Annotated in this window: 42 protein-coding genes and 1 riboswitch (1 of these 43 running past the window's edge); of the genes, 23 read left to right on the top strand and 19 right to left on the bottom strand. The window is 41.4% G+C overall.

Features of this window, described 5'->3' with window-relative positions; genetic code table 11:
- Positions 1–1,475: the 3' portion of an acyl-CoA dehydrogenase family protein gene (locus AB6T38_RS18415; RefSeq protein ID WP_372548696.1), read on the top strand. The gene continues 289 nt to the left of window position 1, outside the view; 1,475 of the gene's 1,764 nt are visible here — the last part of the coding sequence; the start codon falls outside the window, past its left edge; it ends in the stop codon at positions 1,473–1,475.
- A 120-nt stretch (positions 1,476–1,595) separates the two neighbouring features.
- Here the strand turns inward: AB6T38_RS18415 and AB6T38_RS18410 are convergent, their stop codons facing one another.
- The 3 genes from AB6T38_RS18410 to AB6T38_RS18400 all read right to left on the bottom strand — a co-directional run bounded on the left by AB6T38_RS18410 (position 1,596) and on the right by AB6T38_RS18400 (position 9,173).
- The gene (locus tag AB6T38_RS18410) at positions 1,596–5,960 is read right to left on the bottom strand and encodes an ExeM/NucH family extracellular endonuclease (protein WP_372548695.1); all 4,365 of its coding nucleotides are present in this window, start codon (positions 5,958–5,960) and stop codon (positions 1,596–1,598) included.
- A gap of 327 nt (positions 5,961–6,287) precedes the next feature.
- A complete protein-coding gene (locus tag AB6T38_RS18405) occupies positions 6,288–6,815 on the bottom strand; it encodes a DUF3016 domain-containing protein (protein WP_372548694.1) in 528 nt (175 codons plus the stop codon).
- Between the two features lie 330 nt (positions 6,816–7,145).
- Positions 7,146–9,173, bottom strand: a complete 2,028-nt coding sequence (locus AB6T38_RS18400; protein ID WP_372548693.1) for a beta-propeller domain-containing protein — start codon at positions 9,171–9,173, stop codon at positions 7,146–7,148.
- A gap of 200 nt (positions 9,174–9,373) precedes the next feature.
- On the opposite strand from AB6T38_RS18400, the gene AB6T38_RS18395 reads away from it, so the two are divergent.
- From AB6T38_RS18395 to AB6T38_RS18380, 4 genes are read left to right on the top strand one after another with little or no spacing between them, the layout of a single operon-like run.
- The gene (locus AB6T38_RS18395; RefSeq protein WP_372548692.1) at positions 9,374–10,252 is read left to right on the top strand and encodes a MipA/OmpV family protein; all 879 of its coding nucleotides are present in this window, start codon (positions 9,374–9,376) and stop codon (positions 10,250–10,252) included.
- Positions 10,252–10,653, top strand: coding sequence for a DUF3019 domain-containing protein (locus AB6T38_RS18390; RefSeq protein WP_372548691.1), 402 nt, complete (start codon positions 10,252–10,254; stop codon positions 10,651–10,653). The genes AB6T38_RS18395 and AB6T38_RS18390 overlap by 1 nt, the downstream gene beginning before the upstream one ends.
- On the top strand, positions 10,650–11,354 hold the full coding sequence (locus tag AB6T38_RS18385; protein ID WP_372548690.1) for a response regulator: 705 nt from the start codon (positions 10,650–10,652) through the stop codon (positions 11,352–11,354). Before AB6T38_RS18390 ends, AB6T38_RS18385 begins: the two co-directional genes overlap by 4 nt.
- A 30-nt stretch (positions 11,355–11,384) precedes the next feature.
- The gene (locus AB6T38_RS18380) at positions 11,385–12,638 is read left to right on the top strand and encodes an ATP-binding protein (RefSeq protein ID WP_372548689.1); all 1,254 of its coding nucleotides are present in this window, start codon (positions 11,385–11,387) and stop codon (positions 12,636–12,638) included.
- A gap of 52 nt (positions 12,639–12,690) precedes the next feature.
- Here AB6T38_RS18380 and AB6T38_RS18375 read toward each other — a convergent pair whose 3' ends face one another.
- A complete protein-coding gene (locus AB6T38_RS18375; RefSeq protein ID WP_372548688.1) occupies positions 12,691–13,062 on the bottom strand; it encodes a hypothetical protein in 372 nt (123 codons plus the stop codon).
- A 494-nt stretch (positions 13,063–13,556) separates the two neighbouring features.
- On the opposite strand from AB6T38_RS18375, the gene rutR reads away from it, so the two are divergent.
- From rutR to AB6T38_RS18345, 6 genes are all read left to right on the top strand, one after another.
- Complete coding sequence (gene rutR / locus AB6T38_RS18370; protein WP_372548687.1) at positions 13,557–14,228, top strand: HTH-type transcriptional regulator RutR; 672 nt, start codon at positions 13,557–13,559, stop codon at positions 14,226–14,228.
- Positions 14,229–14,368: 140 nt separating this feature from the next.
- A complete protein-coding gene (gene ccoG / locus AB6T38_RS18365) occupies positions 14,369–15,802 on the top strand; it encodes a cytochrome c oxidase accessory protein CcoG (protein ID WP_372548686.1) in 1,434 nt (477 codons plus the stop codon).
- Positions 15,799–16,782, top strand: a complete 984-nt coding sequence (locus tag AB6T38_RS18360; protein ID WP_372548685.1) for a serine/threonine protein kinase — start codon at positions 15,799–15,801, stop codon at positions 16,780–16,782. Before ccoG ends, AB6T38_RS18360 begins: the two co-directional genes overlap by 4 nt.
- A 42-nt stretch (positions 16,783–16,824) precedes the next feature.
- A riboswitch (cobalamin riboswitch) is annotated at positions 16,825–17,051 on the top strand.
- Positions 17,052–17,120: 69 nt separating this feature from the next.
- The gene (locus AB6T38_RS18355; RefSeq protein WP_372548684.1) at positions 17,121–18,983 is read left to right on the top strand and encodes a TonB-dependent receptor plug domain-containing protein; all 1,863 of its coding nucleotides are present in this window, start codon (positions 17,121–17,123) and stop codon (positions 18,981–18,983) included.
- A gap of 147 nt (positions 18,984–19,130) precedes the next feature.
- Positions 19,131–19,784, top strand: a complete 654-nt coding sequence (locus AB6T38_RS18350) for a DsbA family protein (RefSeq protein ID WP_372548683.1) — start codon at positions 19,131–19,133, stop codon at positions 19,782–19,784.
- Between the two features lie 29 nt (positions 19,785–19,813).
- Positions 19,814–20,434 (top strand): thiol:disulfide interchange protein DsbA/DsbL, encoded by a 621-nt coding sequence (locus AB6T38_RS18345; protein WP_372548682.1) that lies wholly within the window; start codon positions 19,814–19,816, stop codon positions 20,432–20,434.
- A gap of 560 nt (positions 20,435–20,994) precedes the next feature.
- On the opposite strand, the gene AB6T38_RS18340 is transcribed toward AB6T38_RS18345, so the two are convergent.
- Together AB6T38_RS18340 and AB6T38_RS18335 are read right to left on the bottom strand one after the other, a co-directional pair.
- Positions 20,995–22,560, bottom strand: a complete 1,566-nt coding sequence (locus AB6T38_RS18340) for a SulP family inorganic anion transporter (protein WP_372548681.1) — start codon at positions 22,558–22,560, stop codon at positions 20,995–20,997.
- A 144-nt stretch (positions 22,561–22,704) separates the two neighbouring features.
- Positions 22,705–23,373: an FKBP-type peptidyl-prolyl cis-trans isomerase gene (locus AB6T38_RS18335; protein ID WP_372548680.1), complete on the bottom strand. Its 669-nt coding sequence runs from the start codon at positions 23,371–23,373 to the stop codon at positions 22,705–22,707.
- A 206-nt stretch (positions 23,374–23,579) separates the two neighbouring features.
- Between AB6T38_RS18335 and ppc the strand changes: the two genes are divergently transcribed.
- Positions 23,580–26,204 carry a phosphoenolpyruvate carboxylase gene (gene ppc / locus AB6T38_RS18330; RefSeq protein WP_372548679.1) on the top strand — a complete coding sequence of 875 codons (2,625 nt, stop codon included), beginning with the start codon at positions 23,580–23,582 and terminating at the stop codon, positions 26,202–26,204.
- A gap of 87 nt (positions 26,205–26,291) precedes the next feature.
- On the opposite strand, the gene mdh is transcribed toward ppc, so the two are convergent.
- Positions 26,292–27,227, bottom strand: a complete 936-nt coding sequence (mdh, locus tag AB6T38_RS18325; RefSeq protein WP_348489086.1) for a malate dehydrogenase — start codon at positions 27,225–27,227, stop codon at positions 26,292–26,294.
- 304 nt (positions 27,228–27,531) lie between these two features.
- On the opposite strand from mdh, the gene argR reads away from it, so the two are divergent.
- Both argR and AB6T38_RS18315 read left to right on the top strand, forming a co-directional pair.
- Positions 27,532–27,996 carry a transcriptional regulator ArgR gene (gene argR, locus AB6T38_RS18320; protein WP_216047590.1) on the top strand — a complete coding sequence of 155 codons (465 nt, stop codon included), beginning with the start codon at positions 27,532–27,534 and terminating at the stop codon, positions 27,994–27,996.
- Positions 27,997–28,088: 92 nt separating this feature from the next.
- Positions 28,089–29,480, top strand: a complete 1,392-nt coding sequence (locus AB6T38_RS18315) for an ATP-binding cassette domain-containing protein (protein WP_372548678.1) — start codon at positions 28,089–28,091, stop codon at positions 29,478–29,480.
- On the opposite strand, the gene AB6T38_RS18310 is transcribed toward AB6T38_RS18315, so the two are convergent.
- Positions 29,477–30,667 carry an endonuclease/exonuclease/phosphatase family protein gene (locus AB6T38_RS18310; RefSeq protein ID WP_372548677.1) on the bottom strand — a complete coding sequence of 397 codons (1,191 nt, stop codon included), beginning with the start codon at positions 30,665–30,667 and terminating at the stop codon, positions 29,477–29,479. The two genes, AB6T38_RS18315 and AB6T38_RS18310, sit on opposite strands and share 4 nt — an antisense overlap.
- Positions 30,668–30,783: 116 nt before the next feature.
- Positions 30,784–33,840, bottom strand: coding sequence for a TonB-dependent receptor domain-containing protein (locus tag AB6T38_RS18305; RefSeq protein ID WP_372548676.1), 3,057 nt, complete (start codon positions 33,838–33,840; stop codon positions 30,784–30,786).
- A 413-nt stretch (positions 33,841–34,253) separates the two neighbouring features.
- Between AB6T38_RS18305 and udk the strand changes: the two genes are divergently transcribed.
- The 3 genes from udk (at position 34,254) to AB6T38_RS18290 (ending at position 37,041) form a co-directional block, all read left to right on the top strand.
- Positions 34,254–34,883, top strand: coding sequence for a uridine kinase (gene udk, locus AB6T38_RS18300; protein ID WP_348489082.1), 630 nt, complete (start codon positions 34,254–34,256; stop codon positions 34,881–34,883).
- Between the two features lie 35 nt (positions 34,884–34,918).
- Entirely contained in the window at positions 34,919–36,127 is a 1,209-nt protein-coding gene (locus AB6T38_RS18295; protein WP_372548675.1) for a NupC/NupG family nucleoside CNT transporter, read from the top strand.
- Positions 36,128–36,201: 74 nt separating this feature from the next.
- Positions 36,202–37,041 carry a 2OG-Fe(II) oxygenase family protein gene (locus tag AB6T38_RS18290; protein WP_372548674.1) on the top strand — a complete coding sequence of 280 codons (840 nt, stop codon included), beginning with the start codon at positions 36,202–36,204 and terminating at the stop codon, positions 37,039–37,041.
- Between the two features lie 83 nt (positions 37,042–37,124).
- Here AB6T38_RS18290 and AB6T38_RS18285 read toward each other — a convergent pair whose 3' ends face one another.
- Together AB6T38_RS18285 and AB6T38_RS18280 are read right to left on the bottom strand one after the other, a co-directional pair.
- Positions 37,125–38,075 (bottom strand): M20/M25/M40 family metallo-hydrolase, encoded by a 951-nt coding sequence (locus AB6T38_RS18285; RefSeq protein ID WP_372548673.1) that lies wholly within the window; start codon positions 38,073–38,075, stop codon positions 37,125–37,127.
- Positions 38,056–39,222, bottom strand: coding sequence for a tetratricopeptide repeat protein (locus tag AB6T38_RS18280; protein WP_372548672.1), 1,167 nt, complete (start codon positions 39,220–39,222; stop codon positions 38,056–38,058). The genes AB6T38_RS18285 and AB6T38_RS18280 overlap by 20 nt, the downstream gene beginning before the upstream one ends.
- Before the next feature lie 318 nt (positions 39,223–39,540).
- Between AB6T38_RS18280 and AB6T38_RS18275 the strand changes: the two genes are divergently transcribed.
- A complete protein-coding gene (locus AB6T38_RS18275) occupies positions 39,541–40,521 on the top strand; it encodes a YeiH family protein (protein ID WP_372548671.1) in 981 nt (326 codons plus the stop codon).
- 180 nt (positions 40,522–40,701) lie between these two features.
- Positions 40,702–41,928 (top strand): threonine/serine exporter ThrE family protein, encoded by a 1,227-nt coding sequence (locus AB6T38_RS18270; RefSeq protein WP_372548670.1) that lies wholly within the window; start codon positions 40,702–40,704, stop codon positions 41,926–41,928.
- Positions 41,929–42,075: 147 nt separating this feature from the next.
- Here the strand turns inward: AB6T38_RS18270 and AB6T38_RS18265 are convergent, their stop codons facing one another.
- The 4 genes from AB6T38_RS18265 to AB6T38_RS18250 form a co-directional block, all read right to left on the bottom strand.
- A complete protein-coding gene (locus tag AB6T38_RS18265) occupies positions 42,076–42,756 on the bottom strand; it encodes an exonuclease domain-containing protein (protein WP_372548669.1) in 681 nt (226 codons plus the stop codon).
- Positions 42,757–42,828: 72 nt separating this feature from the next.
- Positions 42,829–44,658, bottom strand: a complete 1,830-nt coding sequence (locus AB6T38_RS18260; protein ID WP_372548668.1) for a putative nucleotidyltransferase substrate binding domain-containing protein — start codon at positions 44,656–44,658, stop codon at positions 42,829–42,831.
- 96 nt (positions 44,659–44,754) lie between these two features.
- Positions 44,755–46,461, bottom strand: a complete 1,707-nt coding sequence (locus AB6T38_RS18255; protein WP_372548667.1) for a sodium:solute symporter family protein — start codon at positions 46,459–46,461, stop codon at positions 44,755–44,757.
- 10 nt (positions 46,462–46,471) lie between these two features.
- Positions 46,472–46,738, bottom strand: coding sequence for a DUF4212 domain-containing protein (locus AB6T38_RS18250; protein ID WP_348489073.1), 267 nt, complete (start codon positions 46,736–46,738; stop codon positions 46,472–46,474).
- Between the two features lie 235 nt (positions 46,739–46,973).
- On the opposite strand from AB6T38_RS18250, the gene AB6T38_RS18245 reads away from it, so the two are divergent.
- Positions 46,974–50,396: a PAS-domain containing protein gene (locus AB6T38_RS18245; RefSeq protein WP_372548666.1), complete on the top strand. Its 3,423-nt coding sequence runs from the start codon at positions 46,974–46,976 to the stop codon at positions 50,394–50,396.
- Here AB6T38_RS18245 and AB6T38_RS18240 read toward each other — a convergent pair.
- From AB6T38_RS18240 to acs, 3 genes are all read right to left on the bottom strand, one after another.
- Positions 50,371–51,081, bottom strand: a complete 711-nt coding sequence (locus tag AB6T38_RS18240; protein ID WP_372548665.1) for a heparan-alpha-glucosaminide N-acetyltransferase — start codon at positions 51,079–51,081, stop codon at positions 50,371–50,373. The genes AB6T38_RS18245 and AB6T38_RS18240 overlap by 26 nt on opposite strands.
- Before the next feature lie 138 nt (positions 51,082–51,219).
- A complete protein-coding gene (locus AB6T38_RS18235) occupies positions 51,220–51,879 on the bottom strand; it encodes a response regulator (protein WP_372548664.1) in 660 nt (219 codons plus the stop codon).
- 147 nt (positions 51,880–52,026) lie between these two features.
- Positions 52,027–53,967, bottom strand: coding sequence for an acetate--CoA ligase (gene acs / locus AB6T38_RS18230; RefSeq protein ID WP_372548663.1), 1,941 nt, complete (start codon positions 53,965–53,967; stop codon positions 52,027–52,029).
- A 242-nt stretch (positions 53,968–54,209) separates the two neighbouring features.
- Here acs and AB6T38_RS18225 point away from each other — a divergent pair, with 242 nt between their 5' ends.
- Complete coding sequence (locus AB6T38_RS18225; RefSeq protein ID WP_372548662.1) at positions 54,210–55,373, top strand: DcaP family trimeric outer membrane transporter; 1,164 nt, start codon at positions 54,210–54,212, stop codon at positions 55,371–55,373.
- Between the two features lie 103 nt (positions 55,374–55,476).
- On the opposite strand, the gene AB6T38_RS18220 is transcribed toward AB6T38_RS18225, so the two are convergent.
- Positions 55,477–55,950 (bottom strand): acyl-CoA thioesterase, encoded by a 474-nt coding sequence (locus AB6T38_RS18220; RefSeq protein WP_372548661.1) that lies wholly within the window; start codon positions 55,948–55,950, stop codon positions 55,477–55,479.
- Between the two features lie 256 nt (positions 55,951–56,206).
- Here AB6T38_RS18220 and AB6T38_RS18215 point away from each other — a divergent pair, with 256 nt between their 5' ends.
- Both AB6T38_RS18215 and def read left to right on the top strand, forming a co-directional pair.
- Positions 56,207–56,821, top strand: a complete 615-nt coding sequence (locus AB6T38_RS18215; RefSeq protein ID WP_372548660.1) for a DUF1456 family protein — start codon at positions 56,207–56,209, stop codon at positions 56,819–56,821.
- Positions 56,818–57,336 (top strand): peptide deformylase, encoded by a 519-nt coding sequence (def, locus tag AB6T38_RS18210; protein ID WP_372548659.1) that lies wholly within the window; start codon positions 56,818–56,820, stop codon positions 57,334–57,336. The genes AB6T38_RS18215 and def overlap by 4 nt, the downstream gene beginning before the upstream one ends.
- The last annotated feature ends 335 nt before the right edge of the window (positions 57,337–57,671 follow it).

The raw sequence follows: 57,671 nt of genomic DNA, 5'->3' as shown, positions 1-57,671 counted from the left end.
CAGAATACGACGGCCAAGATCTCCCCCACACCATGGCCGTACCTGTACAAGAGATGCTATGTTCAGCTAATGTGAGCTGGCGTCTAATTAGCATGTTGACTGAAAGTGCCGTTTTAGCAATTAATAAACACGGTAACCAAGCACTAAAAGATACCTATCTTAGAAAACTGGTTTCTGGTGAGTGGACAGGCACTATGTGTTTGACCGAGCCCCAAGCAGGAACTGACTTAAGTTTGTTATCGACTAAAGCTGAACCTCAGGAAGATGGTAGTTATAAAATAACCGGGAATAAAATTTTCATCTCTGGTGGCGATCAAGAATGGACCGACAATATTATCCACCTTGTTTTAGCTAGATTGCCAGATGCGCCTGCCGGCGTAAAAGGGATCAGCTTATTTGCGGTACCTAAAATTATGGTGTCAGAAAACGGCGAGCTAGGAGAAGCAAATTCATTATCTGTGGGCAGTTTAGAAAAGAAAATGGGCATAAAAGCTTGTCCAACCTGCGTCATGAACTTCGACCAAGCGACAGGGTTTATTGTTGGCGCTCCCCATAAAGGGTTAGCTTGCATGTTCACCATGATGAACGACGCGCGCTTTCAGGTTGGCTTGCAAGGTCTTGGCATCGCCGAGGGTTCGTACCAAGGCGCACTTGAATATGCGCGAGATCGTTTGCAATCAAGAGCACCTCAAGGAGTACAAAATCCAGAAGGTAAAGCAGACCCAATATTAGCTCACCCTGATGTGCGCAAAATGCTACTTACTCAAAAATCCCTAACTGAAGGCTGCCGTGCACTAGCATTTTTATACGCTAGCCAAATGGATATTGAAAAAAGTGCGGACGACGAAGCAAGTAAACAAGCTGCTTCAAATGTAGTTGCATTTTTAACTCCCATTGCTAAAGGTTTTATGACTGATGTAGGTCAGGAAGTAAGTAGCTTAGGAGTTCAAGTATACGGTGGCCACGGCTTTATCCGTGAATGGGGTATGGAACAGTACATGCGCGACAGTCGTATTACCCAACTTTACGAAGGCACTAACGGTATTCAAGCCGCTGATCTAATTGGTCGTAAACTGTCTCGAGACAATGGTGACATGTTAAACGATACCTATCAGGTGTTTGACAAAATGGTGGGTGAAATTGCTGCTCCTAGTCGTTTGGAAAAAGCAAAATCGATATTGGAAGAGTGGCATCAAATGTCATTGCAAGTTAAACAACAGTCGGCGGTAAACGTGGCTGGTGCGGCATACGATTATATGAATTACAGTGCCTATAGTTTGCTAGGGATATTGTGGTTGAGCATGGCAGATAGCGCTTCACGAAGCGACAACCAGTCAATTAAACAAGGCAAACAAGCGACCTGTGACTTCTACATCAAGCGTATGTTACCTCGTAAAGATGTTTATAAAGTTAACCTTTTAGAAGATGCCAACGACTTAATTGAGGTGGCAGATAATTTATTTGATTATCAATAAGCAACTTTTTGCCGCATGGTAAATTAAAAAAGCGCCGATAACCTATAACCTAGATTGGCAAGACATAAAAAAAACCGGTAAAACTAAGTTTTACCGGTTTTTTATTTATCTAGGATTTAATTAACGAGTGGAACAAGCGAAGCGTGTACATAAACTGCGTTGTGCAGATACATCACGGGCATCAAGTAGTCCGTCATTATTATAATCATGCTCTTCAACGGTCGCATCACCAGCTCGGATAAGTAACATTAACGCACGCATATCATAATAATCTACGTCCGAATCACCATCGATGTCACCCTTAAGGGTTGGAGACTTAAGGTCAAAGCTTATCATCACAGGATCATGATCTGACACTCTAAAAACATCAGCAGCGTAGAAATCATTCACTTGCGCGTCTGATTTGAATTCTACGTTGTAATCCAACGCAAAAGGCTCGTCAGCATTGATATGCCATTCAACAGTATCAACGGCTTGTGCAGACAAACTCGCACTGGCTAAAGCATGATCTAAGTAACCAAATTCACCGCTGAAGGTATAAGAATATGCTTCAGCACCTTGGAAAGTTTCAACCAAGTTTACAAAACCTTGACCTTCAAGTGCAGCAATTGGGTCTTCTTTGGCATATGAATTCAAATCACCAATAATCAACACGTTATCTTTAGTAGATAATGACTCTTCAGAAGCTAACCAAGAGGTCAATGCTAAAGACTGTTGCGTACGTTTAGCATTGTAACAACCTTGGCCATCGCCTTGATCAGCATCATCGCCGCTGGCACTCGAACAACCTTTAGATTTAAAGTGATTTACTACAACAGTAATATCAGCACCATTTGCAGCAGTGAATGACTGTGCAACAGGAGGACGATTGAAAATACTATCGAAGTTGATTTTCACGTCACCATCTAAACTAAGGTTGGCAGGTTTGTACAACAATGCAACTGCAATAGCATCGGTACCAATTGGGCCAGAGTAGCTTACAAAGTCATAAGTTCCTTCACCCATTTCTGCATTCAAACGGTTGGTTAATTCGGCAATCATACTAAACTCGTCAAAACCGTCATTCTCGATTTCCATCAAGCCGACAATATCCGCATCCATAGTAGAGATGGCCGCAACGGTTTTGGTAATCTGACGCTCGTATTCAAACAAGGTGTCTGCACCACGCTCGGTTGGGAAACCTTCACCTTGCCCGTCGCCATTAAACAAGTTCAATACATTTAGGCTAGCAACCGTTAGGTTACCTCGCGTAATTGCTGGCTCAGACTCACGTGCGTTTGATTGCACTATGGTTGGAGCCTCTACTGGGTGAATACGAAACGAACTAAAGCTGTAATCCAACGCACCTTTAACCGTCACCACTGTATCACCAGTACGCAATGTATTAGACGCTGACAAATTACCGTCAGGATAAATAACAGTTTCTGGATTCTGAATGTCTAAACCATCATCCATAATAATGTAATTAAGGGCATTTTCAGCGGCCAAATCAACAGCTTCTGTAGAAAGCGGAGCATGAAGATTGGTTGGGTTAAATAGTCTACCGAAAGACAAACCTACTTCTCCGAAACGCGCCAAAGTATAGGTATTAGTCACAGTCAATGGAGATTCATTTACTACCAACATATTCTCTAATGATTCAGCTTCTAAAGCGCTGCTAAATGGCATAGTAAATACGGTCGGAGCGACACTACCAGTGCCACATGCAACAAGTGCAGAAGACACATTAAGTTGAGTGCGACCAAAATTCTCAGTCACAGTACCAATTACACGCACCACACTCCCAACTTCAGGTAATGTATCCGTATCGTAATAACTGACGTAAATCCCTTCAGACGTGGCAGAATCTCCGTCAGCGTCAGAATCTTCCTCTTGTAAGTAGAAACCACCAAAGTCCGTTACTACTGAAGTCACAACAGCTTCGACTACGTGCTCTTGCTCTTCAAGAAGAGAAGCAAAATCACTACCTTGAATCGCGCTGATTAAAGTCGCTGGATCAGTACACACACCAATTTCAGGTATTTCTTCAACAGGGTCATCTCCGCCACCGCCATAGGTTTTACCATCAGGACCAGAACCTGGCGTACCATAGTCGCCATCGCCATAAGTTTCTGTGGATTCTGCAACCCAATTAGCCCCAACATTGTTATCCAAACTTGCGGAAATCAATGTCATAGAAGCCCCATTTGGATCTGGGAAAGTAGCGCCGTTATCGTATTCAACGATATCTTCAATTCTGCCGTCGGGACGTTCTAACACAACCTCGTCACTACTGTTACCAATGAATACGCTACTAAATTGGTAAATCGCTTCAAAGCCACCATTGGTTTCGCTGTCGATGTTATTTGCTAAAACCGCATAAGTGCCAGCAGGAACATATACATCGCCAACAATAGTGTGAGAATCACTATCGTTATCTCGTAACACCCAGCCATTTAAGTTAGCCGCAATAACGCCAGTATTTAGTATTTCAACATATTCGCCATTTGAATCACCTACCGCACTTGGATTTTGCATGATTTCTGTGATAACCAAACTAAAGCTCGCGTCACCCGCACCCGGTGTACCAGAGTTGTTGGTATCGTAGAAATTGGTTGTATCTGCCGCCCATTTTGCACCAATATTGTTGTCCCCATAAAGGTCAACTAGATACATAGACGCGCCATTTGGATCAGGGAATGTATCACCATTATCATAAGTGATTTCGTCGATGATATTGCCTTCAGGATCGACTAACACGACTTCATCTTCGCCATTTGCCAATGCCATCGAACCGCCGTAGGCGTAAGCTAATGTGATACCGCCATTCGCGCTAGTATCTGCATTTTTACCTAATACGGCATACTCACCAACACCAATAAAGACATCTTCATCAACCACAAAAGAGTCAGTATCGTTGTCGCGGATAGTCCAACCATTTAGGTTAATCACTTGGGTACTGGTATTAAGTACTTCAAACCATTCACCGTCACTATCATTTATTGTGTTGGGGTTTTGCATGATTTCGGTAATCACTAACGAGTTAGCTTCTACTGAACCAGTATCAACGGGATCTTCGCCGTCGTCACCGCCACCATCACCGCCACCATCATCGTCTCCACAGATTTCAGCAGTGTATAAGATTGCAACCCATTCAGGGTGATCAATATAGGGGTTACGGTTGCCTTGGTACTCGTAAATGGTTTCGTTACGTTGTTGCTCGAAAGCGTCAACTGGATCACCATTGTGCCATTCAATCAAACGACAAAGTCTGCCAAGCTGAGCTTCACCGACACTAGTCAAACCATTACTTAATAATAAATCAGGTGTAAGGTCACCTAATCCTTCATAGCGTGTGTCCATATAAAACATCATACGGGCCACATCACCTTTGACTTCATCTCTTGGTTCAAAAGAATCACCGTCAACACTATTACTAGGTGCTTCCGCTAGCGGCGTATCACTGTTGTCAAAATCTAGGTTGCCGCGAGAACTATTGACTGAAATATCAGAAGGACGTAAATGATGGATATCTGTATAGGCTTCATAATCACGATCCGGGAAGCCATGGCTATTAGGCCAAACGTGTTCACGGTTCCAATTATCAGGGTTAGAGCTTTGTTCTGCACTACCGTTTGACAATTTAGCCAGTGAAATACCTTTATAAATGAGTAACACGTTATCTGCATTACTTGGATCTTCATCAGACTCAGTTAAAGCAGTCCAAACTTGATCATAAGTTAGTACGCGATGATCAGTAGAGATAACATCGGTCAATGCCGATTTAATCATGGTAGAAGTAGAACCATTCTCCACTTCAGTAATAACAGTTGCATAATAACTGGCGTCATTAAACTCTGCGGCATCGGCAACTTTATCTAAATCTGGGCAGTTAAAACAAACGCCCTCTAGGCTGCCTGTATCATCACCGCCACCGTCATCGCCGCCACCATCATCGCCACTACCAAACGTTTGGCCTGTATTGACTGCACTAAAGGTATTAGCGCTAGCACTTTGCCATGTAAAGTCAGCGTAAACAGTACCTGAACCAGACAACTGTAGCGAATTACCAACAGGCGTACTGCCCGTTTCCGTAACGCCAATATCGGTAGGAGTCATTCCATCCGCTGCACCACCTACGGCACCAAATATGCCTTCGTAGCTAATGAATTGCTTCACCGTATTGCTAGCATCAACTAGCGCAATAGCGTCAGGGCCGTTTTGAATACCGTTTGAAGGATAAGAAACAGCAACTGTACCAAAACCATCTTGCTGATTGGGTATGCTGCCATTTAGAGAAGTGGTTTGGTAAACTGAACCATTACTTCCGTTATAAAATACTAAACTCCACCCTGTTAAGTCAGTGTCTGCCGGACCTGCAATTTCTATTGCTTCGCCGGAATCAGTACTGACATTATCGTAATGAAGTTCGTTGATGAATACGCTTTCTGCATGAGCGAAGGATGCACACACAAGCGCCAGCAACGCTGGATACTTAATTTTCATAGCCTCTCCTAACCTGAGTACTTCGAATGCCATTTAATGGCTTATAATTTGTTATTTTTATTGGGCTGAGCCCTTTATAGTGGTGGTCGGATGGTATTGTCTATGTGTGACACTAACATGACAAACTGGACCTTTTTCCGTCAATGATATTGTCAGAAACAGGTCAGCAATTCAACGGAATAAAAAGGTCTGGAAACCTAGTAAGGGTAATATTATTTCACAAGAAAATTAGTGAAATAATTGTTTCATGTTGATTTTAAAGGATTATTCAAATAAAAAACCTGAACAAATGGTCAGAAAAAAAACCGCCAAATGGCGGCTTTTTTTTCATTTTTTGGCAATTAAATCTGGGAATTCATCTTTGAACCATTCTTTAATCATTTTCTTTTCATATCGTAGTGAGTCACTTCTTGATAAGAAATTAGCATTGTCCATAAAGGTCATATCTTTCAATTTCACCTCCTCTGCCGAATGCAATACCACACCATTGGTATCTGTTAGAGTGTAAGAGAAGGTCATTCTTGGGATGTCGAGTTGCTTCACTACTCTCACCTCACCGCCACCACTCCCCATGCCAACAAAAGTAGATGGCCAAACTTCACCAGCCAAGTCCAGATCTGTCACTGTTATGGCTAGCTTTTGACCGTCGGGTAAGTCTTCAGCCAATTCATTGATATATTCTTCAAGATGGCTAAAGGTTTGCTCTCTGAATTTGGTGCGCGACTGCAGCGTAGGTTTAACATCTCGAAACTCTTTCGGGTTCTCCCATGTAATATCCACATCGGCTTTGGCATAACTAAAACAAGAAGCCGTTGTTGCAACCATAGCAAACAGTGTTAATGACAATTTTTTCATTATTAAACTCCTTAGATTAAGTTAAACAATCAGTGTTGTTACAGTTTAAACCCCATTTATGAACGTTCACTGAATCATGCGTTCACTGAATCATGCGTTCACTGAATCATGCGTTAGTTGAATAATAACATGCTTCTTTGTTTGGCTTAATTTACCTTATAAATACAAACAGGCAATGGGGTTAACAATTGTTACCCAAAAGGTAGACAACTAAAGCAACTGCAATGTTCCCGAGTTGATGCTCTTGTTAAAATAAAAAAGAACCGCCCTAATTAAGGACGGCCCCAAAAGGCCTAACACCCCATCTCAGAGGGCATTACATGGACAGCCTTAAAAAGGTCCGGTTACTGCACTTGGATTATTCCATAGGGCTTGCCAAACTTTATTTCCATGGAAGTAATACACATAATCTCCTTGGATAACACTGCGGTCTTCAGCAGAATAACTATAGTTGTTAGCACCATCATCCGCTTTGACATTCCCCAACCATAACAACTCCGGCGTTGTATTTTTCGATTCAACTTCAAACAACATCAAACTGTTGTTAGGTACATCAACGACATTGCCTGCAGAGCTGGTATTGATAGAGACGTTCAGTTTCTCCACTGGAAATGCAAATCGATACGAGCCATCGGTTTCCAATACGCTTAAGGTTTTATAGTTAAACTCCACAGGAGTATATGCATCCGCGGCTACTATCGATGAAAGTTCAATGGGATGACTGGGATCACGAATGTCAAATAAGCTAACCTTCATTCCAACAGGCTCAGCCGGTGGTGGAGAAAGCATTACTTCTGCAACCTCCTCAGGTTTGGATTGATTATTTTCATTGTTAGTTGTTTCACTATTAGTAGGCAGATCTTCAATCTGCACCTGTTGACCAACCCCCAACAACAAACCATTTTGCAGAGGATGCAAATAACTAGAAAACCCCGGTATTTCCAAACTTCCAGCAATAAAAGGGGCAGTGTTGTCACTTAAATCAACCACATACAGGGGATCGATACTTTCGAACGTCACTATGTATGCTTTATCATCAATAAATCTCACTGCATAAATATCTTCTCCAGGTTTACCAATCGCTTCGGTTTGAACGTCATTGGGCAAGCTCGCAACAGCCGTTAATTGATTGCCATTTTGAGTAAGCACACTGAGTTGATGAGCAACAGGGGAAACTGAGTTATCTGTGGTGACTACCCGCAGAAAATCGTCACTTTCATCAATTTTGAACAATGGATCACTGCGCCAACTCAAAATACCATTAACCTCACCGGAAGCCTGATAGCTCATATTCGCCAAACTAATTTTATGGAATGCCGTTTGTTGCTCTTTAATACTGCTGGCTAGATAGATTGTCTGTTCAGACATATAGAGTAAGTATGCTTGAACACTCATACAGATGGATTGCTTATCGTTTGGGTTATCTATATTGATTCTGGTTACTGTTAATATCTGTCCATAACCGTCATTTTCGGTAGCCGCTTCAGGTACATAACATTCAGCCATCTGATTCAATGTATTGGAATGACCATCAATATCCAATTGCGGCATCAATTCATCGGTAGCGATCTCGGTAACTTTTTGGTAGTTGATAAGTTTATCTTCATCAGTAGTGGCAAAGGGTTGAAGGCCATCGATATAAGGCACATAACTACTGGCAACATATAGCTGATTATCAATGCGTCGAGTTGCAAGCAGTGAACCGTCAAAAGTAAGTAGGCTTTCTGAACTCGCATTCTGTGGATCGCTCACATTAAAGATTTGAATACTAAATTTCTGTTCTACTGATTCCCAAGGCGCAATGGCTAGCATATGAATAGGATAAATAGGCGATTCAGAGCTTATCGTAACTAGGCGATTTTGGTGTAAATAAATACCGACAATATCGTCATTTTCTCGCGTTAATTGAAGACTATCTAAACGGCTTAGGGCCTCGTTAGCCTGTCGCTGAACAATACCTATTTGCGCTGTTTTTTTATTTTCATCGGATGCATAAGAGGAATTTGCCAGATAGAAAGTTTGTCCATCATATTTAACTCTATCGGCCTCATCTACGCCACTTTCTATGGTATTAGTTGTTGAAAAATTGCTGCTTCCCACAGTTGGACTGGATATATCCTCTACAGGCAAAGAATCAGCGCTATCTAAAGATGCGGCATAGATACCATTTTTAATATAACGTTCGGCTTGCCCTGAACCTTGCACTAAAGGTCCATTAAACCCCGTAGCTTGATTAACCTGAGGAGGTTTATTGTCAATCTCCTTGGAGGTGGTTTCTTCCTTACCTCCACCACTTCCGCACCCACAAACGAGTAGGGCTGTAGACAAACAAATTAGTGCAACTTTATGTCCATACATAGCAAACACCTATAATTAAATCTTGAGACATTTATTGAACTAATCCTAGTCGTTGAATTTGCCATTTTCTATTGCGAATTTGGCAATAATTGTGAATATTTGTAACCCTAAGATGTAGGTTTGTAAAAGGTCTGTTAACCTTTCAATATTGAGGGAATATTTGCTTAATAAAATTGGGCTAACGAAAGGTTGAAAACAGGGTGTTTAAACACTATCTGATATACGTCATATTTTTCATTACAGTGGGCTTTGCAAGCCCTACTTTGGGCTGTGATACATCTAAAAACTGTATTCAAGAAGGTGAATGGGATGTTGGCTTAGCCTTAGGTGTAGGCTTACGCACCAACCCGTTGGTCGATGGCGATAACTTCCCCAACCTAATTTTGATTGATATAGCTTGGTATGGCGAACGGTTTTATTTTGATAATGGAGAAGTTGGTTACCAATGGCAGCAATCCTCAAACTTTGGCGTTGAGAGCTATCTAACCCTAGATAGAGAGAAGACATTCTTTGAACTCTGGCATCCTGGTAATCTCACTGTCCCAGCAGTCATCCCCTCCTCCCCTGCGGTGGACGCTCCCGATAAAGGCTCAGACGATAATCCCCCTGCAGAGGATTTAAGGCTATCAGTAAATGAAATAAGTGACCGAAATTGGGCTATTAATTTCGGTACTCGACTGCACTATTACCATGGTAATCACGAAATCAGTTTCTCTATTGAAACCGATGCGAGCAATGTTCATCATGGAGAAAAAGCGAATCTATCCTATCAATATTTTTGGGCTGGCGATGACTGGCAATTTATATTACGCCCCAGTTTAATTTGGAAAAGTGCAAAGTTAGCCAATTATTATTATGGAATTAATGAAAAAGATTCTATTGAGCCCAATTTCCATTATTCAGTCTCGTCTGGAATACAACCAGGAATATCCTTTCTATATACTAAAAAAATTAATGAACAATGGCACTGGGTAAGTAACCTGGCATTTCGCAAGCTTCACTCTTCAATGGTCAAAAGTCCCATTGTTGAAGAGAATAATGTAACTAATGTATTTTTAGGTGTGGGGCGTCGATTTTGATGAAACACCTCAAATCCAAAACTATATTAATTTACTTTTTCATGCTGACTTTCACATTACTTGCCGATTTGCCAAAGGCATGGAGCAACTCCCCTAGTTGGCATGTTCAGCCAAAAGTGTGCATCGTAGAAAATCTAGGTGACACCTGTGAAATGGTCTTAACCATTAATTTTAAGAATCTAGCACCAGGGGCTTACTGTTACTACCAAGGGCAAACGCCCTTAAACTGTTGGACAGACGCTCCTCCAGAGAAAACACTTGTTATTCGCTTCATAGAAGAAACGACCTTGTACCTTAAATCACAAGATGGCAGCGTGATTTTATCCCACACCATGGACATCAAAGCGAGGGCTAACAAGAAGCAAGTTAGACGTGTAAGGCAACCTTGGAGTCTATTTTGAGCAAACGTATTCTACTGATTGAGGATGATAAACGGCTAAGTCAATTGATGGCTAATTTTCTAAATCAGCAAGATTTTGAAGTCCAGTGTTTATATGACTCCGTTAATTTGTCCAGCACCATGGAAACATACAAACCTGACATTATTATTCTTGATATTATGCTACCAGGGGAAGACGGCTTTGAATTATGCAAAACTTTGCGTAAAACTTTTACCGGTCCGCTGTTATTCGTGACCGCAAAAAGCTCTGACTTTGACCAAGTGTTAGGGTTAGAGCTTGGGGCTGATGATTATGTAATTAAACCGGTTGAACCTCGTGTATTGTTAGCTCGGATAAATGCCTTGTTAAGGCGCAGCGAAACACAAAGCAGTGATACGCTGTCTCAAAGCGACCAATTGCGTTTTGGGAAGTTGAGTATAAACCGCAATTCTCGACAAGTACTTTTGTCAGATGAACTCATACAACTAACTAGCCATGAATTTGATATGTTGTGGAAATTAGCCAGCAACCCATCTAAATTGGTTGAACGCGAGACATTATACAACGAATTAATTGGTCGTGAGTACGATGGTTTAGATCGTTCAGCGGATGTGCGTATTTCTCGTTTACGTAAAAAACTACGAGATAATCCACAAAACCCTTACAAAATCAAAACTATTTGGGGCAAAGGCTTTTTCTTCGTTCCTGACGCTTGGGAGTAACCCAATGTTGAACACTCTTCCAGTCTCAATATGACCCGCTTATTTTTAAGTTTATATTTATTTATCGCCCTGTCCCTTATTGCACTGAGTGCTTTACTCAATCATGTATTTTTTAATGACGACGCCGTAAATCAAAGTGACGCAGCGTTAATTAATTCACTTACGGTTTTGCAGCAACGAGGTGGTATCACAGCCAAAGACCTAGATAAAAGCTTATTTTCAGTGAAAACGTTGAACATGGGCGATATGGCATGGAACGCAGAAGAATTAGCTAAGCTAGAAAAGCAGTTACCCATCGTTTTGTTTGATGACAAAAATGGTACGCAAATTTACTTTCAATCACCTGATGCTAAGTTACTTGAGATCACCTTTTTACATAATCAAACAAGTAGTAGCAAGTACTTACTATACAGTGGCTTATTTTTCTTTTTATTAGCAGGTTTAATTGCACTGTGGTTATGGCCCTTATGGAAAGATCTTCTGCAACTAAAACAAACCGCAACTCGCATTGGCCCTAGTGGAGATTTTCCCCCCATTGATATTGAACGTACTTCGGTTGTTTATCCAATTGCTATTGCATTGAACGACTTAGGTAATCGTGTACGTGAATTATTAAACACACAACGAGAGCTAACTGGTGCGGTGGCCCACGAATTCAGAACGCCGTTATCACGTTTGAAATTTGCCATTGCGGCCCATGACTATGATAAGTCTGGTCCTTGGACTGAAATGAATAAAGATATTGATGAGTTAGAAAAGTTAGTTCAAGAAATGCTGAGCTACACCAGTATGGAAGTACAACAGCCAGAATTGAATATTACAGAGATCCCCCTTCTCACCTTATCTAAACAACGCATTGGCTATTTACACAAAAGCATCCCACAGCACATTAAAATTGATGTTGTCGGTTCAGATTCTACTATTTTAGGTGATGAACACTTCATCGAAAGAGTTATAGATAACCTTATTAACAACGCCAGTCGATACGCCCACTCGACGATTAAAGTTGATGTTTCTAACAATTCGAAAGGTATATTATTGCGTATGGAAGACGACGGTTTAGGTGTGCCTAAAATCTATCGAAAACGTATTTTCGAGCCCTTCTTTCGTCCTGATAATAGCCGAGATAGAAAACGAGGTGGAGCCGGATTAGGCTTAGCGATTATCAAGCGCATAATGCACTGGCACCAAGGTGAATGCTGGGTAGAAAACGCTGAGTTAGGTGGAGCAAGCTTTTGTCTTTTATTCAAAACAACTCGCATAATTAATCCACCCCATAATTAACCTTCACGGTCATTTAACTCAAACGAACAGGCAAAGCTATTTCGATTAAAAACTAAGTGGGCTCTTTAGTATCTAGCAAAGTGGAGTTACTAATGGTGTGACAAACTAACTCTAAATTTGAACCATTTACGTAAGGGTTTATTTCACGCTGAACGCAATATTTAGCGTGAAAATTGACTAAATTTTCTGAAGTATCCGTAATTTCCAGAATGTAATCACGCTGAAAATCCCGCATCTGATCAGTATAAGGAGCTAAAGAATAACGTACCTCTTTAAGCTGCGCTTTTTCCATTTTCATTGATATATCAGTCATTAGTTGAGTCAAACTATTTTGCATATCAGATAGCAAATACTGGGCGAATGACGAACGTAGCGCCATAACCAATATCACTATTTCTGCTAAAATAATTAAATACCTAAACATACTTTCACATCTAAACGCGGCAAAATAGCCCCAGAACCAAAATTGACGAATAACATAGATTAACTAGTCTAAACTTTAAAGGCCTCTGTATTATCCATACTTATACAAGAGTCTTTTAATCAATACCCATATAAACAACTACTTAGCTCTTGTTAATCATTAAATGACTGTTCTATTTGCAAGCTTGGGTCTCCTGATTGCTTTAAAAGTAAAGAATTGACTGCTCCTGCTAAACTTGCAGCTTATCCCTATCAAGTTCTGGTGTGTCGCAAAGCATAATCGCAACTCGAATAGTATGAAGAACCTTAGAATGTCTAAATTTTGCGATCTCCTACTCGTTCTATAAATCCCTCGACCTCATATGCATTTCACTGAGAATATTATTTATTTGATAATTAAGTATGATGGGATTGCTTATTTTTAAAAACTTGGTTAAAACATAATGGATAAGGATTAAATTATAATGGGATATGAATAGACAGATGACTTATACAATGCGGAACAAAACATCCAACAAGTCAACACGTGTATCTAGCCCAACAACACAGAGTAAACGCACGGAAGCAAAACGAAATAAACGTAAAGTGATTTTGCAGGCGGCTCTAGATTTGTTTTCTAGTAACGGTGTACACGGTACAAGTGTTGAACAGATTGCAGAGTTAGCAGAAGTTTCCAAAACAAATTTACTCTACTACTTTGCCAGCAAGGAACAGCTCTATTTAGATGTAATTCAGCAGTTATTAGATGTGTGGCTAAAGCCTTTACAAGGTTTTTCACCAGAACAAGATCCTATCGAAGCTATCTCAAGTTATATTGAAGTGAAACTCACTTTATCCCGTGACAACCCGAAAGAGTCTCGATTATTCTGTATGGAAGTTGTACAAGGAGCGCCGCTTTTATTTAATCAGCTAGAGTCTCCATTAAGAGCCATTGTACAAGCTAAAGTCGAGGTTATTTCTGGTTGGATAGAAGCCGGAAAGCTAGCGCCAGTTGATCCCTATCATTTAATCTTTAGCATTTGGGCCACAACTCAACATTATGCTGACTTTCGGGTTCAAGTGGAGGCAGTGACAGGTCAAAGTTTAGACGACCCCGAGTTTTTTGCCGCTACATTACATAACATTCAATCAATAATACTTAACGGTGTAAGGCCGCAACCCAGTTGAAAGTGCAAAAAAAACAGTTGATTCATTGATCCAGATTAACAATTTGCGGGCAGTCTGTGCGATAATAGGGGGATTAATTACTAACCTATAAGAATTTCGAATCCATTGAAATTTTTAGTAGTCCCGTAAAGGATAATTGAATGAGTGAACGCATTCCAATCAAAGACGTAACCCCAGTAAAAGTTCACCAACCCGAACCCAGTAAGCATGAAAATGCATACACACCACGAAGCCGCATATATGTCCGAGCAGTTGAAGGTACTTTAGAGACTTTTCGACGCTTTTTTGGGCTATTTTTCCTTGGTATTTTTGCACTCATCCCTTGGATTCAATACAACTCAAATCAAGCAGTTTTATTCGATATAGGCGCCCAGCGTTTTAATATCTTTGGACTTACCTTGTGGCCACAAGATTTAACTCTACTGGCTTGGATTTTAATTATCAGTGCCTTCGCTCTATTTTTTGTCACCACTTTTGCCGGAAGGGTTTGGTGCGGATTTATGTGCCCCCAAACCACATGGACCTTTATTTATATTTGGTTTGAAGAAAAAATTGAGGGCGCTAGAAATAAGCGAATTAAACTAGATCAACGCAAAATGGACTTCGACAAATTTTGGCGAAAATCGTTAAAACATTTTGCTTGGGTAACGGTGGCCTTACTTACGGCACTGACTTTTGTGGGCTACTTCACCCCCATTAACCAATTGTTTATTGACTTTTTCACCTTCGATGTCAGTTTTTGGGCAGGTTTCTCAGTTATCTTTTTTACTGTTTGCACCTACGGAAATGCCGGCTGGATGCGGGAAATTATGTGTACTCACATATGTCCCTACGCTAGATTTCAATCAGCCATGTTTGATAAAGACACTTTTACTGTGGCTTATGATCCTTCCCGTGGCGAGAAGCGTGGACCACGCTCAAGAAAAACCAGTCACGAAGAAATCAAACAAAAAGGCATTGGCGACTGTATAGATTGTAACTTGTGCGTTCAGGTATGTCCCACAGGTATCGATATCCGCAATGGTTTGCAATACGAGTGCATTAACTGCGGTGCCTGTGTTGATGCTTGTAATGGGGTAATGGAAAAAATGAATTACCCTAAAGGATTGATTAGTTTTACTTCTGAACATGAACTAGCCGGAGGTAAGACTAAAATATTTCGACCTAAATTAATTGGGTATGCGGTTGTACTATTTATTATGACCTCCCTCTTAACCTATGAAATTATTGCTAGGGTGCCATTAGAAGTCGACATTATCAGAGATCGCAACTCACTATTTAGAGAAACCAACGACGGTCTTATTGAGAACGTATATACCTTAAAAGTACTGAATAAGTCACAAACTGAACACACGTATAAAATTGACATTGTGGGCTTAGAGGGGAATAAATACATAGGTCCAGACCAAGTCACTGTTGCAGGTGGTGAAGTCTTGAACTTGCCCATAAGTATTGCTATTGACCCTTATGCGTTAAACGAAACTGTAACAGAATTTCAATTTAAGGTTACTTCAATTGATGGCAACAGCGATCCCGTTGAGATGAGCGAAACTAGTAAGTTCATTTATCGATGAATGACTTAAATGCAACCACCTTTGATTTTGCACAACTCGGCCCTGATACCATTTTAGATGCCATTGAGTCTAAAGGATACTTAGTAGACTCAGGCTTATTGGCATTAAACAGTTATGAAAATAGGGTTTATCAGTTTGTTTGTGATGACAAACGACGCTATGTGGCCAAGTTTTACCGTCCTCAGCGCTGGACTCGAGAACAAATTCAAGAAGAGCATGATTTTGCTCAAGAACTGCATGACCGTGAAATCCCTGTAGTTGCTCCCTTACGGACGGAGAACGCATCATTACACAATTATCAGGGGTTTTATTTTGCTATCTTTCCTTCCGTGGGTGGCCGTCAATTTGAGGTTGATAACCTTGATCAACTGGAATGGATGGGACGCTTTATTGGTCGTATCCACCAAGTATCAAAAGGCCAGTCGTTTGCTTACCGACCAACGTTTAGTATTCAGGAGCACTTGCTTGAAGCAACAGCAACCCTGCAGAAAACAGAACTCATTCCGAGCAGCTTGCACACGGCATTTTTCACTATTTTAGAGCAAGTGACAGCGTTAGCTGCTAGCTTATATAAACCCAATTCTTCCATACGTCTTCACGGAGATTGCCATCCTGGCAATATTTTGTGGCGAGACGGTCCGACTTTCGTGGATTTGGATGATTGTAGAATGGGACCCGCCATTCAAGATTTATGGATGATGTTATCTGGTGATACATACCAGCAACGAATACAAATGGATACCCTAGTTGAAGCCTACGAAGAATTTGCTCAATTCGATAGTGGGCAATTAAGTTTAATTGAACCTTTACGCGCAATGCGCATGGTCCATTATATGGCGTGGTTGTCGCGTCGCTGGCAGGATCCCGCCTTTCCTCAAGCGTTCCCTTGGTTTGCAGATGCTAAATATTGGGAACAACAGATTTTAGCCTTAAAAGAACAATATTCCGCCCTCCAAGAACCAAGTCTGACCTTATTTTAATAACAGAAAGCATAAACCCCTATTTTTTTAAGAACAGATGGATATAATGCTCACCTCTTAGGTGCCACCATGGGTGGTTAAACGGGAAGACAGTGCAATTAGAGTAATATCTGATTTATGCTGACGCTGCCCCCGCAACGGTAAACAAGTGATACCAAAAAGTATTGATGATTAATAAGTTACCACTGTTTGAAAGAATGGGAAGGTATTAATCGAGTCTGTTACGACACTTGTAAGCCCGGATACCGGCCTGAGACGCATAGGTTTGTGCACAAAACCACAAACTGTCACTCATATGATCTAGTACTCGGGCGGAGTACTTAACAAGGCTAAACAAAATGCAAAATAAAACTACTCTTATAGGGTTAAGCGTTAGCTTGGCTCTAGCATCTTCCAATCTCTATGCTCAATCAAACTCACCAGAACAACAAGACATTGAAAAGATGACCGTTGTATCTAGCCGAATTCAGTTACCCACTAACCGACTAGCGACCAGTGTTTCTGTGTTAGACGAAAGCGATATTGAAATGCAGACAGCAATCAATGTAACTGAAATTTTGCGTCAAACCCCAAGTGTTGGCGTATCAAATTCAGGCGGTTTAGGTAAGAGTACAGCTGTCAGAATTCGCGGTGAAGAAGCATTCAGAACCAAACTATATATAGATGACGTAGAGCTAAGTGATACATCTTCTCCACAAGTTGCTCCAATTTTTGATGATGTGTTAATTAACCAATTATCTCGAATAGAGATTTTACGTGGTACTCAAGGGCTTTCATACGGGGCTGACGCTGGTGGTATTATCAGTATGTACAGTAAGCAACCAGTAAAAGGGTTTGAGGCCAGTGGCACCTTAGCTGCGGGTACATTTGACACACAAATATTTAATGCTGACATTGCTGCTGGCAACAATAGCGGTGCATTTTTTTTATCGGCTGCAAAAGTCAAAAGTGACGGTTTTAACGCGAAAACTAGCGATGAAAGTGGCGAGAAAGATGGTTATGACAACCAAAGCGTGCACTTTAAAGGTCAATTGACCTTAACGGAAAACATCGCGGCGTCTTTAGTGTTTCGAAATGTCGATGCCGAAAATCAATACGATGGTTGCTACGACAATGCCACTTTCGCGTTAATCAATGCCTGTAGCACTGAAGCTGAACAGCAAACGTTTCGCGGCGCTGTAAGTTATCAAGGGAACAATAGTCAACATCAAGTTGCTTATAATAAAACTGATGTAGATCGAGATTATATCAATAATGGCGAATACGGGTTTAGCAATTCAGGTAGCATCGATAAGTTCGAATACTTAGGTAGCCTAAACTGGAAGCAGCACGACTTCGTCTTTGGCTTGGAAAAAGAAACCCAGGAAATCGATGGCAATGATTTAAGCCGAGATCAGAAAAGTCTATTTGTAGAATGGCTAGGTCAATTCGACAATCAACTGGCATTCAACCTAGGTTACAGATACGACGACAATGATACCTTCGGTAAACATAATAGTGTGCGCTTAGGTGCGGTTAAAGTCGTACCATTTGATTTTGCTGATGTGAAATTTAAAACCACCTATGGCACCGGGTTCCGCGCGCCAAGTATTTATGAACAAAGCTATAACGATGGTCCTTATGCATACGGTGACGCTGCAGGCTTGCAATTGGCTGAAGAAAACAGCGAAGGCTTAGATCTAGGTTTTGTCATCGATACCAAAAATGGATTGAGTGCTGAAATGGTCTTTTTCAAACAGTCCATAGAAAACGAAATTGTTTTCGATTTAGCATCTTATCAAGGGTATTTACAATCTAGCGGAGAAAGTAAATCCAAAGGTATTGAAACTAGCGTAGAACAAGTGTTCGCTAACGGATTAAAAGTATGGGCCAACTACACTTACAACGACGCAGAAGACAGTGCGGGTGAAGCTCGTTTGAGAAGACCCAGGAACAAATTCAATGTTGGAATTAGACACGTTTGGTTAGACGACAAACTCGCTGCAGAGCTAACATTTAGAAGTGTTAGAAATGCGGTGGATATTGCTGGCGTAAAAATAGATGATTACCAAGTAACAAACTTAACGGCTCGCTGGCGAATAGTTGAATCAGTGAGTGTTAAAGCCGGTGTAAATAATCTGTTTGATGACAATTATCAGGAAGTAAATGGCTTTAATACGGCAGGTCAAAACTTTTTTGTGTCAACCACCATTAGCTTGTAGAAAAACTTAAATATACAAAAAACCGCTTCTTGAAGCGGTTTTTTTATGCATTTCATCCGCAGATTATATTCATCTGACTGATTAACTATACCTAATCTTTTACTAGCTATGATAACCTTTAGCAAATTTTTGAAGGAATTGATTGATATGAAAAAACTATCAACTGTATTTGCGTTATTTATACTTTTATCACTGCAAGCCTGCTCTAAAGAGAGCCCATCAGAAGCAACTGCTCCGCCAGCTAAATGGAAGGAAGGCACTCACTACCAAATCATTAGTGACGAGGTTTCAGAAGAGCCCGAAGTACTTGAATTCTTTTCATTCTGGTGTCCACATTGTTTTAATTTTGAACCTATTGTAGAACAGATAAAGCTTAAATTAGATAAAGATGTCACGTTCAAAAAAGTGCATGTAAACTTTATGCGCTTTACTAGCCCAGAAATTCAAGATGCGGCAACAAAAGCCCTACTAATTGGCAGAAGTATGGACAGAGAAGAGGAAATAAATAGCGCCATCTTTAGTTATATTCATTTACAACGTCAACTGATTACCGGTACGCCAGAGTTACGAAACATTTTCTTAGCCAAAGGCGTTGATAACGGCGAGTTCGACAAATTGGAGACTAGTTTCCAAATTAATAATCTGCTTAAACAAAATAACCAAACCATCGAAACCTATCGTCAGCACTTGAGTGGGGTTCCTAACTTTATTGTAAATGGAAAATATCAAGCTACCGTTGCACAAGGTATGACTAGAGACGATATCGCAGATTTAGTTGTTTGGTTATCTAAACAAAGTTAATAACATTACTTTTATAGGATTTTATTTATATGATTTTTAAATTAACGCGCAATTTTTTAATAGCATTTGTATGCGCAGTTCCAGCTTTAGCCATGGCGCAATCGAAGTGGGAAGAAGGTGAACACTACACTGTAATAAAAGATATACCGAGCCAAACTAAACAGGTTCGTGAAGTGTTCTCATTTTGGTGCCCACACTGCTTTACTTTCGAGAGCATCGCAAAAGAACTTAAAGCTAAATTGCCCAGTGATGTCACTTTTACCAAAGCCCATGTGAACTTTATGGGGGGTGCCGAACAAGATACCCAGAACGCAGCAACTAAAGCGATGTTAGCCGCACGGAAGTTAGGTGAAGCAGACAAATTTAACACTGCGCTTTTTACTGCCATTCATAAAGAACGCAAAAGTATTGCCTCCATGGATGATATTTTACAAGTTTATTCTGAAGCTGGCGGTGATAGTGTAAAGTTGAAAAAGCTAGCCAATAGCTATGGAATACGTGGCGCAGTGCGTAAGAATGATAAATTGACCAAAGGGGTTCACAGCGTGCCAACGTTTATTGTGAACGATAAATACAAGGCAATTTTTGGCGCAAAAATGACACCAGATGAGTTTGTTGAATTGATTATTTGGTTAACCAACCAATCATAATAGATTGTTATTCCATGGCCTAGGGGCCATGGAAAATACCTAAACACCACTGGCACCTTTCACGGGGCTAAAGCAACCGCCTACAAGGGAATGATCCATTACCACACGAGGTTAAACACCCACCTGTAGCATGGCCTTTAGGCCATGGAAAATACCTAAACACCACCAATACCTTTCGCGGGGCTAAAGCGCCCGCCTACAAGGGAATCATCCATTACCACACGAGGTTAAACACCCACCTGTAGCATGGCCTTTAGGCCATGGAATATACATAAACGTCACCAATACCTTTCGCGGGGCTAAAGCACCCGCCTACAAGGGAATCATCCATTACCACACGAGGTTAAACACCCACCTGTAGCATGGCCTTTAGGCCATGGAATATACATAAACGTCACCAATACCTTTCGCGGGGCTAAAGCACCCGCCTACAAGGGAATCATCCATTACCACACGAGGTTAAACACCCACCTGCAGCATGGCCTAGAGGCCATGGAATATGCCCAAACACCACCGGCACCTTTAACGGGGCCAAAGCCCCGTAAAAAGGTTCGCTGTGCTTAACCTAATTTATCCGAGGCAATGCGATAACGAGGATCTTCATTCACATTCATTTCCACGTAATCTTGTGCTTTGGTCAACAAATTACTGCACTCGGGGCTGATATGACGAATATGTAACTTTTTACCCTGAACTTTGTACTTGTCTGCCAAACCGTCGATGGCATCCAAACCAGAGGAGTCCCAAATTCGTGACTCACGGAAATCGATTACCACATCTTGTGGATCGTTCTGTGGGTCGAATAAATCTCTAAAATGTAATACCGAACCGAAAAACAACGGTCCTTCAAGGTCGTAAACTTTCCAACCATCTTCATCGGTATGGGTTTTAGCACTTATATGAGTAGCGTGTTTCCAGGCAAATACCAACGCTGAAACAATAACCCCCACGACTACAGCAATGGCCAAATCAGCTGCAACGGTAATACCGGTTACCAAAAACAACACAAATGCATCTTCTTTGTTTACACCACGCACAATGCGGAAAGAAGCCCATTCAAAAGTGCCAATGACAACAATAAACATAACGCCAACCAAAGCGGCTAAGGGGATCATCTCAATTAATGGCGCTGCAAAGAGGATAAAACCAAGTAAAACTAGCGCTGCGGTAATCCCAGATAGACGTCCACGACCACCTGAATTAATGTTAATCATGCTTTGACCAATCATCGCACAACCACCCATACCACCAAAGAATCCGTTGACTGTGTTAGCAACACCTTGACCTACACATTCCTTGTTACCACGACCACGGGTATCAGTCATTTCATCAATAAGCGATAAGGTTAATAAAGATTCAATCAAGCCCACTAAACATAAAATCACTGCGGTGGGTAAAATTATATATAGGGTTTCCATATTCAACGGCACCATAGGCACATTGAAACTGGGTAATTCGCCCGCTAAAGTAGCGGCTGCTCTTTGATCTTCAGGTAACATGCCTCTGACAAAATCGATTACTGTGCGCGCTTCGAGATCCAACCCATGAACTAATAAAGTCACGGTTACAATGGCCACAAGGGAAGCAGGAACCGCTGTGGTTAACTTAGGTAAAAAGTAAATAATGGCCATAGTTAAGGCCACTAACCCTAACATCCAATAAAGCATGCTGCCCTGCATCCACTCTTGAACACCTAGCTCATTAACAACTTTAAACTGACCTAATTGAGCGAGGAATATAACGATTGCCAAGCCATTAACAAAACCAAGCATTACTGGGTAAGGCACCAAGCGGATGAATTTACCTAACCTAAAAACCCCCGCCAGAATTTGCAAAATACCCGCCAAAATCACCGCAGCAAAAAGGTATTGAATACCATGTTGAGCCACCAACGCAACCATAACCACAGCCATAGCACCCGTTGCGCCTGAAATCATTCCAGGTCTGCCGCCAATTGCGGAAGTAATTAAGCCCATCATAAAAGCAGCATATAGCCCTACCATAGGCTCAACACCAGCAACAAAGGCAAATGCAACCGCTTCAGGAACCAATGCCAAGGCAACGGTTATTCCCGATAGCACGTCATTTTTGACGTTACTGTCACGGTTGGTTATCAGGTCAATCATTTACTACCCCAAATTTATAGTTTGTTAATTTAATTGTTAGCCGGTCATTTTAGCAGCTAAGCTAGGTCAGGTCTTTTAACGGTTTGTTAAAAGACACAAAAAAGGCCGGATAAATCCGACCTTTTCAATCGATAGTTGCAAATATTAAGCAACGATATCTAGTAGTTCCACATCAAATACTAATGTACTGAAAGGACCAATTGCACCACCAGCACCTTGCTCACCGTAAGCCAAGTCGTGTGGTACGTGTAAACGCCATTTAGAACCAACTGGCATCATTTGTAATGCTTCAGTCCATCCTTTGATAACACCATTAACTGGGAACTCTGCTGGTTCACCGCGCTCATAAGAACTATCAAATACATTACCGTTAATTAAAGTACCGTGGTAATGTGTACGTACTTTAGAAGTTGCAGCAGGTTTTTCACCTTCGCCAGCAGTCAACACTTCGTATTGTAAGCCAGAAGGCGTTACCGTAATTTCAGAACGCTTAGCATTTTCTGCTAAATATGCAGCGCCTTCTTCGATAGCATCTTTATGCTGATCAGCTTTAGCCGCTTGCATGCGTTGATGAATTTCGTTGAATGCAGCACCCAAGGTCTGATTGTCAACTTGTGGCGCTTGCTTAGCAAAAGCGTCTTCTAAGCCAGCTTTTACTGCTTCGATGTCAAGACCTTCAAATGGATTGGAAGCCAATTGTTCGCCCATTTGGTAACCAATACCATAGCTTGCTTGAAGCTCAACACTGTTATATTTTTCTGTCACGTTATATCCTGTTTTGATTGGGAAAAGATAAAACGTCAATGGTAACATAGTTCAGGTGTTGCCTTGTACCCCAAAAGCTAATTGGTTAGATACAAAATTAGTAAAATAATAAAAGTCGTAAAATAAACGTCAAAATAACAATAAAAGTTTATTAAAACGACCTGAAAATAAAAAATGATTTAACTTTGTACCCGAACTAAAACATATTTTTATAAATAATAAATTCTAATTTGTATATTCAGTTTGGAGGATATGTGAAAGAGCAACTAGCAGTTCAATTAAAGGAATCTGTTCGATTTCTAGGTTCGACTCTCGGCGACACAATTCGTGCTCAGCTTGGCGAAGAGTGGCTTGAACGAATTGAGTCGATTCGCATCGGCGGGCGCAAGTCTCACTTAGGCGAAACTGATTCAACTCAGCAGTTAAAAGATTTATTTGCTGAACTCAATAATGAAGATCTTCTGATCGTTGGCAGAGCATTTTCACAATTCCTTAATTTAGCCAATATAGCCGAACAGGAATTCAATAGCATTTCCATAGCAGATGATCCTGTGGAAAAGTTATTCGAACATTTAGATGACGCTAAAGTCGAACAAAAAGATTTTGCTGATGCTTTTGAGCAGCTTAAAATCGACTTGGTGCTTACTGCCCACCCAACCGAAGTAACTCGTCGTACGCTTATTCATAAACACGGTGAACTTGCCCGCTGTCTTCGTGAAATGCATCAAAGTATGCTAACGGAAGAAGAGCGTAGTGAAATAGAAACTCGCATAGCTGACCTTATCAGCCAAGCCTGGCACACCGAAGAGATACGTTCAGTGCGCCCTACTCCAGTGGACGAAGCCCGCTGGGGATTTTCAGTTATAGAAAACTCGTTATGGGACGCTGTTCCTGCCTTTATTCGCTCATTGGATAAAAAGGTTAACAACAAATTTGGTATTTCATTGCCAATCGACGCATCGCCGGTGCAATTTAGTTCGTGGATGGGCGGAGACCGTGACGGTAATCCCAATGTCACTTCTAAAATTACCCAAGAAGTTTTGTTATTAGCCAGAAAACGCGCGGCTAAACTATTTGCTAAAGATATTGATGGCTTGCAGGTAGAGCTATCCATGGGTGATTGTAACCAAGCCCTAAAAGATCTTGTCGGTGACGATAAGCTAGAGCCCTATCGTGCCTTACTGCGCCCTCTTTATCATAGGCTTGCTAAAACTCAGGAAGGTATCGAAGACTTCTTAGCGGGTCATCAAGTAGATGACAGTAATTGGGTTACCTCCCAAGATGACATACTTTCACCTTTGTTAGTTTGTTACGAATCCTTACACGCATGTGGAATGCAGGTGATCGCCGATGGCAAATTACTCGACACCATTCGACGTGTACATTGTTTTGGTGTTCACCTGCTTAAACTTGATATCCGTCAAGACTCAGAGCGCCACGCCGAAGTATTCGGTGAATTAACGCGTTATTTTGGCATGGGCGACTACATGCACTGGAGTGAAGAGGACAAACAAGCATTCTTGTTAAAAGAGTTAAGCTCAAAACGTCCACTCATCCCTGAAAACTGGGAACCTTCAGCAGACGTACAAGAAGTATTAGATACTTGTCGTATTATCGCCAAAAACAATCAACAAGGTTTTGGCATCTATATCATTTCCATGGCCAGCCTGCCCTCAGACGTACTTGCAGTACAATTGCTACTCAAAGATACTGGGGTAAATTGGCCCATGCCTGTGGCTCCCCTGTTTGAAACCTTGGATGACTTAAATAACGCAGCTTCAGTGACGAAACAATTACTAAGTATCGATTGGTACCGAGGTTATATCCAAGGCACTCAATATGTCATGATCGGTTATTCTGATTCAGCTAAAGATGCTGGCGCATTAGCTGCTGGTTGGGCCCAATACGAGTCTCAAGAAGCGTTAGTTAAACTCGCTGAAGAATTTGAAACTAAATTAACCTTGTTCCACGGTCGCGGCGGAACTATTGGTCGAGGTGGTTTACCTGCTCATGCGGCTATCCACTCACAACCACCAGGATCCCTTACGGGCGGTTTCAGGGTAACAGAGCAAGGCGAAACAATACGTTATAAGTTTGGTATGCCTGAGCTTGCTAAAGGAAGCCTAGGTTTATATGCCAGCGCGATTTTAGAAGCGATTTTGTTCCCACCACCTAAACCTAAACAAGAGTGGCGAGAAGCAATTACAGCTATGGCCAATGAAGGTCGTGACAACTACCGTAAGACAGTGCGTCATGACGAAAACTTCGTGCCTTATTTCAGAGTTGCTACACCTGAACAAGAATTAGGTAAGTTGCCCCTTGGCAGCCGACCAGCAAAACGTAAGCCGACAGGTGGTATTGAGAGTCTTAGAGCCATTCCATGGATCTTTGCATGGGCTCAAACTCGCTTAGTACTTCCCTCTTGGTTAGGTTCAATGAAGGCCGTAACGGATTATTACCAATCAGGGCAACAACAAATCATTGATGACATGTTAGAAAACTGGCCTTTCTTCCATTCTCGTTTATCAATGCTTGATATGGTATTCAACAAAGCTGATACCAGAATCAGCAAAGAATACGATGACCGCCTAGTACCGGCAGAATTGCAATACTTTGGCCAAGCGTTGAGAACGGAGCTGGAAGAAAGTATTGAGTCATTGCTTAAATTGCTCGGTCAAGAGAGTGTCATGGAGACAGATCCGCGAGGAAAAGAATCTATGAGTATTCGAGCGGGTTATCTACAACCTTTGCATTTCTTACAAATTGAGCTGTTAACTAGGATCAGAAAATTAGATGATAGTGAACATGATGCTTTGTTAGAAAGAGCCATGATGGTGACTATCGCTGGTATTGCGGTAGGTATGCGTAATACGGGTTAATTTAGAATAACCTTAGAAAAGCATAAAAAAAGCCCCTTGTAGGTAACTACAAGGGGCTTTTTAATACGTATTGTAACGGTTAACGAATTAACCGTTTACGAATTTAACACCTAACTCAATATCTCCACGCAAACCGTCAAGCATTGATTCTTTAGCATTTTGTTCAAACTCGCTCAACTCACCGTAAGATAGAATTTCTTCTACGCCGTTTGGACCTAATCTAACAGGATGAGAGAAGAATACTGCGTCGTCTGAATTAGTTTCAACGTAAGTATACTCAACAACGTTGTCGCCTTTCATTGCAGCTACTAGAGACAAACAGAATCTTGCAGCAGCTTGACCCATTGACAAAGTAGCAGATCCGCCGCCGGCTTTAGCTTCAACTACTTCAGTACCTGCATTTTGAATACGAGTGGTTAAACTTGCAATTTCATCATCGCTAAATGAAACACCTTCAACCTGTGAAAGTAGAGGCAAAATAGTTGTACCAGAGTGACCGCCAATAACTGGTACGTGCACGCTAGTAGAGCTCAAACCTTTCAATTCAGCTACGAAAGTTTCAGAACGGATAACGTCAAGAGTCGTTACACCAAACAATTTGTTTTTATTGTAAACACCCTTAGCTTTTAAGGTTTCAGCTGCAATAGCAACAGTCGTGTTAACTGGGTTGGTAATAATACATGTACATGCATCTGGACAGTTGTCCGCAATACCTTCAACTAGGTTCTTAACGATACCTGCGTTGATATTAAACAAATCAGAACGATCCATACCAGGCTTACGAGGTACGCCTGCTGGGATCAAAACAATATCACAACCTTGCAAAGCAGTTGCTAAATCATCTTTACCAAAACCTTCAACTTTTACGTCTGTAGGGATATGGCTCAAATCAACCGCCACCCCTGGCACAACAGGTGCAACATCATATAAAGCTAACTCGGAACCAGCTGGTAACTGGGTTTTCAATAGAAGAGAAAGGGCCTGACCAATACCGCCTGCAGCACCTAATACCGCTACTTTCATAGTTGTCTCCTGTGGGACTATTAAATTCACGGCAAACCATAGAGTAAGCCGCATAAAAAAACAATTTATTGTGGTGAATGTTCACTATGTGTTTTGTATATAGCTCTTTTAGCCTAACATTCAGTTAGTTTTTAAGGCTTAACAGAATATATGGGTTACAAGCGATGAATTCAATAGCTTGAGGCAACTCAAAACAGATGCTTTAACTATATGATATTTATTCAAAGTATTCTGCGACTTATAAACAAGGCTACCTACCCCGTTTAGATTGTGTCAAACTATAGCGGTGAATAGCGAGGATGGCATGTCTAATACAAAACAAGAAGAATTGGTCAAAGCGTTTAAAGATATCTTAAAAACAGAGAGTTTTGGCTCTCAAGGTGAGATTGTTGATGCATTAACGGAACAAGGTTTTGGCAGTATCAGTCAATCCAAGGTTTCCCGTATGCTCAGTAAATTTGGCGCAGTACGTACCCGTAACGCACGGGGAGACATGGTTTACTGTTTACCGCCAGAGATGGGGATGCCCACGGCGAAAAGCCCTTTACGTCAATTAGTATTAGATATAGTCCACAACAATGTGATGGTAATCATTCGCACCAGCCCGGGAGCTGCACAGCTCATCGCACGCTTATTAGATTCCCTTAGCCAAAAAGATGGGGTATTGGGCACTATAGCCGGTGATGATACAATTTTCATTGCACCCGCGGATATCAGTAATATTGAAGAAACCCGCAAAAAAGTTGAAGCGCTATTTGAGAACGTATAAAGGTTATTTCTACAAATAAGCGGTCCAGTTCAACAATAAATTAATGGGTTGCACACTCAGTGTCCTTTCATTTAATTGTAAGTTGTTAAGCAATGATTTTTATTGAGCAGTTTCATCACCCCAAACTAACCGTTGATTGTTGGCAGATTGAAGCAGATAGTGCGGTAGCAGTATTAGGCAAAAATGGCGCTGGCAAACAATTTGTCGATCAGCTTCTTTTAGGAAAACTGAACGACTTTGAACATAGCCGCTTAAACTTACCCAACCCAGATGTGGTTCGCTTAGTTTCGTTTGAAACCCTGCAAGCGGTGTATGAAAATGAATTGAAAATAGATGAAACTGATATCACTGATGAAATTGATTTTGGCACACCCGCTAAAGACTTTTTACCACAAGACAAACTCCAGCACCCTCTGATCACCCAATTTCATTTAGAACATAGGTTAGAAACCGGCTTCCGCCAACTCAGCACAGGTGATTCGCGTAAGTTATTAATCTTAAAGGCGATATTATCAGGTGCTAAATACCTTATCTTAGACAACCCCTTCGATGATTTAGATGTCGCATCAAGGGCACAACTGAGCCAAGTGTTAAGCCAACTCAAACCTCAAGGCATCACCTTAATAATATTATTGAGCAATCGGCAAGATATTCCCCAGTGGATCAGCACTTTTGCATTGGTTGATAACCATAGTTTGCACGATTTAAGGGGATTATCAGTTGAGGATGCACAAGCCACCATCGACACCATATTCGCCTTTGATGCATTGGATAAATCCCTACTTGAACGGATGATCTCTGACAAGCACAGTCACAATAAAAAATCCTTAGTGCGCATCAATAACGCCAATGTTATTTACGCTGAAAATCACGCTCTTAAATCGGCCAATTTAACCATTGATACCTTCGAGCACACTATTATTACCGGTCCCAATGGTTCAGGTAAATCAACTCTATTGCAATTAGTTACCGGTGACTGTCCTCAATGTTTTAGCAACGATGTGACTGTGATGGGGTATAAACGAGGCAGCGGCGAAACCATTTGGGATATCAAAAAGCATTTAGGCATAGTCTCCCCTGATATCCATCGTTCCTACCGCGTAAACTGCAATGCCTTAACCGTGGTTCTTTCAGGTTTTATGGACTCAATTGGGCTTTATAAAGACATTAGCTCTGCGCAAAAACAACAAGCCTTAGCATGGTTGGATTTAATTGGTCTGAGGCCACTGGCTAACACCAGTTTTAAACAATTGAGTTTTGGTGAGCAACGTTTATTGCTAATTGCCAGAGCCTTAGTGAAATTTCCATCCCTGTTGGTATTAGACGAGCCCACCCAAGGGCTGGATGAAATTAATCGGCGCTTAGTGTTGGACGTGGTCACCACCATTGCTAAAAAGCAATTGGCGACCATTCTTATGGTTAGTCACCGTGAAGATGAACGTTTGCCCATATTTGTCCAACACAAAGATATAAGCGGAAGCTAACGTAAGGTAAGTTCTCGCCAAACCATTCGGTGATCAGAGGAGGATTTGCGATCAGCCACTAATTCCTTGCCGCTTTCATTTTCACCTGGCCAAAATACCCCAGCATCACGGGAAGAAAAACCGGCTTTTGAGGTGATCACATAATCAACCCCCAACCCCCATGCTGCGGTGTGATATTGGGCATTAGGATCATCAGGTTTAGACTCTTTCCCACCCAAACTGGTGGGCAGAGACAGTTGAGAAACCAATGGATGAGCAAGCAAATCAGCCATCATAGTGCGTTGGCCATCACCGGCATCGGGAGATGCATTTAGATCGCCTAAAATAACAAAACGTTCGCCACTGAACCCTCCGATATCCCCCTTATCATCGTAAATGTAATTAGCTTGCTCACCACTGCTAAGATAATCATTCCAAAATTGAATTTCATCATGATTACGAAACCCATTGCGGTTTTCTGGCCCATCAAAGACCGGAGGAGTAGGATGACTAGCCAACACATGTACTATCTTCCCCTCGACATCAACAGGAATATCCCAATGGGACTTAGAAGATAAACGTAAAACTTCCATGGCCTCGGTTGAATACCAAGCACTGCCATCAGTGTTTTTAATTTTGCTCAACGAATTGTCAGGCATATCTTTCCATAAGAATGTTTGAAAGGTTCGTACATCTTGCATATGGATTGGGTAACGACTGAGTAATAACATGCCATATTGGCCTGCATAACGACCGTAACCGAATGCATCGCCACCAGAGTTTTCTAGCTTACCATCGTTATTTAAATCCACACCACTAGCCACGCCGGTATTCACTGGCCCATAATAAAAGTAAGGGTAATCAATACTCGCCTGCCCTTGCTGGGAGACATTTAAATAATTCTTAATAAAGGTTTCGGGGCCAAGTGATGGGTCACTACTGTAATCAAATTCGTTTAAAAGAATAATGTCAGGTCGCACCCGCTGAATAATTTGCGCAATATTTTTTATCTGTTGATTATCACCTGTGGCTAAATGCTTAAATAACAAAGTGGGATCATTCTGGTTTTGGGGCGCTTCTGAAGCCCGATAATTATCCGCTTCCATACTCACATTAAAGGTCGCCACTCGAATTGACGTTTGCGCGCTAACACAGCCGACTAATTGCATACTCAATACTATTCCTAACGTTATCCAAACGTATTTCATGTAACTTAACCTTAAAATTTAAATCCCGATTACGCCATCTAAGGTGATTTGCACCTAATAGAACAAAAAAACCGGTCACAAGGACCGGCTTTTACTTTAGCGATTTTAACTACAAATTAGAAGTTGTAGTTAAAGCCTATACGCATTTGCCAAAGTGATGCATCACCTTGACGATTTTCAGGCGTAGTGTCATCAAAATCGACAGTATTAAATGATACACGCTCAGCGATACCCCAATCATCATTTAGAAGGTTGGTAAAGTTATCGATAACGAAGAACACATTAGAGCTGTGATCCGCCATAAAGCCAGGTAGCTGTTGACTTACACGAACATCAAGTTTGTTCCACCAAGATCCATTTTCGCCGTTACGTTCATTCCCCATTGGCAACACGTTGTTGCTGTCTAGGTAAGGGTTGAAACCGTAAATGCCATTCACTTCGCCGCGAGGTACTGTGCGGCTGTAAGGACGACCTGACTGAATTAAACCAAAGACTGAGAAAGTCGTATCGTAACCGTCTAAGAATTCAACATCATATGTTAACGCAGCTGTAAATCTGTGCTCAATGTTGTAGTCAGATAAGCTAGATACTTGCTCTTGCGGATCAGTAAACGCACGGTACTGATAGTTTGAAAACGCTACAGAACTGGTCATAGGCTGAACATCTTCTGCGTGGTTATATGCATAACCTGTTGTCAAATTAATACCGTTATCCCAAGACTTCATCAAACCAAACGAAATTGTGTAAGACGTGCTATCTTCAGAACTGTTTGTCAGTACAAAAGAAGGAAGACGAACGCTATCATAGATTGGATAACCTTCATCGTTAGTTCCTGTTTGCTCCAAATCACCACGTAATACGATAGCTTGATCTTTAGTTACAGAAACCAATAAATCAGCTTGTAATACGTAATCGTCTTCAGTTACGTGCGTTGCACCCAATGACAATTTCGTTTCAGAAGGAATTTTGAAACTAGGGTCAAAGTAATTGATTTCGTTGTTTGAACCTTGACCTGCAGAAACAGCATCATAAAGTTCAGAAGGGATACCGTAACCAGGGCCTGCTGGTACACCATCTTCAAGGCCACTGTAAACTACGTCATCATCAAACAATGAACGTGAACCGTCGGTATAACCATAATCTCTTCCGCGTACACCAAACTGTAGTACATTGTTGTTTGAGAAGTTGTTTGAGAACCAAACGTTCGGGTTACCACCACTAAAGATACCGATACCGCCACGAAGGTCTGTATTATCATCTAATGTGTAGTTGAAACCGATACGTGGCTGAAGTAAGCCTTCGCCGTCAAGGTTTGTACCGTTAGAGAAACCGTAATCATCTGTGAAATCTGGATTTTCAACTGGTCGAGAATCAGTGGTGTACCAATCATAACGCAAGCCAACTTTTAGTTTTAAATCATCAGTTGGATAGAATTCATCCTGAGCATATACCGAGTGAATTGCATAATCCCACTGTGCCGCAGCATCATTTGGATCTTGAGATGGAGCGTTGTTGTAGTAAATCGCACCTGGCGTACCAGCTTCAAATGCATCGATACCACCGTAAAAACGCATTTCAGTTTCAGTGTGTTGTACGAATACGTTGAATACGTCTAATGCTTCACGCTCATAACCAAATGTTAATGTATGGTCATTATCAAATAAATATTTACCACGTAAAATCAAACCATCAACACTGTAGTTCAAATCGTTGGCTTGACGGCTATCATCACCACCTAGATATACAACAACTTCTTCACCAGAATCTGGGTTTGTTACATAAATTTGCATTTCACCGAAGTTACTTCCGCCAACAGTACCGCTAGCATTTTCAATTGAAACTTGACGGTTATCAACATCTAACTTAGATAAGCGAACTTCTGTTGAGAAGTTGTCAGTCCAATCAGAATACAAAGAAAGCTGGTGAGACTTCAGCTCTGAACCTACTTCATAGATGTGATTCAATAGTTCAAATTCGTCTGCATCGCCGTCCGACGTATTCATGAAGTTACCGTCGTTAAACGTGTAGGTATAGCTTAAACGGTGATCATCATTGATGTTCCAGTCAAGTTTTACCAATAACTTTTCATCTTCTTCAGGTAGGCTTGTTGGTACTGGACCTGGATCATACTGATACAATTCGTTAGATATGCGGATGATTTCATCAAGATCTTCTTGACGAAGTTCAACTTCGTTAATTGCACCAGAACCTAACGTTCCGCGTGTGAAGATACTGTTTCCTTCGTACTTTTCATATGATACGAATGCGAACACTTTATCTTGTAAAATTGGGAAGCCAACATTAAAACCGTAACGCTTGTCACTGTTTGCAGGCGAATTGATGGTATCGCCTTCTAAAGAATCACCTTGGAATGAATCGCTTCCGTAATCGAAGAATACACCACCGTGAATTTCATTTGTACCTGATTTAGTTACTGCGTTGATGTTACAACCAGTAAATCCAGTGTAAACCACATCAAATGGAGCAATTTCCACCGAAACTTGATCAATTGCATCGTAGGAGAAAGGCATTCTAACCGTAGGGTAGCCGCTCGAACCTAGACCGAAAGAGTCATTCATTTTTACCCCATCAACAGTCAAACTGTTGAAGCGGTTTGATTTACCCACACATTGTACTGGGTTAGCGTCACCACGAGTTTCATCAACATAAACGCGAGGGTCCATACGGATAACGTCAGTAATATTACGGTTGATTGAAGGTGCTTTTTGTAAATCCGCTAAATCGAATGTCGCAGAAGGACCGATTTGACCTAAAGCTGTAGAAGAAAGCTGACTAGCAGTAACACTTATGACTTCAATATTAGAAGACTGTTCTAATTGAAGACCAACATTGAACGTTTCGCCCAAGCTTAAGAATACTTCATCAACAGTCGTATCTTGGAATTCATTTGAGTCAACTATCACTCGGTAAGGACCGCCAACACGCAGACCAGACAAAGAAAAGCTACCGCTACTATTTACTGTAGCAGTTTTAGTTGAACCAGAAGGTACGTGAATTACAGTAATTTGCGTCCCTGTCGCTGGAGCACCTGCTGGAGTGGTAATATTACCTTCCATCGATGAAGATGTTTCCTGAGCCATTGCTGCTGTTGACATGCCAACAGACATAGCCACTGCAATCGCAATACGATTCAGTTTGGTTTTTTTAAACATTGTGTTTTCCTAAGTAGTGTGTGTTCTTTTCTGCCCATCCAGTTTTTATTCACAGTCTTGTTGCGCTGCGTCATGAAACTATGATGCCTAATTTTCAAATCGGGCGTATTGTATCAGGTCAATTATTACACTTTTATGACCAAGGTGTCAGCAATAAAATTTAATTCATAAATTAACGCCAAAGCCACACAGTTATAACCTTTCATTTACTTTCTTGACCAATTGGTCAATCCCATTTAAAGTGAAAAACAATAAAATCTAGACTAAACAGTCACATATAAATCAGACCATTTGGTCTAGAGTTATTTTATACTTAATTTTTGAGCAAATTAGTATTATTTTTTTTATACAGACTGACTTTTTTTGCGATGACTGGTATCTTTTCCCAAGTTTTTTATTGATTCAGGGTCGAAATGGCTTCTCCACTTATTATCGCGATTGCTGGTGCTTCTGGTTCTGGTAAATCTTTGTTTACAGAAAATCTATTAAATGAATTTGCTCAGCAGGGTCGTCCTGTCCAAATTTTAAGGGAAGATCACTATTACCGTGCGCAAGATCATTTGCCTATGCATGAACGTGAAAAAAACAATTACGATCATCCAAAAGCATTTGAGCATGAATTGTTGGTTAAGCATTTGACGGACCTGAAAGCAGGTAAATCCATCGAATACCCAACATACTGCTACAAAACCCACACTCGGCTGCAACAGAGAGAAGTTTTGGAGTCTGCACCTGTCATCATAGTTGAAGGCATTATGTTGTTAGCGAGCCCTGATTTAGAGCCCCTTTACAATGTAAAAATATTTGTTGATACGCCGTTGGATATTTGCCTTTTGCGTAGAATCAAACGAGATATTGCAGAGCGAGGCAGAACCTTAGAGTCAGTCGCTCATCAATACGAAAGCACTGTGAAGCCTATGTACCATCAATTTATTGCACCAAGTAGATTTACTGCTGATGTGATTGTCACCCAAGGTGGTGAAAACTATATTGCTTTAGATGTGATTAAATCTCACATTCAGCAAGCTTTACTTAATGAATAGAATTAACTAAAAAAATAATAATAAAAGGAAATCCCATGATCGGTTTACTTGGAATTGTGGTGCTAATCGCCATAGCCTATGGCTTGTCGGCCCACCGAAAAAGCATCAACTGGCGAACAGTTGGCGGTGCGTTTGCTATACAAGCAGTAGTAGGGGCGTTAATTCTGTATGTCCCTGCTGGCAAAGATGCATTGCTAAAAATGTCTGCCGGGGTGCAATGGGTATTAGATATGGGGCAAGCTGGGATTGACTTTATCTTTGGCCCCCTTGGCAATAAGTCATTAGGTTTTATTTTTGCCTTTAACGTTTTACCTGCAATTGTTTTCTTCTCATCACTGATTGCGGTTTTGTATTACATCGGTGTGATGCAGTGGATTATCCGCTTAATCGGTGGTTTTTTGCAGTTTTTCTTAAAAACAAGTCGACCAGAATCCATGTCTGCCGCGGCGAATATTTTTGTAGGTCAGACTGAAGCTCCCCTGGTTGTGAAACCTTTCATTCCGCAAATGACTCGTTCCGAACTATTCGCCATCATGGTCGGCGGTTTAGCCTCTATTGCAGGTGCAGTAATGGTGGGTTATGCCCAATTAGGAGTGGATATCAAATTTTTGCTAGCCGCGAGTTTTATGGCAGCTCCTGGCGGTTTATTGATGGCTAAAATTATTATGCCAGAAACTGAAACCTACAAAAATGAACTAGAGGAATTGCAGAATGACGACGATAGTTACGCTAATGTATTTGACGCCGCAGCAACAGGGGCTGCATCAGGTTTGCAGCTAGCCTTAAACGTTGGAGCAATGCTATTAGCTTTTATCGCATTAATCGCTATTTTAAACGGGTTAATTGGTGGCATTGGCGGCTGGTTTGGTCAAGGTGATCTAAGCTTACAAGTGATATTAGGATATTTATTCCAACCTTTGGCATGGGTATTAGGAGTGTCATGGGACGAGGCAAACATAGCGGGAAGCTTTATTGGTCAGAAAATGGTAGTTAACGAATTTATCGCTTACTTAGATTTTGTTAAGCACCAAGACGAATTGTCGATTAAATCACAAGCAATTATCACATTTGCATTGTGCGGGTTTGCCAACTTTTCTTCCATTGCGATTTTAATGGGCGGTATAGGCGCACTCGCGCCAACCCGCCGCAAAGAAATTGCTCGTTTAGGATTAAAAGCGGTTATCGCAGCGACTTTATCTAACTTAATGAGTGCCGCCCTGGCCGGCCTTTTCGTTGCACTTTAACCCTACAAGAACGCCAGAAAAATATATAAAGTTTGCAGTAAATTAAGTAAGCGCTGCAGTTCACAGGAAATATTATGAAATTAGAAGCAGTAGATTATAGCAAGCCAGGAGCCGACAAATTATTTGTTGAATCCCTGCACAAAACTGGATTTGGCGTTTTAAAGAACCACCCTATATCGCAATCTTCAGTGAGCTCCATTTACCAGAATTGGCAAGCTTGGTTTGACTCCGAAAATAAACAAAACTTTTTGTTCGACAAAGAAACCCAAGACGGTTTTTTCCCAACCAGTGTTTCTGAAACAGCAAAGGGTTTTAAGAAAAAAGACATCAAAGAGTATTTCCATTATTACCCTTGGGGGAAGTGCCCTGCCCAATTGAAGCAAGAGGCCGCAAACTACTACCAAGCTGCTATGAATTTAGCCGCAGAACTGCTCACTTGGGTTGAAAAATACTCACCTGCAGATGTGGCAAAACGATACAGCCAGCCACTGAGTAATATGATAAAAGACAGTGAGCAAACCTTACTTCGAATTTTACATTATCCCCCGCTGACCGGTGATGAAGAAGCTGATGCAATCCGCGCTGCTGCCCATGAAGATATTAATTTATTAACCATTTTACCCGCTGCCAATGAGCCTGGCTTACAGGTTAAAGGCACAGGCGAAGAGTGGATAGATGTACCAAGTGATTTTGGTAACTTAATCATCAATATCGGCGATATGCTGCAAGAAGCCTCTGGTGGCTATTTTCCATCAACTACTCACAGAGTCGTCAACCCAGCAGGTGCGGATATGACTAAATCGCGTATTTCACTGCCGTTATTTTTGCACCCTCGCCCTGATGTGGTTTTATCCGAACGCCATACTGCTGATAGCTACTTGAAGGAGCGTTTACGGGAACTTGGTGTCGCTTAAAAGCGATAAACCTATCCTTGTTACGACCCTCAAGACAAAAAGCACTTACTCTGTATAGATTAAGTGCTTTTTTATATGCTGAATTATTCAGTTAATTTATCCATTAATTTTAAAATGTTAAAACTTGTCTCTACTGCAGCTTGAAAAAAATCAGGATCCACGGATTCGACTGTATCTTTTTCAGTGTGATAATAAATGTGTTCACCCACACCAACAAATAGATAGGGAATATCCACTTTCCCAAAAGAAGCGTGGTCACTGGCCTTGCGCCAATCCGGTCCAAACGCCATTGCTGATCCTCGACGATTTCTTCGGTGTTGATTAACTAAACACAAACCAGCCTCATCCGTTGCTTGGGCAATCACTTCTTTAAACGGCAAATAGTATCTTGCTCCTGATACATACAAACGGCTTTTCCCTTGATTTTGAGAAATCATATCTAAATTCAGATTATATTTAATTTGGCTCAATTCAACCGGGGGGTTTTCCACAAAAGCTCTAGAGCCATACAAGCCTTTTTCTTCGGCGTCGGTGGCCAGAAAGATGATTGAATGCTCAGCGCCTTGTTGTGCAATTTTCTCCGCTATCGCCAACAACCCCGCAACTCCAGATGCGTTATCATCAGCACCATTGAAAATTTTGTTTCCACGCATGCCTAGATGATCGTAATGAGCCGTTATGACAATAAATTTCTGAGGAAAAGTTTTACCAATAAAATAGCCACCAATATTCACACCATCAACATGGGAAAAAGTGGTTTCATAGCGAAACGGTAAGCGGTATTTTTGCTCTTGTGTAAATGACTTTAAGCCTATTTCTGAAAATCGTGAAATTAAGAACTCCTGAGCCAAAAAAGAGCCAGAAGACTGGTTTTTACGACCTTGCATTTTATCAGAGGCTAAGTAGCTAAAGTCTTCCCATAAACGTTCCCTATCAATATTGTTGTAAAGTTCAAATTGGTTGCAACCTGCATAACTAATTAGTGGCCAGAGCAAGCTTAAGCTTGCGATTATTTTAATGTTTTTTACTATCATCACGGCTGAGTAAATCCAACTTTCCTTGGTAACGTTCTTGATCCTGATAACTACGCGCGCGATGTTTGGCTTTCTTAAAATACATTTGACTGCGACGTACGTCCCCTAACTCATAATAAACTTTTGCTAAACCGAAATATATTTCATGTTTACTTCTATCTAATTTTAAAGCCTTGCGATAGTGTTGTAGGGCAACCTCAAATTCTTTATTTTCAAAAGATTGCTCGCCTTGAATGAAGTGATGAAAAGGGTTGTCACTTCTAGCGCTTTCGATTCTACTAGTGATCGCAGCCGCTTCATCCTCTCGCCCAACGGTTGCATATAAAAACGCCAAATTTTCCCAACCGGTAAGGTTATCTTCATCTAATTGAAGGGCATACTTATAGGTATTTTCAGCAGATTCATAATCACCTACCAAACGATAAAGAATACCTAAATTAATCCAAGTAGAAACAAAGTCTGGAGACAAAACTGCCGCTTTTTTAAAATATGCATAAGCTTTACTATAAGACGCAGAAAGTAATGCATCAGCCCCTTTATTGTTGTAAAACATGGATGTGACGGAGCGTTTAGTCACTATTCGTTTAGGAAAGTGCTTCTGCGGACTTTGAGGATCAAAATCGACTTGCAAGCCAGTATTAATTAAATGTATGACTCCCGATTCCCGAGGCATGATCATCAGATTGATGTGACCATTAAGCAAGCTATAACCTGCACGTCGAGTCCAGTACTCAGGGATTTGAACATCTTGGAAACGAACCGAAAAACCAGCTTCTTTAGCCAATGCATAGGTCATAATAGACATCGATAAACAATTAGCAGCCCGACGCTGAAAAGTTTCACTAGCGACGGTGTTTGCGCTGCCCATATACAGAAGATTAAACTCTGAACGATCGAAAATAAGGCGTACTAGAGTTTCCATCCTATCAACGGGATCTTTGACGTTAGCAACTTGTTTAGTGATGAAATCTTTTGCTTCTTGATTTAACGAAAAGATTTCTTCTTCGCTTTCAATCTCAATTGATTGGTAATCGGGAAAAATATCGTCATTTAATAGATTGCGAGAATCTATTGTTACTTGATTAGTCGTGCTTTGACATCCCGCTAAACAAAATACCATACTACATATAATTAAAAACAGTTTCATACACAACTCCTAAAACTTAACTTAAGCTTAGTACATAAGCGGATTTTAGCCACCTATTTCGTCGCTTTTTAGAGGCTATTGGTCAGCATAAAACTCATCGTTATCAACAAAGATTAAGCTGCCAATGATAAGTAAGCTCAATACTTAAAACACCAGCAGATTCAGACTGAGAGTCTTAGCATGCAATATGTTATGATTAGCTTCGTTAATCAAAATAATGGCAAGTTTAAAGCAGTCTAAATGACGGCGACATTATTGAAGGTCACATGATTAAAGCCCGTTTATCTCGTTCACACTTAACCAATATATATTCTGCCCATGTATAAAATTAAATCTCTGCTTCCCGGAATTATGCTCGCCACCATTGTTGGTTTAGCAGCGCTATTCCTAAGTGAGCATTATGGCGCACCATCAATGCTCTTTGCGTTACTACTTGGTATTGCTTTATCTTTTTTATACGAAGAATCACAGTGTAAAGCTGGCATCGAATTCACCGCCACCCACATACTACGTATCGGTGTTGCCCTATTGGGTTTCCGTATTGCTTTTGGCGACTTAGTAGCTTTAGGCTGGAAAACCGCGTTACTGTTAGTTATCGCCATAGTAACCACGATTTTGGTGGGCATTGTTTTGGCAAAACTATTAGGAATGCAAAAGCGCTTTGGCGTACTGACAGGCGGAGCAGTTGGCATTTGTGGCGCATCAGCAGCAATGGCAATTGCCGCGGTATTGCCAGAAAGTAAACACAAAGATCGTGACACATTATTGACCATCATTGGGGTAACCGCACTGTCTACTTTATCCATGATCCTCTACCCTATTTTTGCTGCTCAACTGAATTTAGATCAGGTACATACAGGGATTTTTCTGGGAGCGACTATTCATGATGTCGCTCAAGTAGTTGGTGCTGGTTACTCAGTGTCGGATGAAAGTGGTGACTTAGCCACGCTGACAAAGCTAGTTCGTGTCGCATTTTTGATGCCGGTAGTTATTTCAATTCTACTGGTTTTGAAATTAAAATTAAAACACGTGGGGACGAATAAAGCTCCAGGTATTCCAGGCTTTCTGATTATTTTTGTTGTGCTAATGGTGATTAACAGCGTGTTTTCTATTCCTCCTAGCGTAACAGAAGCAGCATCCCATATTTCGCGCTTCGCTTTGGTAGTTTCAATTGCCGCTATTGGCATGAAATCTAATTTAAAACAGTTAGTTGAAGTCGGCACTAAACCCATACTGTTACTCTTAATGGAAACTCTTTGGATAGCAACCTTAATTTTACTCTGCTTACCTATTCTGTAAGCTTGCTGGGTTTATTATTCATTAGTTTTACTAATCCGAATAGCACAATAAATGTTCATTGCGTAGAAACATTGTAGGCTCTACAATCCGCTCATAAAATAGTGGTCAATTAGCAAACGCTAGTGGCAAATTGGTTTTAACTGAGACTTCATAGAATTCTAAACATTAAGTGGCAAAACAGTGGACAAGTCGGAATTTATTCAGATACGCAGATTTATACTCAAATTAGGCAAAATGTTGCACAAATATGGCTCACCTTCATTTCGACTTGAAGCCTACCTGTGTGAAGTTGCTGCGTACCTAGGTGTAAATTCTTCGTTCATTTCCACACCCACCTCTTTATCGATTGTCTTGTGGAGCGACCGACACGAAGATGAATATAATCATGCCGCTCGGATTGAACCCGGTGAATTGGATATGAACTCGTTGTCCCTAACAGATGAATTGGCATATCAATTATTAAAGGGGGAAATTAGCCTTGCTGATGCAGATAAACGTTTGGATCAAATTGATGCAATGCAAAGTCCCTACAATAAAACCCTTACTGGCGTAGCTTTTGGCACCTCAACCAGTGCATTTGCCATGCTAATGGGCGCAGGTTGGCCTGAAATTTTCTGGTCTGGCGTTTTAGGAGTCATTGTTTATTTTTGGACACTCTGGTCCCTGCGCTCTAAGCGAGTCAACCTAATGCTGGAATCGGTGGCATCATTTACTGTTGGTTTTGCTGCCTGCACTATAAATTACTATTTTGATTCGGGACTGAATATTTGGCTGATTATTCTATCGTCATTAATTATTTTAGTGCCTGGTTTATCCTTAACCATTGGGCTTGCTGAGTTATCGTCACGTAATTTGGTTTCAGGTACCGCAAGGGTGATGGACGCTATTATGCAATTGTTCAAATTGTATTTTGGGGCATTTATCGGTATTACCCTTGGCTACCAGCTATTCGGTCAACAAGAGTTACAAGTCGCAGACACACTGCCCTTCTGGGTTAACTGGATGGGTGTGCTGTTATTAAGTATTGGTCTTGTTGCCATATTTCGCACTCGTTTAAAACATGTTCCCTGGGCTGTTGTATCAACCTTTATCGCTTACGGCGCTTCAACATGGAGTTCGGCCTATTTGGAAAACGGCTTAGGTGCTTTTGTTGGCGCATTTGCGTTAGGGGTATTTTCAAACCTATTTTCAAGAGTCATGAATGCTCCTTCTACCATAGTCGCTATGCATGGTCTGATTGTGTTGGTACCAGGTTCAAAAACCTATATAGGGTTGAACTCGTTTATCTCCGGACAGGATTTTATCAAGGCCGACCATATCGGTCAGGAAACATTTTTGATTCTGATGTCATTAGTGGCCGGGTTAATTTTCGCCAACATAGTGATGCCTACCAAAAAAGCATTGTAAGCGGATGTTTGATTCATCCATGGCCTAAAGGCCATGCTACAAGATACCTGTAGGCGGGTGTTTTAGCCCCGCGGGAGTTCGACCTCCCCTGTAGGCGGGTGCTTTAGCCCCGCAGATGGTCAAACATTCCATGGCCTAAAGGCCATCCTACAGAGTGGATGCGGTTCCTTTAAAGACTTTTAATGCACCTGTTCCGGTTAATGCTGATAACGGCTCTTTACCCTTACTATCTAACTGGCTTAACTGGGCAAATAACAATTCCATGGTGGCCAACGCATCATCTAATGCGTTGTGGGCCGGTGCCAGCGGTAAATTATGACGCTGTCGACAAGAGGTGAGTGTTGCTGCATTTGGTGATGGCACACTCTCTGATTTACGAATTTGGTAGAGAGCAATTTGTAGCGTATCTAAAGTGACAATGTCCGGCAGTGGGATCCCTAGTTTCATAAACACTTTATTTAACACTGACATATCTAAATTGGTATTGTGAAACACCCAAACGTGGGTTTGAGCGTAGTGTTTGAGCTTTTCTAACGCGACTTTTACTGGCTCTCCTTGAGCAATATGCTCATCCAACAAACCGTGGATCACTGGACTTTGATTTAGGGATACCTTGGTTGCAATAACCTTGTAATAACAGCTCTGCAAAGCAATGCTACTCTGCCTACCTTCCACCCAACCCACAGATAAAATATTGGACTCTTTTGCGTCTAGCGACGTTAGCTCGAGATCAATGGCCAGAAATGGAACTTGCTGCCAAGGCATATGCCGAAAATGTTCTGGAATAGTTAATTTTGGTAAGAACCAATTTTTCAGTGTTTGCCACATCGATTGCTAATCCTATTTTGTCGACACTTGCGCCTTGTGCACACGTTTCAGTAACCATTGGAAATAAAGTACTTAACCACCAGCAAACTTCATGGCCACTCCTTGTTGGCTGCGCTTGATGGTTTTAAACGCGGCTTTCAATTGATGGCGCTGTATGGAAGATAAATCACTGATGGAAACGAAATTATTGGTCACATTATTGTGTAACTGGTGACGCCAACGTAATCGATTTAGAAACAACCAAATGTCCCGTAAATCATTACCGTCACTTTCAGTTAACTGGGAACCCTCTTTAAGGTTATCCAATCGCCCTAAGGTTGATGGCATTTCTAGGCCTTTTGCCAATGCATAAATTCGTACTAGGTTATTAATAATGGCAATAGCATTGACCTTTAAGTCGATACAATCTTCCGGTTGATGACCTTTTTGGAACACAAATTGTTGAAACACCGATAAGGGCACCGCCACTTCTGCAGCATGCCGAGCCAAAGCAGAGAGAAACAAAGGCTGTTTTAATAAAGGTTTTCGGGCGGCTTGAAGAGCCGCAAATAAGTCTTTATTGCCGGCAACAGCGCGCACATCCAAAAAGATATTAAAATGTAAAATAGCTTCTAAGGTAGGCTCATTCACCCACTTTTCGGATTCTTTCACAGCTTCTTCAACGCTGAGCCTTAACTCAGGGTTTGACGCCATAATATTACCATCACATAACTTAATGCCACATTTGCCTAAGCCTTCACACACATACTGTGACATCTGTGCAAAATACTCATCCTCCTGTTGATTAGGCCGTCGTTCTAATAATAATGCATTATCTTGGTCTGACCCCATATTTTGATCTTCACGGGCTTGAGAACCATAAACAAGCCAACAAAACTCAATAGGAGGGTTGCCATTTTGCTGCTGAAAGAAAGTAAGTAGTTTGCGAGTCATAATATCTGTAGCTTGGGATAACACCTTTCCTGCTACGTCAAAATCCCCTAAACGTTTAGCGTGCTTAGCAAAATAATGGGGTAACTGCCAGCTCAGACGAGTGAGCTCATATAAGTTTTTGGCTTTTGCTAATTCATCGATTAAAAATAGAATATTGCCCCGCTGATGGCGAATCATATCGCTAGAAGTTAACATTCCCAACGGCGCATGGGTTATGCGATCAATCACCGGGAGGTGGTGAATATTGTGTTCAGTCATCATGCAAAGCGCATCAAAAAGTGTTCTATTTTCGGTGATTTTAAAAGGATTGACGGTCATTACGCCCGAGACAGGTAAGTGAACACCCACTTCTTTTGCAACTACTCTATTTCTTATATCTCTGTCAGTTAAGATACCTACCAGTTTGTCACCGTCGGTAATTAACAGTGAAGAAATACTGGCCTGCGACATTTGCTGAGTCGCATGCAATATCGATGCATCAGTATCACAGCTTATGACCCTATCAGAGATGACTTCACGAATAGGTTTATATAACCACATGGACTTCGAATCGGCTACGGCATCATTGTATAGTTTATCTGAATGGTAAGTTTCGAAAAACTTTGCCACTGCTGGATTTTCATTACATAAAAGATCGAATTGCGCAGCGGGTAAACAATACAACAAACCTGCACTATCCACTGTAATATCAATAGCATGGTTTAATTTATTGAGTAAATTACCGACCCCAAAAAAGTCTCCTTCACTCAGGTTTTGCTCAACTTCATTGGAATCTTTAACTGTAAATTGACCACTGCTAATTAGGAACAGATTATTATTCCTATCTGCCAATATCTGCACAGCATTTTCAGCGGTTAAATAGGCAACAGTAATGTGCTTTGCCAACGCCATTATTTTTTCACTTGGTAGTTGGTCAAAAGGAGCAGAAGCTTTTAAAAAATCCAGCGATTGTTGCGGAATGCTAGTCACTTTATTCTCCTACTATGGATCTAATCCGTGATTGAAGTTCAAATAAAAAGCCCGATTGAAATCGGGCCTTTGATTCTAAAGTATAACCCATTTCACCTAATGAGCAGAGGCTTCACCTGATCCTTTCGGATAACGGATATCTTCAACAAGTTGCTGAATCTCTTCAGGCGAATCACCAGTAAACTTCAACACTATTAACGCAACTGCGAAGTTCACCAACATACCTATAGTACCGATTCCTTCAGGCGAGATTTCAAATAACCAGTTTTCCGGAACATTTGCAGCAGGATTCACAAACTTAAAGTAAATAATGTAAGCCGTGGTAAATGTAATCCCCGCCAACATGCCTGCAATGGCGCCTTTATCATTCATACGCTTCATGAATATTCCCATAATAATAGCAGGGAAGAAAGATGATGCCGCGAGTCCGAACGCGAAGGCGACCACCTGAGCCACGAATCCGGGTGGGTTGATCCCGAAGTACCCAGCAATACATATGGCAACACCTGCAGCTAAACGCGCATAGAAGAGCTCTTTTCTATCTGTAATATTTGGCATCAAGTTTCGTTTCAATAAATCGTGGGAAACCGATGTCGATATTACCAACAGTAAGCCTGCAGAAGTAGACAATGCGGCAGCAACACCACCGGCAGCCACTAAAGCAATTACCCATGCTGGTAAGTTCGCAATTTCAGGATTCGCCATTACCATGATGTCACGGTCTACGTCCATTTCATTGCGCTCGTCGCCAGAATAAAACATTTTACCGTCGTTGTTTTTATCATCCCACTTAATTAGCCCTGTTTTCTCCCAATTAGTGATCCAACTTGGAGCTTCACTATAATTGGTTCCCATCTGGTCCGTACCATTAATGGTTTCAATCATATTAACGCGACCAAAAGATGCTAAAGAAGGTGCTGTAGTATATAGAATTGCGATAAATGCTAAGGCCCAACCTGCACTGTAACGAGCATCACGCACTTTAGGAACGGTGAAGAAGCGAACGATTACGTGCGGTAAACCTGCAGTACCTACCATCAAGGCAGCTGTAATACAGAACACATCTATCATGCTTTTAGTACCCGAGGTATATTCGTTGAATCCCAACTCGATTGAGAGTCCGTCGAGTTTGTCTAGCATATACACCCCCGAACCATCAGCGAGCGTCGCACCAAACCCAGTTTGCGGTAAAAAGTGACCAGTAACTATCATTGAGATGAAAATGGTAGGCACTAAATAAGCAAAAATAAGTACACAGTACTGTGCTACTTGGGTGTAAGTGATCCCTTTCATGCCACCTAAAACAGTGTAGAAGAACACAATTGCCATCCCAATAACCACACCGGAAACAATATCTACTTCAAGGAAACGACTGAATACCACACCAACACCACGCATTTGGCCTGCTACGTATGTAAAGCAGACAAAAATGGCACAGATTACGGCTACGGTTCTAGCAGTTTGCGAGTAATAACGATCACCGATAAAATCTGGCACCGTAAACTTACCGAACTTACGCAAATAAGGGGCTAAGCAAAGGGCAAGTAACACGTAACCACCAGTCCAACCTAGCAAATAAACGGCTCCGTCATATCCCATAAAGGAAATCAAACCCGCCATAGAAATAAACGAAGCAGCCGACATCCAATCCGCGGCAGTCGCCATTCCGTTAGCGATGGGGTGTACACCGCCTCCGGCAACGTAAAACTCATTTGTTGAGCCCGCTCTGGCCCAAACTGCAATGCCGATGTAAAGTAAAAATGAGGCACCAACTATGATAAAAGTTAAAATTTGTACGTCCATCTGAACTCTCCTACTCTTCGTCTACGCCATAGCGTTTATCTAAAACATTCATTTGACGAACGTAGACAAAAATCAACGCCACAAATACGTAAATTGCACCTTGCTGTGCGAACCAGAAACCAAGTTTGAAGCCGAAAAATTTCACTTCATTAAGTACATCAACTAGCAGAATGCCGAATCCAAACGATACAACAAACCATACAATCAGCAGTTTTAGCATTAACGAGAGATTATCTCGCCAATAGGCTTTTTTATCTTCTTCTGTTTTAAACGCCATGCTCATTTCCTCATGCTTTTAGTCTGGCAATAAACCTTGGAATGGCACATACGCAAAAACTGATGCCGACCAAAGCTTGTAAATTATAAAATCGGAATGAATGCCATTCCGAACGTTTTCTAATCTATCCATGTATCTGTAGCAGTGGAATGAGACTATGGTCGTAGTACAACAATTAATTTTCTGAAAGTATGCTAAATTACTAATATCGATAGTGTTTTAGGTACAGAATTAAATGACATTGGGTTGGGTTTTATTAGCCTTAATTTATCTAACAGGGTTATTTTGGGTCGCAAGATGGGGAGATAGAAACACGCCTTTGGCTCGTGCTATCACCTCTCATCCTATTGTTTATTCACTCGCTTTGGCAATTTATTGTTCAGCTTGGACATTCTTTGGCATGGTAGGTGAAGCGTCTCGAAATCAGTGGCAGTATATTGCGATTTTACTAGGTCCAATACTGGTTTACCTGTTTGGTTATCGATTTATTTATAAGTTAATATTAGTCAGCAAACGGCAAAATATTACGACCATTGCTGACTTTATCGCGTCTCGATACGGTAAGCGACAAACCGTTGCCTTGTTAGTCACTTTTATCGCTTTGTTAGCAACCATTCCCTACATGGCCCTGCAGCTAAAAGCGATTGGTTCTGCTTTTCAATTGATCACTGAGCAACAACACAGTGAAGTTATTGTATTAATCGCCTCGGTGTTTATTGCGTTTTTTGCCATTTATTTTGGAACCCAGCACTCAGATGTGACCGAGTACCGACGCGGCTTGATGTTAGCCATAGCGTTTGAGTCGAGTATTAAGCTTATTGCATTAATCGTTATCGCCTCCCTTGCTTATTTTTGGGCGGTTGTGGAAAACCCCGAAGAATTTAGTAACGCACTATCAAAATTTAACTCTACAGCCCAATTCAGTACATTGTCATTTTTTGCCCAAACATTAATGTCTGCCGCTGCTATTATCTGCTTACCACGACAATTTCACGTGGCTGTGGTCGATAATTTAAAGCTGTCTCACCTTAAGACTGCGCGTTTTATGTTTCCATTTTATTTAGCCGTAACTGCCGCTGTTATTCCGGTTATTGCTGCTGCCGGACAAACTCTAATCGGGGCTCAAGAACCGGATACTTATGTCTTGAGTTTAGCGATCTTATCCGACTCCCTATTTGTTAAAATCTTAGTTTTTGTGGGCGGCCTATCTGCTGCAATGGCAATGATTATTATCGCCACTTTAACCCTGAGTACCATGGTAACTAATGATGTGATTTTGCCGAAAATGCTGTCTCGTCAAAACCACAACGCCCCTCAGTTTAATTATGCAAAAACCATTTTATTAGTCAGACGGTTAGTTATAGCCTCACTCATTGCTTTAGCCTATTTTTATCATCAACAAATGACCGGTAGTCGCTCATTGCTGTCGATTGGTTTAGTAGCATTTTCGTTAGTTATCCAACTATTGCCTGCGATTTTGGGCGGTCTGTATTGGAAGAAAGGGCATGCCCACGGCGTTTATGCAGGCTTACTTGCAGGTTTTTTAACTTGGGTAATGTGGCTAATGTTTCCCATGTTAAACGAAGTGAACACCACCCAACTGCAATCAGAAGTGATTAGTGTGGCAGCGATGGTCAGTTTGTTAGCCAACACAAGTTGTTATTTGCTGTTTTCTCACTTCGCTCAAGATAGATTGGTCGATCGAATTCAATCGCAAGCCTTTGTTTCCCCCAGAGAAGAAATCATTGAAGAGACCAAAAAACAGCGCAAAACCGCCACTATTGGTGACCTGTCCACTTTATTGTCGACTTTTCTTGGAGAGTCCAGAGTAGAAATCTTGATGGAGGATTTTGAGAATCGTTCCAAAATAAAGCTACAAGACCACCAATCTCCAGATCATGAATTTCTAGAATATTGTGAACGAGCACTTGGTGGTGCGTTAGGTGCATCAAGTGCCAAAGCCCTCATCGATAGTGCACTAGGTGGTAAAAAATTAGATTTTGAAGAAGTAGTCAACTTTTTTGATGACACCACACAAGCAATTCAATTCAACACCACCGCGCTATTCACCTCCATTGAAAGTTTAGATCAAGGGATCAGCGTAATAGACAAAAACCTTAACATAGTTGCATGGAATAGGCGCTATCTTGAGTTATTCAACTACCCTGCTGACTTAGTCAATGTTGGTACTCCCATAGAAGATCTCGTTCGTTATAACGCACAACGAGGTGAATGTGGTGTAGGTGAGATTGAGTCACTGGTCCAAAAGCGAGTGGCCCATTTAAAAGCAGGCCACCCGCATAAATTTATTCGCCAACGTAGTGATGGAAGAATGATAGAAATGGTTGGAAACCCTCTGCCTGGTGGTGGTTTTGTTACTAGTTTCAATGACATTACCGCCCATATAGAAATTCAAAAAGCCCTAGAAGAGTCAAAAATAAACCTTGAGCGTCGAATTGAAAAAAGAGGCGAAGAAGTCCAAGCCATTAACGCCGAACTGCGCAGTGAAATAGAACGCAGAGCACAATTAGAAGAAGATCTTGTACAAGCGCGAAAAGCGGCGGAGGACGCCAATGCCAGTAAAACACGGTTCCTTGCCTTGGCCAGTCATGACGTATTGCAACCTTTGAATGCGGCTAAGTTATATTTGTCGGCGTTAGGAGAAATCGATGTAGATCTTGAAGCCAAAGAAATTCTCAACAAACTTAGTGATAGCGTGAACTCCAGTGAAACTCTTATTGCCACCTTGTTGGATATTGCGCGTCTAGACCAAGGTGAAATGAAGTTAACGATGGAAGATGTGTTGCTGCCCAAACTGTTAAGCTCGTTAATAGACGAGTTTGCCATGAAGGCAGAACAAAAAGGATTGCAGTTACGCACTCAAATTCCAGCCTATTGGGTCAATACCGATAGAACTCATCTGTACCGTATTGTAGCAAACTTGCTATCAAATGCAGTTAAATACACTAAAAAAGGCAAAATATTACTAAGTGCTAGAAAACGACAAGGACGTGTGCTTATCCAGGTTTGGGATACCGGAATTGGTATTTCAGCTGCAGAACAAAATAGAATTTTTAACGACTTTTACCGCGTCGATGGCAGCCCTCAGCACGGCGTTGGTTTAGGCTTGGGTGTCGTCACTCGCATGTCGAGTAAACTCGACATCAATGTTAGCGTTCGCTCTACACCAGACAAAGGAAGTTGTTTTAGCTTTGATATTCCATTAGGACAAGCACTTTCACAACAACCAGAAAACAAACCCACAAACAATACGGGTTTAAAAGACATGCAGGTACTTTGTATCGATGACAAAGATGAAAACCTAGATGCAATGCAAACCGTTTTGAATAAATGGAACGTGAATATCATTACAGCCTTGGATCTTGCCCAAGCTAAACAGCAATTAAAGTCACGGACACCCGATGTAATTTTGGTGGATTACCACTTGGCCAACAACGTTAATGGAATCGACGTGATTTCAGCCTTACGCTATCAATATGGTGAAAATTTACATGCGGTTTTAGTCACTGCTAATCAACAAACTGAGATTGTCGACTTATGTAAGGAGCTAAATATTAGTTACCTGAGTAAGCCCGTTAAGCCAGCCAAATTAAGGGCTTTGCTTAATAGCTTTAGGCTTGCCAGATCACCCCAATAAGGCCAAATAGCGCAAATAAAATGGGTTGATGAACAAGGTAGATAATTAAACTATGTTTACTTGCAAATAAGACAGTTTTACTGCGCGCAAACCTGTGCGCAGGGTCTTGTAAAAACCAACCTTGATAAGCTAACCAAATGCCGATCAGAACCACGCCAGTCCATGGAAACAAACCCACATAATCATTGGTGTATCCAGGCAACAAGTGGCGAATAGGCTGAAATGGCCAGATACTGCTCACCCAGTTCAAATTAAATGCGAGAATAATAACGAGACCAAGACCCAAGGCGAGGTTAGGAAATCGAGAAAATGGCACAGCGATTAAGCTGGCTATAGCGATAAAATGTAAAACCCCAAAGAAAATCCAATTGTTTGGAGCCATGATTAAGGATGAAATAGTCACAGCCCCAGAGGCCAGTAACAACTGGATAAATCGCTTAATAAAATGTTTTTGTTTAAACCCTGAACCGTGGACGGCTGCTAATGAGAAGCCCACACATAAGAAAAACAACGTCAAAATTACATAACGAAATTCACGCCAACCCGCACCATCCGGGATGGTCGATGGCACCCAACCAAAAAATTTGAGATCATAAATAAAATGAAAAACAACCATTAAGACAATGGCTAGAAAGCGCATTAAATCAACAGTATAAATACGTTTAGAAGCAGATTTAGGAGACATTGAAACACTCAAAAACAGTAAGTCTGGCCATTGTAATAGGATTTAAGCTAAGTTTCGCGGTTATTCAATTGGCGTAAAAAACTAAAGGCCATAATAACTGCATCCCAAGGGACAAGAGCTAAGCCATTAGACACTAGGTTATTTTTGACATAACTCTGGGGATGGCGGTGTCAATTCTAGTTGCGAGGCAATTAATACGGCTTGGGTACGGTTATTAATACCAAGCTTCTTGAATAATGCCGTTACATGCGCCTTAACCGTCGCTTCTGCAATATCCAGTTCAAAGCCGATTTGTTTATTTAACAAACCATCTCGCATAAAACATAACACTTTGTATTGGGCATTAGTCAAACTAGACACTTTATCCGCTAAAGCAGCAAACTCGCTGTCCATTTCATCTATTTCATTGACTAATGATTTAGGCACCCAAGTATCACCATCGAGAATGGTTTCAACAGCATTGGCAATATCTTCAGAGCCCGTTGTTTTGGGAATAAAACCCATTGCACCGGTATTGATAACTTTGGATACAATGTTTTTATCTTCTAACCCTGACACCACAGCAACGGGTAATTCGGGGTACAGTTTACGAATATGGATCAAACCAAATAAGTCATTGCTGCCAGGCATATGTAAGTCTAACAACAGTAAGTCGACTTCATTTTTTTGAATAGTATCAAGAGTTTGCGTTAAGTCACTAGCTTCTAAAATCGTTAATTGATGTTCAGATAAATTTAGCGCGAAGCGCAATGCATCTCGATAAAGAGGGTGATCGTCTGCAATTAGCAATGTGAACATAGTGTTATCAACGTGTCTATAAAGTGATCTAATTGAATCAGGACGATCCCCTTAAATCAACCAATAATCTCTATCTAAACGAAGAAAGGGGCAAATATTGCCCCTTTCTTGTTCGATTAGGATTAATTAATGCTAAATACTTCTTATTTAGCGGTTTAACCTTAGTTCGATTAGGCTATCAACCACACTGGGATCAGCTAATGTTGATGTATCCCCAAGTTGCTCATACTCATTAGCGGCTATTTTACGTAGTATTCTGCGCATAATTTTACCTGAGCGGGTCTTAGGTAATCCATTGGTCCACTGAACCAAATCGGGAACCGCGATAGGACTCAATTCTGTGCGTACCCACTTACGTATTTCAGCCGTTAATTCATCAGTCACTTCCACACCAGAGACCGGCGTTACATAAACATATATAGCTTGGCCTTTAATATCATGGGGGTAACCCACGACAGCGGCTTCAGCAATAGCATCGTGAGACACCAATGCACTTTCAATTTCGGCAGTACCAAGGCGGTGGCCTGATACATTCAATACGTCATCTACACGGCCAGTAATCCAATAGTAGCCATCCTCATCACGACGACAACCATCACCAGTAAAATAGGTGTTTTCGTAAGTGCTAAAATAAGTTTGCACGAAGCGAGCATGATCGCCATATACCGTTCTTGCTTGAGCCGGCCAGCTATCTTTAATAATTAAATTACCTTCGGTTGCGCCACTTAACTCATTGCCTTCGCCATCAACCAAAGCAGGTTGAACACCAAAGAACGGAATCGATGCTGCACCGGGTTTCAGAGCAGTAACGCTAGGTAACGGCGTCATCATGATGCCACCGGTTTCAGTTTGCCACCAAGTATCAACAATTTGGCAACGACTGCGACCAATTGTTTGGTAATACCAGATCCACGCCTCAGGATTAATGGGCTCACCCACTGAACCTAACAAACGCAGGGAATCACCAGTAGTGCCCTCTGCGGCAAATTGTCCCTGGGCCATAAGCGCACGAATAGCGGTTGGTGCGGTATAAAGAATATTAACATCATGTTTATCGACTATCTGGCAGATACGACGAACATCTGGATAGGTTGGAACACCTTCGAAAATTAATGTTGTTGCGCCATTAGCAAGTGGTCCGTAAACGATGTAAGTATGACCGGTGATCCAGCCCACATCGGCAGCACACCAGTAAATTTCACCATCTTGGTAATCGAAAACATATTTGTGAGTCATTGATGCGTAGACTAAATAGCCACCTGTAGTGTGCACTACGCCTTTAGGTGTGCCAGTTGAGCCCGAGGTATACAATATAAATAAAGGGTCCTCTGCATTCATTGCAGTGGGCTCACAAGTAGGTTCACACTTAGCGGTTAACTCATGCCACCAAATATCTTTATCACCTACCGCAACCTCGTTACCGGTATTTTTGAACACGATAACGTTCTCAATACTTGGGCAGCGATCATTTTTAAGGGCGTCATCTACGTTAACTTTAAGTGGCACACAATTACCACCCCGTCTGCCTTCATCAGCAGTAATTATCAACTTGGCATCAGAATCATTAATTCTATCTGCGATAGCGTTGGGAGAAAAACCACCAAAAATAATTGAGTGGATAGCACCTATGCGCGTACAAGCCAACATCGCTACGGCCGCTTCTGGCACCATTGGCATATAAAGGGCTACGCGATCGCCTTTTTGAATGCCAAGCTTTTTCATACCATTGGCTAGGCGACAAACTTGGTCATGCAACTCTTGGTAGGTTACTTTACTGTCGGTATCTGGAGAGTCGCCTTCCCAGACGATAGCCACATCATTGGCCTTCTCCGGCAAATGCCTATCGATACAGTTATAGCTTACGTTGAGTTCACCATCTTCGAACCACTTAATACTGACATCATCTTTGGCAAAAGAAGTATTTTTAATTTTAGTTGGGAATGTAAACCAATCTAAGTTTGCCGCTTGCTCTTTCCAGAACTCATCTGGGGATTCGATTGATTGCTGATACATCTTGGCATGCAATTCAGGGGTTAAATGGGTATTAAGCTTGGCGGTCTCAGGGACCGGATAAAGTGTATCTGTCATAGGGTTCTCCAACACAATTTTTAGCAACTGCACATACTGTAACGTTAATATTAAAGAGTGGAATGCGACTTTGGTCTTACCGAAGCTGACTTTGGTCTTACTTAATTAAAAACTACCACTTTATTCATTCAAAATTCAGTTTCTAGACTATACGACTATGGTCTGATAGACCATCCGCTTATATGTAAAAAGTGAATCTTAGTGCAAAGTTTACTGAGCATTAAACTGCACTAGGAAAAGTCATGAAAACTAAAATTACAGCAGCAATTACGCTAGCACTTGGCACTTTGTATGGTACTGCAACCAATGCCAACCTATTAGACAAAACAAATGTTCAATTTAGCGGCTATTTAAAAGCCGATGCCATGTTCAGTAGCTATAGTGATGGCACTCTAGCTTCTGGTAGTATTGGTAGAGACTTCTATCTTCCGAGCCTTACACCTGTAGGCGGCGAAGAAGAGTCGACTCAATTTGATGCCCATATTAAACAGTCGCGTTTTAGGTTCACCACTAATACCGATCTGGATAGTGGCGACAAAGTTGTCGGCGTTCTAGAGTTTGACTTCCAAGTAACACCAGATGGAAATGAACGTGTAAGTAATTCTTATGAACCGAGAATTCGACACGGATTTATCAAATATAATGATTGGTTAATCGGCCAAACTTGGACCACTTTTTTAGATGTTAAAGCCCTTCCTGAAACCTTAGATTTCATCGGTTCTACTGACGGCACCATATTCATCCGACAAGTTATGGTGAAATATTCCACGGGTAACTTTGAAGTTTCATTAGAAAATCCAGAAACCACAGTTTCGCCTTTTGGTGGCGGAACCCGCATTGTTACCGATGATAATCCCTTACCCGATTTAGCAGCAAGATACACATTTAAAGGAGATTGGGGGCACTTTGCGGTAGCGGGTCTACTGCGCCAATTATCCTATGTGGACAAACAAGGTGGCAACGATATTGATACCTCAACAACCAGTGCGGGCATTAGTTTGACGGCTAAATTTAATTTAGGTCAGGACGATATTCGAATTGCAGCTAATTATGGCCAGGGTTTAGGACGTTATATTGCGCTAAATGCAGTCAATGGTGCAGTTTTGAATGCCAATAACGAATTAGAAGCCATTGACTCAGCGGGCTTCAGTATTGCCTACAGACATATTTGGGATACACAATGGAGAAGTAACTTTACCTATTCCATGTTTAGCGCTGACAATGATACAGCTTTGACTGGTTTGTCTACTACAAAAGAAACCTACAGCGCTCGCGCAAACATTTTGTATTCTCCAAGTAAGGAGCTTACTTTTGGTGCTGAATATGCTTACGCAAAGCGTGAACTTGAAACTGGCGCTGACGGTGATATGAGCCGCCTACAATTTTCCGCAAAATACGCATTTTAAGGTGAGTTAACTCCCATTGACTTATTTAGGCAGCCACTCAAGTTATGTGCTGCCAACCTCTACCTATTTATAATAGTGGCCTGCAAGGCCACTATTTTCTTTGCTACCAACCAACCATTTGTTGATAATGTTTATCCAATTTTTTAGCAAAGTCTTTACCACTAATAGCTACTTTCTCTAACATTTCTTCTTTATTTTGCGGCGAAAAATGCGGCACTTCAACGGGTGTACCGTTTTCATCTATGGCCATAAAAGTGATAAAACACCGGTTAGTATCGACGATTTCATCTTGCTTGGGGTCTGATGCTCTTACTACCACATAAATATGCATACTCGTTCTACCGGTATGGACGATGCGCGCAGTAATGGTCACCATTTGCCCTACTAAAATAGGTTGAATAAAACGAATGGCATTGGCAGAGACGGTGACACAATAATGTTTACTCCATTGCGCCGCACAAGCATAGGATGCCTGATCGATCCATTTCATCACCATACCGCCATGTACTTTCCCACCAAAATTAACATCTGTCGGCTCAGCTAAAAATCGAAACTCTGTCTGGCTAGTTTTATTCATAATCAAAGCCTTATATTTCAGTTAGTTAATTTACTATACTTGAGCTGATAAAAAATGCGCAACATAATTTTATTTCTCTAAGAGAATTAACCATTAGACTTTTTAGGTAGCCTAATGAAAAACTCAAGAATGACTCTATTGTGTTTTTTGGCGGATTAAAGCTAGCGTTTCAATAGCAAGCAAATTACTCCCCATAGGATATTTATCTATCGGTTTAGGGTAGAATAACCACAATTAACAGAAATTGGCCCTTTTTATGAACCACAACGATATTTTACGCCGCCTACGCTTTGCCCTCAGTCTTGATGACATTGCTACTATCGCTATTTTCAAGTTAGCAAACTATGAAATGGAGAAAGACTATTTATCGATGCTCATGAAAAAAGAGGAAGAGTCTGGATTTATGCTCTGTCGAGATAAAATACTCAGTCTTTTCTTGGATGGTTTAATTATTCAAAAGCGTGGTAAGCAAGAGGGTGTTGAGCCCGTTGTATTGAAAGGTAGTGAGCGCCTATCTAATAACGACATCCTGCGTAAGATCCGTATTGCCATGAGTTATCGTGACGAAGACATGTTAACAATATTAAAATTGGCTAACTTTCGCTTGAGTAAAGGGGAGCTTAGCGCAATGTTTAGAAAGCCAGATCATCGAAACTACAAAGAAAGTGGTGATCAAGTAGTCCGCTATTTATTGAAAGGTATGACAATTAAATATCGCCCAGATGCAGCAAAAACATCAACAACACCCGTTGTTAAGAAGAATAAATACCAAAAACCAAATAAACCTCGCCGAGGTGAAAGCCCCACAAATAAAGGGAAAACAACACCTGAAGAAAACAATTCAGTTTGGGGTAAGGTAGACCCTAAATGAAGATTGCCCAAGTTGGTGAAACAATCCTAAAAACGCCCGCGGTGGCAGTGCCCCCTGCAGATTTATTAACTGACGAATTGACCCAATTCCTTTTAGCATTGAAACAAACCATGTTAGATGCCAATGGTATTGGCATTGCCGCGCCGCAAGTATTTGATCCTCGCGCAATAATGATTATTGCTTCGCGCCCCAATGCCCGTTATCCAGATGCTCCACATATGGAGCCGTTAACTCTGATAAATCCCAAAGTGATCGCCAGTCGTGAAACCCAGGACAAAGATTGGGAAGGATGTCTTTCGGTCCCTGGATTAAGAGGTAAGGTGAAACGCTTTACATGGATAGAAATTGAATATCTTGCTGAAAATGGCGATACCGTAAAACGTTTGTTTGAAGGTTTTGTGGCACGCATATTTCAACATGAATACGACCATCTTATCGGCAAAACTTGGCTCGATCATATTGAATCAGCTGAAGATGTAATGGCCAACGAAGTGTGGCAGAAAAAATACGCTTAATCTGTAGGCGGGTGCTTTAGCCCCGCGGTAGGTTGAATCAATTCCATGGCCTAAAGGCCATGCTACAAACCGCGCTTGTTGAACCTCTCCATGGCCTGTAGGCGGGAGCTTTAGCCCCGCGGTAGGTTGAATCAATTCCATGGCCTAAAGGCCATGCTACAAACCGCGGCTTGTTGAACCTTTCCATAGTTTGTAGGCGGGTGTTTTAACCCCGCGATATATCAAATCCTTTCCATGGCCTGAAGGCCATGCTACAAACCGCGTCTTGTTGAACCTTTCCATGGCCTAAAGGCCATGCTACAAATTACGGGCACAAAAAAAGCACTCCGAAGAGT

This window comes from Aliiglaciecola sp. SL4 (assembly GCF_041538045.1).
Classification (GTDB): Bacteria; Pseudomonadota; Gammaproteobacteria; order Enterobacterales; family Alteromonadaceae; genus Aliiglaciecola.
The sequence above is the reverse complement of the archived record's forward strand: the minus strand, read 5'-3'. Positions and strand labels throughout refer to the sequence as shown.

Coding starts and splice junctions, on each gene's coding strand:
- AB6T38_RS18410 (WP_372548695.1), bottom strand. CDS start 5,960: ATGAAAATTAAGTATCCAGCGTTGCTGGCGCTTGTGTGTGCATCCTTC.
- AB6T38_RS18405 (WP_372548694.1), bottom strand. CDS start 6,815: ATGAAAAAATTGTCATTAACACTGTTTGCTATGGTTGCAACAACGGCT.
- AB6T38_RS18400 (WP_372548693.1), bottom strand. CDS start 9,173: ATGTATGGACATAAAGTTGCACTAATTTGTTTGTCTACAGCCCTACTC.
- AB6T38_RS18390 (WP_372548691.1), top strand. CDS start 10,252: ATGAAACACCTCAAATCCAAAACTATATTAATTTACTTTTTCATGCTG.
- AB6T38_RS18380 (WP_372548689.1), top strand. CDS start 11,385: ATGACCCGCTTATTTTTAAGTTTATATTTATTTATCGCCCTGTCCCTT.
- AB6T38_RS18375 (WP_372548688.1), bottom strand. CDS start 13,062: ATGTTTAGGTATTTAATTATTTTAGCAGAAATAGTGATATTGGTTATG.
- rutR (WP_372548687.1), top strand. CDS start 13,557: ATGCGGAACAAAACATCCAACAAGTCAACACGTGTATCTAGCCCAACA.
- ccoG (WP_372548686.1), top strand. CDS start 14,369: ATGAGTGAACGCATTCCAATCAAAGACGTAACCCCAGTAAAAGTTCAC.
- AB6T38_RS18360 (WP_372548685.1), top strand. CDS start 15,799: ATGAATGACTTAAATGCAACCACCTTTGATTTTGCACAACTCGGCCCT.
- AB6T38_RS18355 (WP_372548684.1), top strand. CDS start 17,121: ATGCAAAATAAAACTACTCTTATAGGGTTAAGCGTTAGCTTGGCTCTA.
- AB6T38_RS18350 (WP_372548683.1), top strand. CDS start 19,131: ATGAAAAAACTATCAACTGTATTTGCGTTATTTATACTTTTATCACTG.
- AB6T38_RS18345 (WP_372548682.1), top strand. CDS start 19,814: ATGATTTTTAAATTAACGCGCAATTTTTTAATAGCATTTGTATGCGCA.
- AB6T38_RS18340 (WP_372548681.1), bottom strand. CDS start 22,560: ATGATTGACCTGATAACCAACCGTGACAGTAACGTCAAAAATGACGTG.
- AB6T38_RS18335 (WP_372548680.1), bottom strand. CDS start 23,373: ATGTTACCATTGACGTTTTATCTTTTCCCAATCAAAACAGGATATAAC.
- mdh (WP_348489086.1), bottom strand. CDS start 27,227: ATGAAAGTAGCGGTATTAGGTGCTGCAGGCGGTATTGGTCAGGCCCTT.
- argR (WP_216047590.1), top strand. CDS start 27,532: ATGTCTAATACAAAACAAGAAGAATTGGTCAAAGCGTTTAAAGATATC.
- AB6T38_RS18315 (WP_372548678.1), top strand. CDS start 28,089: ATGATTTTTATTGAGCAGTTTCATCACCCCAAACTAACCGTTGATTGT.
- AB6T38_RS18310 (WP_372548677.1), bottom strand. CDS start 30,667: ATGAAATACGTTTGGATAACGTTAGGAATAGTATTGAGTATGCAATTA.
- AB6T38_RS18305 (WP_372548676.1), bottom strand. CDS start 33,840: ATGTTTAAAAAAACCAAACTGAATCGTATTGCGATTGCAGTGGCTATG.
- udk (WP_348489082.1), top strand. CDS start 34,254: ATGGCTTCTCCACTTATTATCGCGATTGCTGGTGCTTCTGGTTCTGGT.
- AB6T38_RS18295 (WP_372548675.1), top strand. CDS start 34,919: ATGATCGGTTTACTTGGAATTGTGGTGCTAATCGCCATAGCCTATGGC.
- AB6T38_RS18290 (WP_372548674.1), top strand. CDS start 36,202: ATGAAATTAGAAGCAGTAGATTATAGCAAGCCAGGAGCCGACAAATTA.
- AB6T38_RS18285 (WP_372548673.1), bottom strand. CDS start 38,075: ATGATAGTAAAAAACATTAAAATAATCGCAAGCTTAAGCTTGCTCTGG.
- AB6T38_RS18280 (WP_372548672.1), bottom strand. CDS start 39,222: ATGAAACTGTTTTTAATTATATGTAGTATGGTATTTTGTTTAGCGGGA.
- AB6T38_RS18275 (WP_372548671.1), top strand. CDS start 39,541: ATGTATAAAATTAAATCTCTGCTTCCCGGAATTATGCTCGCCACCATT.
- AB6T38_RS18265 (WP_372548669.1), bottom strand. CDS start 42,756: ATGTGGCAAACACTGAAAAATTGGTTCTTACCAAAATTAACTATTCCA.
- AB6T38_RS18255 (WP_372548667.1), bottom strand. CDS start 46,461: ATGGACGTACAAATTTTAACTTTTATCATAGTTGGTGCCTCATTTTTA.
- AB6T38_RS18250 (WP_348489073.1), bottom strand. CDS start 46,738: ATGGCGTTTAAAACAGAAGAAGATAAAAAAGCCTATTGGCGAGATAAT.
- AB6T38_RS18245 (WP_372548666.1), top strand. CDS start 46,974: ATGACATTGGGTTGGGTTTTATTAGCCTTAATTTATCTAACAGGGTTA.
- AB6T38_RS18240 (WP_372548665.1), bottom strand. CDS start 51,081: ATGTCTCCTAAATCTGCTTCTAAACGTATTTATACTGTTGATTTAATG.
- AB6T38_RS18235 (WP_372548664.1), bottom strand. CDS start 51,879: ATGTTCACATTGCTAATTGCAGACGATCACCCTCTTTATCGAGATGCA.
- acs (WP_372548663.1), bottom strand. CDS start 53,967: ATGACAGATACACTTTATCCGGTCCCTGAGACCGCCAAGCTTAATACC.
- AB6T38_RS18225 (WP_372548662.1), top strand. CDS start 54,210: ATGAAAACTAAAATTACAGCAGCAATTACGCTAGCACTTGGCACTTTG.
- AB6T38_RS18220 (WP_372548661.1), bottom strand. CDS start 55,950: ATGAATAAAACTAGCCAGACAGAGTTTCGATTTTTAGCTGAGCCGACA.
- AB6T38_RS18215 (WP_372548660.1), top strand. CDS start 56,207: ATGAACCACAACGATATTTTACGCCGCCTACGCTTTGCCCTCAGTCTT.
- def (WP_372548659.1), top strand. CDS start 56,818: ATGAAGATTGCCCAAGTTGGTGAAACAATCCTAAAAACGCCCGCGGTG.